Below are 57,671 nucleotides of genomic sequence, written 5' to 3' on the forward strand. Positions count from 1 at the left end.
ACTCCGTTTTACCAGAGCATTTCTCCTCATCTACCACCGAACAACATTTAAAGAACTTGCTAATTTTGAATGGGTTGCAAAGGTAAGAGAAGGAATCATTCACACCAAATTTCTTTTCACTTTTTCTTCCTCTTTTTTCAAAAACCCTTTTCGTTTTCTAACAACCTAACCGGTTGTTTTCTAACGGGTTGCAAAGGTAGGAGAGTTAATCATTCACACCAAATCTTTCTTCATTTTTTCTCTCTCTTTTTTACTTCGCTTACTCACCGTATTCATTAAGAACTATACTAACTTTCCGACCTCTTTTCTTACTCTTCGTTTCTTCATTTTTAATCGGGGTGCGAAGGTAGCAGTCTCTGATATTCAAACCAAAATTTCTTTTGATTTTTGACTACTTTTTTTTCGCTGTACTGACTAGTAATGGGGAAAGAACTGTATCACTTTTTGAAGCGGGGTGCGAAGGTAGAGTGTTTCATTTTTACCACCAAATCTTTCTTCAACTTTTCACTCTTTTCTTTTCTACTTCCTTTATCAACCTTTACAAAGAACCTGTGCTTTTAAACGAATCTTCTGTTCTTCTTTTCTTTACTCTCTATCCGTTTTTCTCAAGCGGGGTGCAAAGATAAGGGTGTTCAACTTCCTGCCAAATATATTTTGAAACTATTTTCAAAGTGATTGTTAAAATGCAGTACCAGCAAGGGTTTCAGCGCGAATATTTTTTTGAAGATGTACGCAGTTGTTATTCATTCACGCTTATATACTATCATTATACACTACTATCGTATCGCTTTCTCAAAGTATCCGGCAGGGTATTCTACCTTTACTAACAGTAATCCATGACCGGGAACTGAAAAATCTGCTCCTGTACAATCCTTCGCTTCTATTACACTACGCAAATCATCCAGACTCATCTTCCCCCGTGCAACCTTCAACATCGTACCCGTTAATCCTCTCACCATCCCCCGCAGAAAACGGTTTGCCTTCACTCTGTATACCAGTGTATCTTCTCTCCTCACCCACTCACTATATATAATATTACAATTGAAGGTTCTTACCTGTGTATTCCGTTTGGAGAAACTGGTGAAATCGGTATACTCTTTTATGATGCCTGCCGCCTGCTTCAGCAACTCCTCCTCTACCGTATAAGGAAAGTAATATCCCCTGTCGGCGATAAACGGATTCTTCTCTTTATATACTGTATACTCATACTCCCGCGCGATGGCATCGAAACGCGCATGCGCCTCATCCGGCATCTGCCTGATACTGCGAATAGCTATATCCCCCGGAAGTATTGAATTGAGATTATAGATTGCCCTGTCGGGAACTGCAAAATCTGCATCGAAATGGAAATAGTTCTGCCAGGCATGCACGCCGGAATCCGTTCTGCTCGATCCCGTAAGATTCACCTGCCTCCTGAAATACACCTGCAACGCCTTTTCCACCTCACTCTGTATTGTCAATACATTGTCCTGCACCTGAAAACCTGCATAGCGGGTGCCTTTATAACTCACTTCAATAAAGTATCGGGCCATTATTACTCGGAGATTATGTCTGGTAGTCTGCTGAACTGCAATACAGATCAGTCTTTCATCCTGACGAGGGTTTTAAAACGGGCAATGTACGCATCTTCACTCAATAAGTTCCGCAACTGACGGAACTCGCTGGTATCGGCCGTAAGCGGATAACAGGTCTCGAAGAATTTATATCTGCCTTCATCATTGGTAAACAACTCACTCAATGCCCTGATCTGACGGGTATAGATGCATTTCGATTTAAGCAGCTTGCGGGTTGCAGCCAGCTTCGCATCCGTATCTGACATATCCATCAGTTTCACACGGAGCTTATCGATATCATTGTCTGTAGCGAAGTTCGCACAGTCGGAATTGATCAGTACCAGCTTTTTCTTTTCTGTTTCTGCGGGCTCTGTTGCCGGAGCAGTTGCCGGATTGTCTTTTGGAACTGTAGCCGTTACCGGAGTCGCAACTGTATTGACCGCTTCTTTATTATTGGTCTGTTCGGTTTTATTCTTAGCAGTTGCACCCGTAGCAGTTTCATTACCGGTTGTTGAAGTACCTGAAACCGGCTGTGATGCCGGTGTTGTGGCAACTGCGGCCGGTACCTGAGCTGCCCTGGTTACCGTTTCCTGTTTTTGGGAGGATGTATCAACCGACACTACCTTCTCAGGCGCTGCGGAAGGCTTTATCTCATCCGCCTCGAAGTCGATGATCACAGAAATGGTATCCCTGACTCCGCCGGTACTGTCTACATACCTCATATTGCGGGACTTTGCATAATCGAAATCCTGTATCTTATATATGGATGGCTTCGGAGCAGTATATACTAATATAGGTGTACCGGAAGATTCTGTTGAAGTGGTGCCGACTGCTTTGGGTGACACAGCTTCAACCTGACTGGCCGCAACCGATGCTGCTGAATCAACCACCTTCGATGCAACGGATGATGTATCTGCTTTTACCGGTTCTGCGATGATTGTATTCTTCACTACAGCTGTCGTATCCGGAGAAACCGGTTGTGCAACCTGCACAACTGTTGCTGTATCCTTGTTCTGAATGCTGGCGCTCACAGTAGAATCAATTGCTTTGTCGGCAACATTTATAGTGGTTGCAGCCCCGGAAACGGCCAGCACACTGTCTTTTGTCGCAGCTGCAGTCCCGGTTTGCACAGCCTCAGCAGCAATTGGTGTATTCGCCTGTGCAAATACTTCCTGCTGTGCAGGAATATTCTTCACCGACGCCACATACAGCACGGCGGAATCATTCACCACGGCTGCCATCAGATTGGTAAATGCACTTTCCTTCTTCTTTTCGCCATACCAGATGGCATTGCCACCGGAAGACGGAACCTGTTTGGCCGTAAGACTGGCGCCCGATTCCCAGTTGATCAGCTTCCAGTCCTGACCATCTGTATTTTTTAATGTATACCCAAGATCTTTCCGGTTGAAGGAAATCAGGTACTGCTGTTCGGGATATTTATTCAGTGGAAAACCAAGGGATACCTGATAGGTGCTGTCGCCCAGCGAAGGCACCACCACATGACCAATGGACGATGAACTGTAGGTTGTGTTCGCTATCCTCACATAAAACGGCTGCTGATCTGCACTCTGGATGCTCAGAAAATACCTGTCCTGTGCATATAAACCCGTTGTAGCCAACAGGCAGACTATTATAGCTATTACGTTTCGCATCATCTGCAGAAGGGATTGCTGTTCGGCAAATCTACTCATTTGCAATAATCGAGCCGCCACTTGTACATATTTTTGGAATGTTTAATAAGGCAGACGTATATCTTTACGCCATAATAAATTTTCATCATGAAGAAATTCCTCGTTGGAGCATTAGCACTGGCTACCGTACAGAACCTGGTAGCGCAGGACCATCAGGCAGAAGCACAGGACACTTCCTGGAAGAAGGAGTACCGTGGAAGCTACTCAATAGTTAATGATCTGGTTCATACCAAAGTAGACGTAAACTTCGACTACGACAAATCGTACATGAACGGTAAGGTATGGATCACCCTCAAACCCCATTTCTACCCCACCGACTCCCTGGAGCTCGACGCAAAAGGAATGGACATCCGCAATGTGGCCCTCGTTAAAGGAACCGCCACCAGCCCGCTCAAGTATGATTATGATGGCCAGAACATCCGCATCCAACTGGATAAAACTTACAAAAACGGCGAGAACTACACCATCTTCATCGATTATACTGCCAAGCCCAACGAAGTAAAAGTGAAAGGCTCAGCCGCTATCACCGATGCAAAAGGTCTCTACTTCATCAATCCCAAAGGCGAAGAAAAAGACAAACCCACTCAGATCTGGACGCAAGGCGAAACCGAAGCCACTTCAGTATGGGTGCCTACCATCGACAAACCAAACATGAAGACCACTCAGGAAACCATCATGACGGTTCCTGCCAAATACGTTTCCCTCTCCAACGGTACCCTGGTATCTTCCAAAAAGAATGCGAACGGAACACGTACCGACCATTGGAAAATGGATCTCCCGCACGCTCCTTACCTTTTCTTCATGGGCGTGGGTGATTACGCAGTGATCAAAGACACCTGGAAAGGAAAAGAAGTAAGCTACTACGTAGAACACGAGTACGCTTCAGTTGCCAGAAAGATCTTCGGCAACACTCCCGAAATGATGACCTTCTTCTCAAAACTCACCGGCATCGACTACCCATGGGCTAAATATGCTCAGATGACTGCCCGCGACTATGTGAGCGGTGCTATGGAAAACACCACTGCTACCCTCCATCAGGAAAGCGCGCAACAGGATGCACGCGAACTGATCGACGGCAACGCATGGGAAAGCACCATCGCTCACGAACTGTTCCACCACTGGTTCGGCGACTACGTTACTGCCGAAAGCTGGAGTAACCTCACCGTTAACGAATCTTTCGCCAACTACAGCGAAACACTGTGGGACGAATACAAATACGGAAAAGACGCCGGCGACGCTCAGAACTTCAGCGACATGATGGGATACCTCAACAGCGGCAGCGAGAAAAAAGACCTCGTTCGCTTCCATTATCCCGATAAAGAAGCCATGTTCGATGCCGTTAGCTACAATAAAGGTGGCCGCATTCTGCACATGCTCCGCAACTATGTTGGAGATGATGCATTCAGCAAAGCCCTCAACATCTACCTCACCGAAAACAGATTCCAGGCAGCTGAGGCGCATAACCTCCGCCTTGCTTTCGAAAAAGTTACCGGTCAGGATCTCAACTGGTTCTTCAACCAGTGGTATTTCGGAGACGGACATCCTCTCCTCGATATCGATTACGTGTACAACGACAACGCCAAAACCGTTTCTGTGATCATCAAACAAACACAGAAAACAGGCAAGGTATTCACACTGCCTATCGCAATCGATGTATACAATGGCGCTAAAAAAGAACGTTACAAAGTTTGGGTGAAGAACGCAATCGACACCTTCACTTTCAAATACAACAACAGACCAGAACTGGTGAATGTAGACGGAGACAAGATCCTCCTCACTGTGAAGAAAGACAACAAAACGCTCGACAACTACATCCATCAGTACAAAAATGCCGGACTGTTCCTCGACCGTCGTGAAGCAATCGACTTCGCACTGAAGAATCAGGACAATTCAAAAGCACTCGATCTGCTGAAGCAGGCGCTGAAAGATAAATACTTCGGCCTCCGCATGATGACCGTAAGCAGACTCGATCTGAAGAATGCTACCGTAAAATCAGCAGTAGAACCAATTCTCGCCGACATCGCGAAGAATGATGTTAAATCTGTAGTTCGTGCAGCTGCTATCGAAGCGCTGGAGAACTACGATAATGTTGCTTACAATGCCATCTACAACAAAGGCATCAACGATTCTTCTTACAGCGTTGCAGGTGCATCACTCGAAGCGCTGCTGAAAAAGGACAATGCAGCCGCTCTCGCAGCAGCTAAGAAAATTGCAGCAGGTGGCAAACTGAAAGGCGCCATGACTGGTTCAATCACTAAAGTACTGGCTCAGTCCGGCGACGAGAGTGCATTCAATCTGGTAGCAACTACTTTCGACAATATGCCGCTTTCAGAAGCTAAGTTCAATCTGCTCCCTACTTTCTGCGAATACCTCGGAAAGATCAACAACACTGCCGACTTCAAACGCGGAGTGGATGCAGTGATCAGCTTCAGAGAAGTGCTGAAACCTTACGGATACGATCAGGTGGTGAACAACTTCCTGTCCAATGCAACCATCAAAGCAAAAGAAGCTAAGATGGCAACTGCAGCAGATAAATCTGCTTACAAAGAGCAGATCGAATATGTGAAGTCTAAACTCGGTGGTCAGAAAGGATTCTAATCACTCAGGCATATCTTACAAAAGAGAGGCGACCCCACGAAGGTCGCCTCTCTTTATTTTGAAGGGAACACAGCAGTGCCGCCCTGTGATTTCGGTAACTGCTGGATGCGATCTATCACAGCTTCCACTTCAGTTGCTCCGTACTTTACTGGCTGCTTCTTTCTTCGGAGGAAAAGTTTTGATGGCCAGCTTCATCAACGACGTTGTGGCTTTGTTCAGTCCTGTGAAGTACTTCTTTTCTTTGAAGTAAGGAACGATATCTTTTTTGATGATATCAGCTGCTTTAATATTGGGGATGGCTTCAACGAGACCATCACCTATCTCGATCCTGATCTTTCGGTCTTTGATGGCGGCGAATATGAGTATGCCATTGTTCTTTCCTTTCTGTCCGATACCCCAGGTGTTGAGAATGGCATTGGCGGTTTCGTCGAGGTTTCTGCCTTCGAGTGAATCTACCAGCAATATGGCAATCTGTGTAGTGGTTTTGTTATCGAAGGCAACGAGTTTGGCTTCGAGTTTGGCAGCGGCATCTTTGCTGAGCACTTTTGCATAATCGTTCACCCTTTTATCGGGCATCGTGGAAATGATCACATCGAGATCCTGCGCGCGTGTGCAGATGGCGCCCATCAGCAAAACGAATAAGGCAAGAATTGATTTCATCTGAAAAGGTTAAGATGATTTTGATGCAGCCCAATTGCAGATCCAGGCTGTTGCTCACATAAATATGGGCAAAAAAAAGCGGGATCTTTCAATCCCGCTTTGAATATTTTTTACCAGCTGCCGCTTGCGCCGCCACCGCCGCTGCTTCCTCCGCCGAAGCCTCCGAAGCCGCCTCCTCCACCACCGGACCAGCCGCCGCCACCGCCGCCGCCAGACCATCCACCTCCGCCACTGGGCCAGAAGATTGTGGGGCCTACACCGCGGTAACCTCTCCGGCTCATGAATCCGCCACCACCGCTGCCGCCACCAAATCCTCCAATGAGAATTACGATAACAACAAAGATGATAATAGCTGCCGTTCCGATGCCGCCGCTGCGCTCTTTGCGTTTGTTATAATCTTTGGGCGCTTTGTATTCGCCTGCGGCTGCTTTGATCAACGATGCAGCTGCGGCAGAAAGCCCCTGAGCATAATTTCCGTCCCTGAAGTTGGGGCCAATATCCGATCTGATGATCTGGTTGGCTGTGATATCTGGTATCGCACCTTCGAGACCGTAGCCTACTTCGATGCGGATCTGACGGTCATCAATAGCTGCCAGAATCAGAACACCGTTATTGGTTTTCTTGTTACCGATCCCCCAGCTGCGGTAGAGCTGCAATGCAGTTTCCTCAATGGGTCGGTCGGAAAGTGTTTTTACCAGTACTACGGCAATCTGGTTGGAAGTTGAATCGTCATAGGCTACCAGCAGTTTCTCAAGATCCTGTTTATCGCCTGCACTCAGCACACCTGCATAATCATTTACGAGGGTGGTGGGTTTGCTCTTGATGATGGAGCCGATATCCTGTGCAAAGCCGGTGAAGAACACCAGCGATAAGGAAAGTATGAAAACAAGTCTCTTCATCAGATTGATTTCTGGTTTACCTGCCAAAGACGATCTCATCCGGCAATTCATTTTTATCGTTATCCCTGTCGTACGGGAAGTGCGTGTGCAGTGCTTCGCCGATATCGGTGATCACTTCAACGATGGCATCTGTTACATGATCCTGCAAAAAGTGTTTGCGCATGGCAGCCACTTCTGCATTCCAGAAAACATCGCCAACTTTTTTGTGAATGCCGCCATCGGCCAGTACAGCAAACTGATGATCTTTCACGGCAACATATACCAGTACGGCATTGTGCTCGTCGGTCTGATCCATTTTCAGACCAAGGAAGATCTCAGCAGCCCTGTCGAGCGGATCTACAAACCGGCAGCGGCTCTCGATGAATACACGCACTTCTCCACTGGTTCTTCTTTCGGCTTCTCTGATTGCATCAGTAATTCGCTGTTGCTCTTCCTGTGAGAAGAACACAGTTTTACGGAGGAAAGAAAATAATGCCATGAGGTAATTACTGTATTGATTAGAATTTTACATCTGGCGCTTTCTCTGAACCGGGATCAGCTTTGAATGGCTCTTTGGAGCTGAATCCGAACATGCCTGCGAAGATATTGTTCGGGAATCTGCGTACAGTTGTATTGTAGCCCTGAACTGCAGTGTTGAAATCGTTACGGGAAACCTTGATGCGGTTTTCTGTTCCTTCCAATTGCTTCTGCAGATCCAGGAAGTTCTGATTTGCTTTGAGGTCAGGATATTTTTCTACTGTTACCAGCAGACGGCTGAGTGCACCACTCACTTCGCCCTGTGCCTGTTGGAATTTGGCCAGGTTCTCCGGTGTGAGGTTATCTGCATTGATGTTTACTGATGTAGCTTTTGCTCTTGCCTCGATCACTTTGGTGAGGGTTTCCTGCTCAAAGTTTGCATACCCTTTTACAGTATTCACCAGGTTGGGAATCAGGTCTGCACGACGTTGGTAGTCACTCTGAACATTCGCCCATTTTGCCTTTACTTCTTCATCCAGCTTTACCATACCATTATAACCGTTGCATGCGCAACCGCCGAGAACAAGTATAATGCCTACAATAATGATAAGAACAAGATTACGCGATTTCATTTTGTATAATATTTGATTACGTATTAAAATTAAGGCTTTTGTTAAACAGGACAAGTAAATTTTGCCTTCCTGTACAACGCCTTACCGCAGTTGAATGTCAAACCAAACGGCTGCGGCACAGTTTTCGTATTCATTAGTGTACCAATAATCAGGAATATTACATGAAACCAATCCTTTATTTACTGCTGCTTGCTGCTGTCGCCTGCAAACGCAGCAGCGAAAAACCACCGGTTACCCCGGCCGATCTTACAGACAAAGTATTGACCAGCAATCTTTCTTTCCCATGGGAAATAGTCTGGGGGCCAGACGATCATATCTGGGTAACCGAAAGAGGCGGCAAGATCAGCCGCATCAATCCCACTAACGGAAATGTGATTCCGCTCCTTACCATCAATGATGTTGCAGCACAGGGCGAAGGCGGATTGCTGGGCATGGCCCTGCATCCGGATTTCAGCTCTACGCCGCAGGTATTTGTTGCTTACAATTACAATAATGCAGGCCTCTACAGAGAGAAGATCGTTCGGTACAGCTACAGCAACGGCAATCTTTCCAACGCCACCATTCTGCTCGACAATCTGCTTGCAGCGGCTAACCATAATGGTTGCAGGCTGGCTTTTGGTCCGGATAAAAAACTGTACATCACCACCGGCGATGCGCAACAGGGAGCCAACTCACAGAACATGGGTGTACTCAATGGAAAAGTGCTGCGCATCAATACCGACGGAAGCATTCCTGCAGACAATCCTTTTCCCGGCAGCGCCATCTGGAGCATCGGGCACCGCAATGCACAGGGATTGGTTTTCGGAAACAACCTGCTCTACAGCTCCGAGCATGGTCCCAATAATGATGATGAAGTGAACATCATTCAAAAAGGCAGAAACTACGGATGGCCCACCGTGCAGGGGTTCTGCAATACCAGCAGCGAGCAAAGCTTCTGCAATGCCAATCAGGTGGCAGAGCCCATCAAAGCATGGACACCAACCATCGCTGTTTCCGGAATGGATCTCTACAACCACGATCTCATACCGCAATGGAAAAATTCACTGCTTCTTTGCACACTCAAAGGAAGCACACTGTTTCAGCTGCAACTCGGCAGCAACAATATTTCTATCGATGCCACCAATGAATTCTATGCCAATAAATACGGAAGGCTGCGCGATGTATGCATTTCGCCTGCAGGCAAAGTGTATCTCTGCACCAGCAACGGGAGTAATGATAAGATAATTGAAATCAGTAAGGCCGCTGGAAAATAGAAACCACGTTACTGAACAGATGTTTTTAGAGCACTGGTTAGATAACAGATCACATGAGAAGAGTACCCAAACAAAAAGAGCAGGCCCAAAGGTCTGCTCTTTCAATATGGTAGTAATTCAGTTGTTATGCGTTCACAGCTGCAATACCAGGCAATTGTTTGCCTTCGAAGTATTCCAGCATTGCGCCACCACCTGTTGATACGTAGCTCACTTTTTCTGAAAACCCGAACTGGTTCACAGCTGCTACAGAGTCGCCACCACCCACGAGGGAGAAAGCGCCCTGCTGTGTTGCTTCAGCAACTGCAGTAGCGATTGTTTTGGTTCCGTGCTGGAATTTTTCCATTTCGAATACGCCCATTGGTCCATTCCAGAGAATGGTTTTAGAGCGTTTGATCACATTGGTGAACTGCTCGCAGGCATTGGGGCCGATATCGAGTCCCATCCAGCCATCAGGAATATTATTGCTTGGTGCGCCTGATGTTTGTGCATTGGCATCGAACTTATCTGCGATGGTGGAATCTGAAGGAAGATGGATGCAAACACCTTTGGCTTCTGCTTTTTTCAGCAGCTCCACAGCGGTTTGCAGGCGATCGTCTTCACAGAGTGAGTTGCCGATCTTTCCGCCCTGCGCTTTCTCGAAAGTATAAGCCATGCCACCTCCGATGATGATATCGGTTGCAACATCCAGCAGGTTTTCGATGATGAGGATCTTGTCTGAAACCTTTGCTCCGCCAATGATAGCGGTGAATGGCTTCTGAGCCTGATGCAATACTTTTTCTGCGCTGGCCACTTCGCCTTCCATCAGCAGACCAAACATTCTTTTGTCTTTAGGGAAGAACTGAGCAATAACAGCCGTAGAAGCGTGTGCACGGTGAGCGGTGCCGAAGGCATCGTTCACATACACATCACCGAGGGTAGACAGTTTCTTTGCAAATGCTTCATCACCCTTTTCTTCTTCTTTGTAGAAACGGAGATTTTCGAGCAGCAGCACTTCGCCCGGCTTCAGCATATTGGCTGTGAGGAAAGCCTGTTCGCCAACGCAGTCGTTTGCGAAGAGAACGGTAGTTCCGCCAAGCAGATCAGACAGGTGCTTTACCAGGTGTTTCAGAGAATATTTTTCTGAAGGACCATCTTTCGGTCTGCCGAGATGGCTCATGAGGATCACGCTGCCACCGTCTTTCAGAATTTTCTGAATGGTGGGAACGGCAGCTTTCATGCGGGTATCGTCGGTGATCTGAAATTCAGCATTGAGGGGAACGTTGAAATCTACGCGTACCAATGCTTTGAGTCCTTGAAAGTTGAATTGGCTGAATGTTGACATATTTTCTTTTTAAGAAGAAAAAAAGCGCCACAACAACAGGGCTGGTTATTACCTGCATAGCTGATGTGGCGCCTGAGATATGTTTAGAACGAAGTTATTTGCTGATCAGACCAGCAAAATAATGCACAGTACGAACGAGCTGGCTAACATAGCTCATTTCGTTATCGTACCAGCTCACTACGCGAACCAGTTGAGTGTCGCCTACTGTCTGAACGCGTGTTTGAGTAGCGTCGAACAGAGATCCGTAGTGGATACCGATGATATCGCTGCTCACGATTTCGTCTTCGGTATAACCGAAGCTTTCGTTGGCGGCAGATTTCATTGCAGCATTTACTTCTTCAACAGTTGTTTTCTTTCCGAGTACTGCAGTTACTTCTGTGAGTGAACCGGTGAGTACAGGAACGCGTTGAGCGGAACCGTCGAGTTTGCCTTTCAGGTTTGGAAGAACCAGACCGATTGCTTTTGCAGCACCGGTGCTGTTTGGAACGATGTTCTGAGCAGCAGCGCGTGCGCGGCGGAGATCACCTTTGGGGTGAGGAGCATCCTGGGTGTTCTGATCGTTCGTGTAGGCATGGATGGTAGTCATCAGGCCATTCACGATTCCGAACTGTTTGTCGAGCACATCAGCAACAGGCGCGAGACAGTTGGTAGTGCAGCTTGCGCAGCTGATGATGGTTTCAGAACCATCCAGAATATTGTGGTTAACGTTGAATACGATTGTCTTCAGGTCGCCTGTAGCTGGTGCGGAGATCACCACTTTCCTGGCTCCTGCAGTGATGTGAGCGGCAGCTTTGTCTTTGTCTGTGAAGAAGCCAGTGCACTCGAGAACTACGTCTACACCATGTTGACCCCATGGAATATCAGCAGGATTTTTCTGAGCATAGATCTTCACTTCGTCACCATTCACGATAATAGAGCTATCAGTAGACTTCACGTCAGCATCGAAGCGGCCTTGTGCGCTGTCGTACTTCAGAAGGTGAGCCAATACTTTCGGACTGGTAAGGTCATTGATCGCTACAACGTCAATACCTTCCATTTTGTAGATTTGGCGATAAACCAAACGGCCGATACGGCCAAAACCATTGATCGCCACTTTAACTGTACTCATTGTGAGGTGAAATTTAATTGGTGAAAAAATGCGGAGCGAAGTTAACGGTTTGCTGTTAATTGGAATACAGTAATTTGATGAAGTTCAGCAGGAATAAGCGTTCGGAAGAAACTGAAACCAACTGAAAGAAAAATGGCGGAGATTTTTGCCCATTTTTGATATTTTTTTTGGCGGGAAATACGTGTGCCCCTATCTTTGCACTCCCTTACAACGCCGCGTTCGTCTAAGGGTTAGGACACCACCCTTTCACGGTGGTGATACGGGTTCGAATCCCGTACGCGGTACAAAAGTCTGAAAGTCGCTCTGGTAGCGACTTTTGTCGTTTTTAGACTCTTCCGGAACCAGTTTAAAACCTGATCATAATCTACAAAATCACTGCCCCGGAAGAACTATTGTGCAACTTTTTCACAGCAAACTTCAGCTCCTTCTTTCCTGTTTTAGCATCACTTTTATTCTATTCTGAAATTTCTTCTCATTGTTTTCTATAAGCTGAACTCCCCTGAAATAAACTATTATTGAAGAAGAATCATTACCAAACCTGAATACAGAACTATGGGCTGGACCATCATTATGGAAGATGAAAAAGGGAATCCCATCAGAACAATGCCTGAGGAACTTAACCTTACCGGAGAAAGGATTCCCCGCAACGAAAAATTCCTGTTACTGAAAAAGGTAGTCCCTTTTGGAGATGCTACTTTCAACGCTTCTATGATGGATGAGCTGATTACAGAGCTGAAAGAACTGGCCAGCATGCTTCCCGGAGACAAACAACAGATCGATGAAGTGATCAGCTATGCACTGGAATGCAAAGCCTCCAAACTTACGCGCCTTACTTTTTATGGAGATTAGAGCAATTCGGGCCCGAATTGCTTACGCGACACGGAAAAACTCAACCCCCAATCATGAAACCCGCATTAAAAATGTGCAGAATTGCTCAATTCAGGGTGTTAAATCGGTAATAACACCCTCCGCCTTGTTCCATATGTAAACCGAAGAAACTATATTCGTTCCCACATGCAAGGCCTGATTTATTACATTTCGCTACCGTTCATCTATTTGTTGTCCCTACTTCCGTTTCCAATCTTATACATAGTTTGTGATGGGTTTTACTTTGTGCTCTACTATATTGTCGGCTATCGCAAAAAAGTAGTGATGCAAAACCTGCGCAATTCTTTCCCCGATAAATCGGAAGCAGAATTAAAAAGGCTGTGCAAGGATTTTTACCATTATCTCTGCGATCTCTTTCCTGAAACCTTCAAAACACTTACCATCAGCAAATCTTCCATGCTGAAGCATTGCACATTAAGTGCGGAGGCAAAAGAAATTTTCGACAGATACCACCAGGAAGGGAAAAGCATCATCATAGTAATGGGACATTATGGTAATTGGGAATGGGCCGGCAATACATTCAGCCTTACCTGCAAACAAAAACTGTTTGTAGTGTACCATCCGCTTTCCAACAAATACCTCAACGGATTGATGTATCATATGCGTACGCGTTTCGGCACCGGACTGATTGCCATGCGCGATACATTCAAAGACATGGTGCGGAATAAAACAATGATCAGCGCCACAGCATTCATCGCAGACCAAACCCCACAACCAGACAACGCCTTGTGGACAACCTTTCTCAACCAGGACACGCCCGTTTTCCAGGGAACAGAAAAGATTGCCAAAAAAATGGATTATCCCATAGTATACATAACAATAAAGCGCCTGAAAAGAGGTTATTATACTATACTGGCCGAAGTATTGTCGGAAGACTCTAAAAATACTACTGACGGAAAGATCACAGAATTACACACCAGCAGATTAGAAAAAGATATTAAGGAACAGCCCGAATTATGGCTCTGGACACATAAACGATGGAAGCATAAACGCCCGGCAGTTAAAAGTTAAATGTTAAAAATCCCCTTACTCTCAAGTTATGCAAATCAAAACGGGCAGGCAATTGATCCTTGCTACAAAACCCTTTGCTAAAGAAATCGTCTGGAAAAGCTGGTTATTCAGCATTTCTACCTTAGCAATTCTGACAGCCTTCTTTGCAGGCATTTATTTTCTGGAAAACAGTTTATTACGGATTGCCTGCAGTCTCGCCGCAGGACTTACCATGGTTCGTATGTTTGTGATCTATCACGATCACCAGCATCACACCATACTGAACCGGTCAATGCCTGCAAAGGTGCTTTTCACTTTGTATGGTATTTTCATTCTCGCTCCCACCAGCATCTGGAAGCGCTCACATGATTATCATCACAACCACAATTGCAAATTATTCAGCGCCAGTATCGGATCGTATCCTATCATGACCAAGCAACGGTTTCTGCAATCATCCAAAGCAGAACAGAGAAGCTACCTGGCCATCCGACATCCGCTGACTATTTTTTTCGGCTATATCACCATGTTCATTTTCGGCATGTGTGTACGTTCTTTTATGAGTGCGCCTAAGCGTCACTGGGATTCAATGATCGCATTGATTGTTCATTTCACTGCCAGCGTATTGATCTTTGTTTACCTGGGTTGGTTTACCTGGCTACTCGCTGCTGTAGTGCCTTTTATGCTGGCCTTTATGATCGGAGCTTACCTGTTTTATGCACAGCATAATTTTCCGGGAGCCACTTTCCGTGAAAAAGACGACTGGTGTTACGAAGAAGCAGCGATCTCCTCTTCGAGCTATATGGTGATGAATCCATTCTGGAAATGGGTAACCGCCAATATCGGCTACCATCATATCCACCATATGAATTCGAAGATTCCGTTTTATCGCCTTCCTGAGACCATGGCCAGTCTTCCGGAATTGCAGAAAGCAAAAACAACTTCATTGAATCCATGGGATATCGTAGCATGTTTCAGATTGAAAGTCTGGGACCCGAATGCAAATGCTTTGGTAGGATTGAAATAGATTTTTCATTGACAATATTCCAAAAGCCGCTCCGGGAGCGGCTTTTGATGTTTTAAAGAAGTGATGAATGTGATAAGATCTCAGTTGCAGAGCATGATCAGAAAAAAATTTTATGGAGTAATTGAAGTTTCCCTATATTTGCACCCCCTTACAACGCCGCGTTCGTCTAAGGGTTAGGACACCACCCTTTCACGGTGGTGATACGGGTTCGAATCCCGTACGCGGTACAAGCCTCTAAATTGAGGAGAACTTCATCGGGCTGGTCAACTTTGATCAGCCCTTTTTCTTTTATTTTAAGGTAGTTAGAAATGAAGGCGGGATTGATCATTGGTGTTCGAAGGCACTTTCCGTCGTATATGATCCCAACTTCGAACACCTTATTTAATAGCATCTGCTTCCCCTCCAAAGACAGTTCAGTATATAGTTTGCTTAGATTACACATTGCGGGAATCACTTCTTCCAACCGATCAAAAGTATTCTGCTTATTCTTTTTCAGCTCTGTTATCTCACGTTCCAAACTTCCCTTTTCACCGCTCAATTTTGCAAACCACTTCTTATATGTGGCATGTTCAATCTGATCGCTTATTAACTTTTCTTCCAAGCTTTCTATCTTTTTAGTCACCTCGGCAAGCGCTTGCTCCTTCATCTTAATTACACTTAACCGATAGGCAAGAACTTTGGTTAACTCTTCTTTACTATAGTTCCTGATCCTCTGGACCTGGTCGGAGGTGAAGCTGAGATCTACAAGCATAGACTCTACAAGGTCATGCAGAACTTCACCCCGATAGTTACGCCCACGTTCCTTTACGCACTGGTAATACATATAGTATTTCTTTTTTCCCTTGCTGTATGCAGCCGTCATATGACTACCGCAATTGCATTTCAGCACGCCCCGCAAAGGAAATTCATCCTTTGGCCGCGACCTGCGTCCTTTGCTTCCTTTCAATATATCCTGAGCCACCCAGTACACCGACTCCGGAATAATTGCTTCATGTAAGGCCTTTATGATCCGCTCCGGCTTTTCTCGATTAGCAGGTATTTTTATTAATCCGGCATATACACAATTACTGACCACCCGAACCAATGCACTATGCCCGCTTCGCTTAAACCCTTTGCTGGAAGCATTTTTCAGGATCAACTTATGAGATACACCAGCAATAAATTCATCGAAAATCCCCCTGACGATTTCGGCTTTGTCGGGATCAATTTTTAGAATAGGCCTATCTGCTTCATCACGCGCATTGACATAACCGAATGGCGCATTATTGACAACACGGCCCGCCTCCATCGCACTGCGCAAGCCTTTGGCGGTTCGCTTCCGGATTTTCAATAGCTCATGATTTGCCAGCATATACTTTAATGCACGACCTAAGAAAACCTCCGGATCATTAGTATCTAATGTAATTGGCTCGTCAACCGCCAAGACCTTAACTCCGAATTTCTTTTCAAGCTCTGTAATTTTAGCAAGCGCTTCACTCAGGTTACGACTAAACCGGTCGTGGTCCAGAATCAATAAATACCTTACTGCCCCTTTATGAGTTTTGATAAAGTTTTCCAGCGCCAAGTAATCAGGCCGGTCGAATGATTCGCTACACTCGCCATCGTCCCGGTAAACCGCCTGCAATTGCAGTTCATTTCTTACGCAGTATTCTTTGATGGAGGCTTCCTGAGCATCCAACGAATAAACAGACTGATCTTTGGCGCTAATCCGCACATATCCGATTGCTTTCATGATTCCTCATTTAATAGAAGTTGAACAATTAATGAAGCCACTAACCGCAACAACTCATCTTCCTTCTCTCCCATCGCCCATTTTATTAGGTTTCAATAAAAAGAACTATCCCTATCTTACATATTCGTAATGTAAGATAAGTTTGGAGAGAATAACAGAGTTATCCAAACATTTTACATAACTTTAAATTGCCTATGGCAAAGGAATTTTATAACGTCACGTATAAGACCTACCTGAATGATCGGGTAAAAGCAGTCCCATTCAGGGACTCTGAAACTTTCCCGTTATACATTCAGATCACTTACGACCGGAGAACAACTGCCATAAAGAGCTATTATTTCGAGATATTCCAGCAGGTCAAATACGACTACACAAACACTTCCCTCCGGGACATTGAACAACTGGAAAACAACGCCATTAACTACGTCATAAATTGGTATTCTGAAAAGTTCGATTTAAACCTGTTTCCTGCGTGGTATCGCATGTTCAGCAAAGACATTTTGGAGAGCTTGGATATACCTTTTAAAAACTGGCTTGCAGCATTCCTGCAGAAACAAAAGATTAGTGGTTTTGGCGCATTGATTGAAGCAGGCATTCACCAAGTTTCTGCACTGCAAATACTGGAAGAAATACACACAATTTTCCCTTCAGATTTGTACACAAAGATGTTGGCAGAAGCGGCGAAGGAAGCCCCGCCTTTTATTCCTTTATCTGCCTACGTCCGCACACGCAAGAACACCCCATTTTGCCTGCCCCTGCACGAATGGTTAACGCTTCAGAACTCCCAAGAGATAGACGACTTCATGAATGAAAGCCCGGAATGTTGGGGCTATGATATTCTAAAAATCATCCGCTACATCAAGCAATTATTGTATCCGAAAGGCTTTGAACAGTAACGAGCAATTTTCGGCAATTGCACCATTTCTGAACAACGAGGCGACGGCTGTGCCTCGCCCTGCCAGATGTACCGTTGTCGGACAACGGACACTGTCACGCCCTCCGAAGTCGGGCGTGAAACCCAGAATACCACCCATGCACACAGCATGATCAACAGTGCAACAATTAAACGAAACGGCAATGGGCAAGCGGTGTTATTGTAATGCAATAACCGCTTGCCTGCTGCTCCCGTTGGTCGCATCAGGGAAAACAAAATCATAAAATATGGATGAAAACAACATCATAAAAAGTGATGCTGACCAAAGAAAAAAAGACAGTATTTTTTCCACGGAATAGGGAAAAGGGGTTGCAAAGGCCCGCTAAAGCCAGAGTGCGTTTCCGGTGGTTTTGGAGCCGTCCTAGAAAGGCGTTTTCCGGTTGAGCTTCGGCAGCTTCTTGGGGTAGGTTGGGATTGGCTTTGGCGGCACAAAAACTATAGCAAAAAACGTTGCCAACGCGTATGGATCGTCTATTATCTTCCTCAGCATTTTTACCTGTTCTTCGTGTGAATATTCAGGTTTCAATCGGTTGTCAATTTCCAGTCTGTTAATTAATGCAGATAAGGATATATGCTCCAAATAAAAACGGATAATTTGTTCCGGTGTTCTATTCCAAAAACAGCAAAGAACTGCGAAGTCTTCAGTTATGTTTATTTTCTGTTCCCGGTACATGCAAGTTGTTTTTCATATTGTTTGTACCACTCGCTGATTATCCTTTTTCTTTCCACAGCTAATTCAATGGGGTTATGAATTTGTTCCTGCACCTTGGTCAATGCCAGCAGAAATGGTAAAGCAATTTTTCTTTTCAATTCAGAAGGTTCATCAGGCAGCCCATCCCGCGCATCGGTCATTGCATTGAAAAGCAAAGCAGCCGCAGCCTGCGCATTGGTTCTTCCTTGAAACTGCACTCCGCATAAGGATAGCTCAGCAATAAAACCTTCAATGGCAGATGCAGGCGCTATGCCAAGACATCTGCACAACTCCCTGAAGCCCGGAGGGTATACTGCAGATACCACAAACGGGCCAGCCTTGATGAATCCTTGTTTCTGTTTCATAGGGTAGCTTTTGGATAGGTCAACCTTCCGCCGCTGACCAGATCCTATTTATGCGCAAGTGGTATACATTGTATGAGCCGTTTCTATCAGGTTGCCGATCCTTCTGACAAAATCCATTAGCAACCATTTTTCCCCGCGCTCCAGGTCTCCATAACTTTCTGTAACCAGAGTATTTCGTAAATGGTCGAGTTCTTCTCTGGTATGATCAATTGTATCACCATTAAAGAACTGCTGAAGGTTAGTCCGGAAATCACCGGATAACTTGAACTCAGGCAAGGCTGAGGAAGTGTTAGCAGGTGTCATAGGAATTATATTGAAGTGAGAAGAAGGGTAAATAAAAAAAGACGTGGGTTAGTCCCTACGTCTCCAAGGGCTACGACACCCCGACAACGAATAAGGACGCCCACGCCGTAACGTGAGCGATTTACCTTATTTCTCGTTGTCAAACAAAAGGTCGTAGAATTTGGAGACCGAGAATAAAGCAAACACGCTTAAATATCTTATGTGTTCGCAAATCTATATTAAGAATCAGGAACTATCGTACAAAATCATTTTAAAGGAAATTAATCTCCTAATAAAGTTAATAAATGATATTTAAAATACCAAATACATACATTAAATATCTCACATTTCCTCAAATGTTCAGTTGTTCCTTTTTTTCTGTTAGTTGCCTTTGAATCATCATAAAAAGGCAAAAATGCCAGTAAGAAGAAAGCGATATAACAGAATAAAACTTGTTCTCTATGAGAATGAGAAAAGTAATGGGTGGCTTGCAGAAAAGGTAGGTGTGAAAACGGTTACCGTTTCCAAATGGTGCTCGAATGTGAATCAACCGTCAATTGCCACTTTGTATGTAATTGCGGACGCTCTGGAGGTGAGTGTATTTGACCTCTTAGTCCCCAATGGTCATGCAAAGAAAAACTAGGGCCAGAAAACTCCGCTAACATTGAGATTCCTCCTCTATCAAACAAGCGGTATACTATTTTAATTTCCTAAGATAACCACCTACTCTACCTCCTTTATTAAGAGCTATATCTATTAAAATTCGTATAATTGTTATCCACCGTTCCATTATTCAGATCATAGTTGCTACCCTTTATTAGCTCATTAGGATGCCATGCGGATGGCTTACATCCGTAAAGCGCCTTTTAGTTTATATTTTATTAAACATGACCTCATCTATGGAATACGAATTGCCGTATGATGCCTTCTTAAGGACCCTTAAACAGAATACCGATACAAGCCATGTTGTTCTTTTGGGAGCAGGAGCTTCCATTAGTTCAGGAATACAGTCAGCAGCAGACTGCATTTGGGAGTGGAAAAGGGATATATTCCTGACCCACAACACGCATCTTCCCAGTGAATACAAGGAGTATAAAAGTGATACGGTCCAGCGCAGTATTCAAAACTGGTTGGACAACCAAGGTGGCTACCCCATAGAAGGAGCAATTAACGAATATTCCTTTTACGCAGAGAAGGCCTACCCGATCGACGACATCCGCCGAAAATACTTCGAGAACATTTGCCGAAATAAGATTCCGAACACCGGTTACATGATTCTCAGCCTACTGGCGAAGGTCGGTATGGTTAGAACTGTGTTTACCACTAACTTCGACGACCTTGTAGAAAAGGCAGCCTACCTTTCAAACATTACTCCTTTTGCTGTTTCTCTGTCTAATCCCCAGGAGATACACCGGCCAGAAAGCAATGATCATGTGCTAACTGTTGCCCTCCATGGTGATTTTAAATACGGCCCTCTAAAAAACACGGCGCAAGAGCTAGATGCCCAGCATGAGGTCTTTACTCAGGCCTTGACTGACCATCTGAAAAACAAACATTTAATTATATGCGGATACAGCGGACGCGATAAAGCACTGATGACCGCATTAAAGACCGCTTATGAGGCTCCGGGATCTGGCATGGTGTTCTGGTGCGGATATGGTAGTTACATGAATAATGATGTAAAAGAATTTCTTGACCATGCCAGAACTCACGGTCGTAGTGCCTTCTATGTTGCTACAGAAGGATTTGATATAACTATGTACCAAGCAGCAATGACATGCTTTAAAGGTAATGCCCCTTATGAGGTGGAACTGGAAAAAATAATAAGGGACAGGCCTGATGAAACTAGAATAAATACTCCCTTTTCTATTACATCGGGACATTACCATAATTTATTGAAAAGTAACTTGTTTCCTATCATTTTTCCCACAGAAGTTTTCCAATTCAAAACAACCCATACAAATGAGACTGACCTATGGCAGTTTATCAAAGCCAATGCGCTCAATAGTAACATTGTAGCAGTCCCTCTAAAAGGAGTTGTTTATTGTTTTAGTACACAAACTACCATAAGGCAGATTTTTGGCTCAGTTATACTGGGCAATATTCAAAGAACACCCGTGACTTATAAGGAGGTAAAGAACGGAACTCAGTTTCGTAAGTTATTCTTATCGGCCATAATTCAATCAATTTGCAGCAAATACTCACTTCAGACTGATGGTTGGTCAAACATTTATCTGCCGCAAACAAAGAACCAAAAGATTCTTAACGGTGTAACATATGATGTTTACGATGCCTTTGAGTTATCCCTTTTTTTTGATGTTAATGCATTTGGAGCTAAGCCATATGCCTACATAAGTGTGAAACCTTCTTTTTATCTTCCAACAGATGTGAAAGTAAGTAAGGAGGTCAGGCTAGCGCTCGGCAAAGAACACCATCAAAAGATTATGGGAACAAGGCCAAATGTTGGTTACAGCAACCAAATTGAAGTTTTCCGCAATGCCATTTTCCCTAACGACAAATCAATTTCGTTGGAGTTTCCCAATGAACAGGCCTCTGATTTTAAATTTCAATTAGGAGCTAACCCAATGCTTGTGGCCATCACTAGCCAACAGGGAGGATATGTGATCAATTTCCCACAGGACTTTAATAGTAAGGCTATTGTACATCATGGCGTCCAATATAGAGAGCCGCTAATGCAGTTTTTTGACAGAACAACTGCTCGGATGGAACCTGATTTTCACCCAATGAGGGGCTTAATCAAACATGGCCCCTACGATTTCCCCCTTAATGGTAACCTTTACGACGCAGAAGTAAACCTAGGTATTATTTGTCCCTTAGGCTTTGAAACCCAACTATTCAATTTCTTAAACCGCCTTAACCGCCCACAGCCATCAGGCACTTATAACCCAGACTACCTGATTGACTACCCTGGCTTTAATGCTGCATATGCTGTGCCGCTCAACATTGCCGACCCTAAAAGTGATTTGTGGCAAACAATAGTAGATCCTTCTGGAAATGATCATTTGACAACCGCCAGAGATTTAGCAGAGAAAATAAAAAAAAGCCTTAATCAGTTTGATGGAATCAGCAAGCGCCACGTGGTAGTAATATTTATCCCAGAAAAATATGAGCCGTATACCCGTGTAGAAACCGACACAGAAGTGTTTAATCTGCACGACTACATTAAGGCTTATGCGGCTCAAAAAAATTTGGCGACACAGTTTCTAAGGGAAGACACCTTCATAGACAATTTATTTTGTCAGGTTAATTGGTGGCTATCTCTGTCTTTCTATGTTAAGAGTCAGCGAACTCCATGGGTACTGCAAGGACTTGACCAGCATACCGCTTTTGTTGGTATAGGGTACAGTGTAAAACGAAAAGAAAAGAATAGTCACGTTGCTCTGGGTTGTAGCCACATCTATAACGCTTATGGACAGGGGCTAAAGTATCGACTGACGAAAGTGGAGGATTGTGAATTTGATAGAAAAAACAACCCTTATTTATCGTATTCCGAAGCCTACAAATTCGGCAACATGATCAGGGATCTTTTTCTCACAAGTTCAGGGCAAATACCCAAAAGGGTAGTTGTACACAAAAGAACACATTTTAAGGAGGCCGAAATTAAGGGGATAACCGATAGCTTGAGAAAATCGGGTATTACTCTAATAGATCTTGTTGAAGTCAATTTTGAAGGCGATGCCAGATTTATACTTCAAAATATCTATCAGCAGAGCATTACCCCGAATTTCTTCCCATTACATCGAGGTTCTTGCTTTGTCCTCGACCGCACTTCAGCATTACTCTGGACGCATGGAGTAGCCCCATCTGTGAAAGATGAAGTCAAAAGAAGTTATTTTCTCGGCGGGAAAAGTATTCCAGTACCGCTTAAGGTCATCAAACATTACGGTTCCAGCAACATTGACACCATAGCAACTGAAATTCTTGGACTAACCAAAGTAAATTGGAATAGCTTCGATATGTACGCAAAACTTCCAGCCACACTGCAATCGTCGAACGAAATCGCGAGGATTGCTTGGTTGCTTAATAGGTTTGAAGGGAAGAATTATGATTACCGACATTTTATGTAACCCCTATATTTCATTGATATCCAAGCACTAATCACGCTAAACCATCCTCTATTCTGATTATAATCAATTAGTGGTTCACCCAAAAGTATTTTGTGAAAGAGTGTAATATTTAGGTACATTTAACTACTTACAATAAGATCCTCCGTTGTTTAGGCTAATAAACATAGTGTGATAGATTTCTATCTATATGAAAGTCGCCTCATTCAACGCCGTCCCTTTAGAATACGACCTATTATATCATTCCAATCTAGGGTTACAGGCGTAGCCTTAAATTCCCATATTTGTTAATAACAACACCGAAATGACACAGAAATCATTTAATAGTATTTTAGTGCTATTATCTTTAGGCATTATTTTATGTTTAAGTTTTGTAGCATTTACTGAATTAACTTCAAAAGAAACTACGTTACTTGGTATTGTTCTAACAGTGCTTTCATTTATCGCATCATGGTTAGTGTCAAAATATTTCGCAGATAAATCACATAAGCATGCGATCGAAGAAGTAAAAGAACAACATTTGTCTAACCTAAGAACGTATGCTTTGAATGCAGCAGAAAAAGTCAATAACTTATCTAATGAGTTAGCGCGACTATCTGTTTATCTTCAGCAAGAACTCGAGGAGGATGATGATGAGCTGAGCACAGAAGAATTGTATTTATCAAGTTACGAAAGACTTGAAAGTGCTGTTCACATAATCAATACTTTAAAATCCGTGAATGACACTTATTTAAGTGACTGGAAAGGCGTTATTGGAGAAGAATTAGACGAAAAACTTGAGGAACAGCAGGAAAGAGAAAACGAACTAAAAGAGTTGGTGGAAAAAGTCGAACAAATCATCAAAAACAAGCCACAAGAAAGCCAACTTAATCAGCTTGAAGTGCAAAACATCAGTAAACAAATTAATGACTTAAGAAAAGAGCTTAATTTAACATTAAATAGTGTTAGCGGAACATTTGTAAGACCCCTTAGAAACATCCCAAAAACGACAAAAGAAAATGTTCAAAATCATTGCCCTCAATGCAATACAAGCATTTCATATAAACAAAGACCCAAAGCATCAAGTATCAAGTTCTTAAACTGCACCCACTGTTCAATAAAACTATCCTCAACTTGGTCTAAAGACTTAGGTTTTGTTTTGGCAGGAGAGACATTCATTGAAGAAACAGTAAAGTGTGCAACCTGCCATGCCAATATTAGTACCCTTCTAAGCAACTTCCCAACTTCCAAATCTGTGACAGAATGTGCAGCCTGTGGAGAAGCAAATCAAATTGTTAGAACAGCAAAGAGTATAACAATAAGCAAAGTTAATAAACCCAAAAACCAACCGATAGTAGTCAATGCCAGCCAGATTGATAATTCAAACTTTGAGATTATCATTGATGAAAATATTCTACTACAAATACAAAATCTGCTTCCCGCTCAACCTTGGCCGAAAGGAACTCACAAGGAAATAAGCCAGAAACTGAATCTAAACCCCAAAGTCACTAGCAAACACATTCAGGAACTAATACGTCGAGGAATTTTTAAACCACAAATTGATGGTGTTCTTTATGAAGCCATTAGAAATGATTCTGCACCTACTCCCTCGTCAAATTAAGCAGCCTCACCAATTCAAATCGCGCAGCCCTAATTGTTCATTTTAGGGTAACCCTAAATCACATATTTCTTTTTTAATATATAAAATACTGTTCATAAACTTCACTAGGTGTTCGTACCAGCTCCCGTACGCGGTACAAAAATCTGAAAGTCGCTGTAGTAGCGACTTTCGTCGTTTTAGAGCATTTCTGTTTCTTACCTGAGCCAACTCCGTCTTCCCCACGCAACCAGTACAGCCAACAATCCAAAGAAAACATTTACACCAATCGAAGCAACTTCCCCGCGTGCCACAAGAAATACACTGACTGCCACCATCAGTACAATTATCCCCCAGGCTGCATAAACAGTAATTCTTCTCCATTTCTGCAATAAGGCCGGCAACACTAATCCAACACCAGCAAGTAAATCTATCACCCCTGTGAAGAGTCTAAGCGATTCACACAAATATCGAAAGAAGTAGGTGGTGTCACAGACAAAGTACTGTCCAAAGAATTGAAGAACCTGGAAGCGAACCGCCTGATCAAAAGGACTGTTTACGACACTTTTCCTCTTACTGTGGAATATTCAATAACAGCCCATGGCCTTTCTCTTGAGAATGTATTGGATGAACTTCATTTCTGGGGATTAGCTCACCGCAAGAAGATTTTGGGCAAGTAGTTCAATGGCCTATTTTTCAGTCAAACTGGCTCTATAAGCTATTGGAGTTAACCTGCCAATTCTTCTGAGTTGCTCAATTGGGTCACATTGTATCTTATGAACGTGGCCTTCCTTTTTTGCTAAGTCTGTGATTTGAACAAAATACAGAAATGCTTCCCTACCAAGCTCTTCCAACGTAATTACTTCATTCTCCGTAATGAAAAAGTCAACACTGGCAATTAACGACGACTTTACCTCAATGTATCTTGTTTCAATTTTTGTTGAACTGTAAATATCATAACCAGCCGCAGTATTCTTCACTGAAACCTGATCAACATATGCTTCCGGCTTTTTTATTCCGAGTTCTTTCAAACGTTGTATTTCAAATTTCATAGCAATTGCTTCCCCAACCTGCCCAATCTCTGTTTGAAGTTTTAAGCTATTCAACAAGTCTTGAGGAGTAATCAGATTTCTCTTTCTGCCTCTTGCCTTTCCAGTTACTTTCAACGAAATAAAAGAGGCATTATCAGTATTATAGTTGGGAAAGAATGGCGAAATCCAATTTTCAAAAGATTTCCTAACATCTTTCTTAATCACTTCGATTGGCGACCATTCAACTCCAGTAAGCCAGGCAATATGTTTCTGTGTTGTTCCTCCATCCGTTTTGTAACGAAACGATCGCAAATAATCTTCAACTATAATATTTTTGAAAGCACAGAATTTGGATAGGCCAAATACATCTATTCCATTGACCTTAACATGAACAAAATACCTGGGGCCATTACCGATTGCAGCCTTCCAAAATTCCGGCTTACCATAGAACTCTAAGGTTGAGCTTATGAGCTCATCGATATTATCAACAAATTCGTAGTTTGTAGTCATTGGAAAAACTCATGATTTTCTAAATATACATAACTCCTTAGCTTCCCGGAATATTAAGTAAAGAAGAGAATCAGGAAAGTTGAAATTTGGGAAAACCGTTTTTATATTACCCTCTTCATCTCAAACTGATTAATAAAATTCACCAGTCCCTGCTTCTTCAAAAACCATGACAGCTCTTCCCCCACCTCATCAACATTATTCATTTGTGCTTTCGCCTGCGGCATTTGTTGCCGCATCTCTGCAAAAAGCTGCGTTGCAATTCCTTTTCTCCGATGATCTTTCGATACCGCCAACTGATAAACCCGATTGTTACCCGGATTGAAAATCACATACCCCACCAGCACATCATCTATATACGCTCCCAATGCTTTAGGCTGTATGATCTCTATGCTTTGATGGGCATTCTGCCAGCTTGGTTCAATATCCCAAAACGATTGAAGCAGAGTCCACGAATAATCCTTCAATGGTCTGATGTCTGCAACTTTTGAATGATCATCAGTTTTGATCTCTCCGGCAAAACACAAAAACTTCCGACAAATCATGAATTCATTCTTCTCATATGCACGAATGGCAGATTGATTGCGCTCAATCACTTCGAGTTTCATCTCATCTACCTGCTGCTGTTTCATTAACGGCAGTAAATATTCATACATCTTCCCAACCAATCCTTGTCCACGAAACTCAGGCAGTACGCCCGTTCCAGCATTATAGACTATTTTGCTTCCATTTATTGCCCGCAATCCATGCATCATGGTCGCAACCATTCTATTCTGCTCAAAAACTCCGGCAGACAATTCCAACTGAATATGCTCCGAAGCCATTTTCAGCTGCAATTGATCCGTATTTAGTTGATATGGCACCACATAATCCGCAAACGCACCATTGATGGCAAGTAACAGATTGCCCGTATCCTGAACTGTAAGATTTCGTATTAGCATAATCAATTCTTGTAACGATGAACACTGTTACGATAATGCTGTAATGTACCTAATTGTTTGCTTGATGAATGTGTTTGTACATGAGCGGGGAATTCAGAAGATGGAGAGACTCGCCTTATTTTTGATGCATAACCAGCACAATAAATTGAATACGGGAGAATATCCATCGGTTTGTACCTTCAGGCATCATTGCATCACAATCCAATAATGCACGCCACATGCACAAACGATCATTTCTTTTATCCGGCATCCTTGCAACCCTGTCCCTGACTGGCTTAGCGCAGCAATCACCTGTATTGTTCCCCGACAAATCAACTGTCTGCTTTGTAGGAAACAGCATCACTCAGAACGGAGAATACATCCACTATATCCGAAGCTACTACGCAACAAGATTTCCTGCGAGACAAGTAAAGATGTTCAACTGCGGCATCTCCGGCGATGTTACCGGAGGCATTCTCGCACGCATGCAGCCAGACATCATGTCGCGCAAACCAGACTATGCCGTAATCATGATCGGCATGAACGACGTTAACCGCCCGCTCTACGACGCCAAATTCAATGGCAACGATAGTGCACAAAAAAAGAAAGCCGAAGCGCTCGCAACTTACAAAGCCAATCTCACCAAAATAGTCTCTTACCTCGTAGAGCATAAGGTAAAAGTGATTCTGCAAAAACCTTCCATCTACGATCAAACCGGCAAACTCGGCACCAACAATCTGTTCGGTGTGAACGATGCACTTAAAACCTGCGCTGGCTACATGCAGGAGCTCGCCACCAAATACAAATTGCCTGTTGTCGACTACTGGACCATCATGACCAACGTAAACAAGGCCATGCAAGCCAAAGACAGCACAGCCACCATCGTAGGAAAGGATCGCGTACACCCAGCATCACCCGGACATTTCACCATGGGTTATCAGTTCCTGCATACCACATTGGGTAAAGTTCCCGCTGTGAGCATCAAACTGGCTCCGGGCGTTAAGAAGCCTGAAGTAACAGGTGCAACTTTTACAGAGTTCAGCTATGGCAGCAATCATATCGGATTTACGTATAAGCCTGCTTTCCTTCCCTACTTTGTGAACCCTGCAGCAGCGTCTGCGTTGGAGTATATTCCTTTTACCAAAGAACTCAATACAGAATTGCTGCAGATCACTCATATGCCCGCAGGAAATTATGCGTTGATGATGAACAATGTAATGGCAGGAGAATTCACTGCGGAGGATTTCAAAAAAGGTATCGATCTCGCATCACTCAATACTCCTGAAACAGAGCAGGCAAAAAAAGTAGTGGAATATTGCGAAGCCATCCGCAAGCATGAATCAGACATGCGCCAGGTACGACATATGGAATACAGAGTGCTATCGAAACTGCCTAACGGAAACATCCCCGACAGCGGCATTGCCATTCTTAAGAGAAAACTTGCAGACACAGCAGTGAAAGGAAACGACCGCATAAACTACGAGCGTTACCTTAAAAACAAAGCTCACGAAACCGGGCTGTACAAAGAGTTTGACGCCATGTATAAAAAACTGTACAGCATCAACAAACCTGAAGCTATCAGGGTAAGAATTCAAAAAATGTAGTGTTGAAAAGATATTGTTATTACTAAGAACACAAATCGGCTGACTTATAAAGAGTCAGCCGATTTGCGTTTAATCCAGTATCAATTATGCGCGGAGAGGCGCTACCAGATACGTGATCTTCGAATGCAGTTCTCCTGGCCTGAAAGGTTTATGAATGAAATCAGTAAATCCTTTCTGCAAAAGATCGGACTGCATATTATCGTACACGGCTGCTGTAAATGCCAGCACCGGAATGGTTTCGTTCATTTTCCGGATCTCTTTGAGGGCTGTTGCTCCATCCATTTCGGGCATCTCCAGATCGATGAGCAACAGATCGTATGATTCGCGCTTGAATTGCTCCACCGCTTCTTTTCCGTTGGTGGCTTCGCTTACATCGATGCCCCATTTGGTGAGAAATCGTTTGGCAATGGAAAGGTTCACCGGATTATCTTCAGCAATCAGCACACGCACTCCCTGCAATGGCTCCAGCTGTCCTGCATTTTCTTCGTGGATATAACGGGGCTTGTTCTCATTCACTTTCAGCTCTACGGTGAAGTGGAAGGCGCTGCCTTTCCCTTCTTCGCTTTCAAGCAGCAGATCACTGTTGAAACGGTTGAGAATTTTTTTGGTGATGGCGAGACCGAGGCCTGTGCCTCCGTATTTGCGGGTGGTGTTTACATCCGCCTGCGTAAAGCTTTCGAAGATCTCTCGGTGTTTGTTTCTCGGAATGCCGATACCGGTATCCATCACAATAAACTGAATGGTTACCTGCGAACTGGTGGAGAACAGCTGCCTTACTGCCAGCGTGATCTTTCCGCTATGCGTAAACTTGATGGCATTGGAAAGCAGGTTGCTCAATACCTGATTAAGACGGGTTTCGTCGGTGATCAGTTCGGTATCGAGTCTTTCGTCTATATCACATTTGAAATCAAGATCACGTGCAATGGCCTGACTGCTGAACTGGGTGCTAAGCTTCTCTATGAATTCTTTCATGTTCACGGGAACGCTTGCCAGCTCCAGCTTTCCTGCTTCCAGCTTGTGATAATCGAGAATATCATTCACCAGCTGCATCATATGCCGCGAGGAGAATTTCAGAATATCGAGATGCGGCTTCTGTGCCGGCAGGTATTCTTCCTGCAGCAGCAGATTGGATGCACCGATGATGCCGTTCAGCGGCGTCCGCAACTCATGACTCATATTGGAGAGGAAACGCGATTTTGTTTTTGCAGCCACTTCCGCAGTCTCCTTGGCTTTCATCAGTTCAAACTCCGTCATCTTCACCTGCGAAACATCGAGGATACTGATCTTGGTATATCGGGTATCCTTGTAAGAGAAAGGCACCACACTCACGTATCCGTGGAATGTACGGCCGGTTTTGCTGGAGAAAGCCAGTTCGCCCTGCCAGTTTTTTGCACCCGATGCCACGGCTTCTTCGATGGATACGAACTGCCTGATATGATCTTCTTCAAACCATTTCTCGATAGTGGTTCCTTCGATCTCTCTTTTTTCGTCCACCTCGAACATTTCAAGCGCCCGCTGATTGCAGCTTGCGATGATATTGGTTTGTGCATAGATGATGAAAACCCCGTCGAGCGAAGTATTGAAGATGGTATCACCGAATTTCTTTTCTTCCATGATAGCACCTTCATTGTCGCGGTTCACACGGAGGATGGCATAAGAAAATACGATGGTAGCACATAAGCTCATCAGCAGATTGCTGCTGTACAGCCGCGAGTATAAAGCTTCGTTGATGTTCTGAATATTGTTCATGTAGGGCGCCACTTTTAGGCAGACCAACGAACTGAGAATGGTAATTGCATATACCAGCAACAATTCCCGCGCATGCCTTCGCATGTTCACCACAAATGTGAGGGCAAGAAAATAAGGGAAATACAACAGGTATTCGCCCGCGCGCAATCCTTCGAGGTAACTGATGAGGATCAGGTACAGATTCACATTCACAATGGCGATGATGCGGCCGGTTTCGATTTTTCTTTTAGATCCGAAATAAAAGGCCAGCAAAAAGAAATAGGCGGATGTGATATTAACGAGCGCGCTGATATATAGCTTATGGTAGAAGTAGGAGATTACGGAGTAAGAGTTCACCATCAGTGCAAGCATGATGAACTGATTGAAGCGGATGGTTTTCTTTCGCTGGTCTTTCGACACCCCATCCTGCACTCCCGAATAGACAATATCACGGTAAATTGACCATCCGAGATATAATAATTTCTGCTTCATACAGTTATTTAAATAGGCTATCGGATTACTTTTACTGCGAATCCTGAGTATAACGCAAAAATTTACAAACTATTTTCTTATGATTCAGCCGGGCCCAGGCAAAAATTTTGAATTCAGTGAAAAAATCGATGCCGATTATCTCTTCAGTTTATATGCAGATGATTATCCATACATAGAAGAGGTGTTTTCCATCACCTTAACTCATTTCGATGCCGATCTGGATACCCTTCGTTATGCATGGGCCTCCGGCAATATATCTGAATTAAAAAAAGCAGCCCATAAAATGAAGCCTGCCATGGGTTTTGCAGGGCTCACCCATTCCCAGCAACGCTGCCAGGATTTTGAAGAAGCCTGCCATCGCACCACTTCAGTTGCAGCACTTGAGGAGAATTATCAGCAACTTATTACTACTTTAGCCGAAAGCAAATTACTCATCGCCGCTGAGTATGAACGATTGAAAGCCCATAACAAACTCCCTTTATGCCCTTAACCTGTGTTATTGTCGAAGATCTCCAGGTAGCCGCTGATTATCTCACCAGATGTTGCGAAAAAAGCGGACTGGTAACCGTGCAGGCACATTATACCAACGTGGCCGAAGCGCTCGAATACCTGAATAAACAGGCCATCGACCTATTGTTTCTCGACGTTGAAATGCCCGGCGCTACCGGGTTTGAGCTGCTCGACCAGCTGGCCTATCATCCCAAAGTGATTCTCACCACTTCCAAATCGGAATATGCCTATAATGCTTTCGAGTACAATGTAACTGACTTTCTCAAAAAGCCATTCACTTACCAGCGCTTTCTCGATGCAGTGCATAAACTTAACACTGCCACGGAAACCATTGCCACTCCCAATCACAACGATCATATCTTCATCAAGAGCGATGGCAAACTGGTGAGACTGAAAAACGATGATATTCTGTTCATGGAAAGCATGGGCGATTATGTGAAGTTTGTTACCAACGACAAGAAATACGTGACCCACAATACCATCAAACACCTCGAAGAGAAGATCAACAAACAGTATTTCATTAAAGTACATCGCTCGTATATCATTAATATCACCAAAATCGATGATATCCGCGAGAACGATCTTTTCATCAAAGGATTTGAGATTCCTATCAGCAAAGCCCATCGTGCGGAGGTGATCAAACGGCTCAACATTATCTGATGATGATAGTTTTTGGGCAGTTCATCGGTTAAATAAGTCGTTTAGACGAAGAAAAGCGCTCAAACAACTAATATATTTTCTGTTTGAACACCCTTTTTTAATCTTTGTAATGTCAAGAACGAATAACAAGCTAACTAATTCATTATAAAGATATTATTTGTGACGGTTATCTCTAATACACCCTCCCGGACAGAGGACAAATGAAATCCGTACAGTATGAAAACTCATGAGTAACAGATCGATTACCCTACTCATAAAAGCTTAGGATTTCATTCAAGGGGGCTGACCAATGGTCTGCCCCTTTTTCATTTGTAATTATTTGTTTCTTTTTATATAAGAAAGATTCTGCATCTTTGAATGATCAGACCCAATTTGTACTTACCGGTTTCACGGAGCCACTCTACAATCATTTTCTCCGAAATCCAATTCACTGAAGAACTTTCGATAGCACATCTCCTCGGAGAAAAACCAACGCAATATCCATCGAAGAATCTACGGTATATCCCGTATCTGAAAGGCCCGTTATATCCACATCCCTATTGATTTTCTCTGTTATTCGTTTGATTACCCATGGTAAAGAATTAAAAAGCTGCCCCGTGAGGCAGCTTTTTTATGAAGTTTCATCGATGTTGAAGGAATGATGATCGGTTATCCAAGTCCGATTTCAAAATGCCGTTCAGGGATTTCGATATCGAGGAATCCTTTTTTCAGCAATCGCTGACGGAACTGCACCTGCACATCGTACTCCCCATGCACAAGGAATAATTTCTGCACTTTGCGGGGGTCCTGACCGGCCAGGAACTGGCTCAGATCTTCATAATCCCCGTGTGCACTCATGCTTCGGATAGCTCCGATCTCTGCATGCACTTCGTGCTCTACTCCGTAGATGCGCACTTCTTTCACACCTGCCATCAGTCTGCCTCCGAGTGAATGCGGCTCGCAATAACCCGTCATCAGAATGGTATTGCGGCTGTTCTCGATATTGTTGCTGATATGGTGCTTCACTCTTCCTGCATCGGCCATTCCGCTGGCGGAGATGATTACGCAGGGTTCGTTGCGGTAGTTGAGCAGCTTCGATTCGTCCACCGTTTTGATATACTTGAGCCCTTTGAATGAAAAAGGATCATTGTCTGTCTGCAACAGTTTCTGAATGGATTTATTGAAGTACTGCGGATACTTTTTCAGCAGCTCCGTTGCTTCGATGCTCAATGGACTGTCTACAAAATAATCCAGCGGCGGAAGCCTGCCTTCCAGTTCGAGCTGATTCAATGCAAACAGCAGCTCCTGCGTGCGGCCCACACTGAATGCAGGCATAATGAGCTTGCCTTTCTTTTGAAGACAGGTGCGCTCTATCCATTGCAGCAGCATATCAGGAGTGGTTACATGCATATCGTGCAGGCTGTTGCCGTAGGTAGATTCCAGCAGAATAAAGTCTGCCTGATCGAATGGCGCGGGCGACCGGAGTATTACATCGCGGTACCGGCCCACGTCTCCGCTGAAAGTGAGGCGGGTGGTTTTTCCGTCTTCGGTAATACGGAGATGAACGGCTGCCGATCCGATGATATGCCCGGCATCGGTATAGAGCAGTTCAACATTATCGTCTATGCGAAACCAGTTATCGTATTCAACGGATTTGAAATTGGTCAACGCAGCCAGTGCATCTTCTTTGGTGTACAATGGCTTTAGGTAGGGCAATCCTTCCGCAGCGCGACGTTTGTTGAGGAACTTGGTTTCATCTTCCTGAATCTCGCCGGAGTCTTCGAGCAGAATAGCTGTGAGCTCTTTAGTGGCGGGAGTGCAGTAGATCTTTCCTTCAAACCCGTCTTTCACCAGTTTGGGTATTAATCCGCTGTGATCGATATGGGCGTGGGAGAGTATGAGTACATCCACTTCGCGGGGCTCAAATCCCCATTCTCTGTTCATCGAATCCGTATCGCGGCCCATTCCCTGGAACATGCCGCAATCGAGTAAATACTTCCTTCCGTTTTTTAGTGTAAGCAGGTGTTTGGAACCTGTTACTGTTCTTGCCGCTCCGTGAAATGCGATCTTCATTGAGTTCCGGTTTAATGTACAGTTACCATTTTTTGTATTGCTCTGCTTCCAGCGCTTTGGGACTCCAGTTTTCAAAGAATGTCATTACACTCTTTTTGCTGTAGCCTTTCCCTTGTTCGAGCAGTCCTGAATCCTGTGTATGCAGGCGGTTGCCATTGGCATCCAAAACGAGGAATACAGGGAAGCCGAAACGTTGAGGGAATCCGTATTGAGCGAGGATCTTTTCGTTCTTGTTCTCTTTGCTGTAATTGAGGTGATACACCACATAATTGGCTTTCACCAGTGAATCGATCTGATGATCCTGTGTAGAGAATTCATTGAAACGGGCACACCAGATGCACCAGTTTCCGCCGATCTGAACAAATACATGCTTGCCTGCAGCCTTTGCATCTTTGATGGCTTTGGCCAGGCCTGCTTCAGCATTCTCGGTAGGGTTGTACAATTTGAAATTCGCCATATCCTGTGCACTGGCAGCGAAAGCCAGGCAGGAAATAAACAGGGTTAACAAAATGCTCTTCTTCATAATGATGCGCGTATTTAGTTCTTTAAAGGTAAGTAATTGAGATTATCTCTTGGTAATCTCAACAATCGCAGCCACCACCTGGTTCTGTGACGGAGCCGTTGTGAACTGCATTGTGCCTTTTCCGGTGCTTTGGAAACGCACATTGCTTACCTGTTTGCCGGCGAATGCAGCATTTACACGGCTGGCATAATCCGATGCAGGGTTGCTGCTGATCTTGCGATTGGTTTCGTACCAGTCGATCGGTTCGCGGCTAACTACTACGGCCATTACATCGCGTGTGCCGATGCTGTCGGGCGTCATGCTTTTATCGTGCGGGAATACGCGTGTTCCGGTGATTCCGCAGAAAGGAGAATATTTTGTTTTGGTAGCGTCGTTTGCATTCGGATAGGGGAAGAGCGTGTAACTGGTACCGTCGGTTTCTTTTCCGAAAACGTAGATGTAACATTCTGTGGAATTCTTCACTTCCATTTTGAAACGGCTGCCGATTGCAAGTGGACTAACGGTTTCAAACACGTTATTTGATATGCTTCGGAGCGGTGCATAACTTCCTGCCACCATCTTATTTCCCTGCTGGGTAACCTGCACCAGTCCTACTTCGCAGGTAAATGCGGCAGTGGCAGCAGCGCCGGTCTTAGGCATGGGTTCGAGGCCATATGCTTCGCGAACGAAATATTTGAAATGATTGTAGCGAACCCATCCGAAACCATTGCGGCCCCATTCGGGTCCCCAGCTGTTCATGATGAGGAAAGCTCCACCGAATTTGCTGTCGTCGTAACCAACTACGCACATGGCGTGGCCGCCGAATCCGCTCATCTGATCGTCACCGGCCTGGGGTTGCCATACTTCCTGTCCCATCATGCCCTGCATAAAGCTTGGGCCTACCATCATCCCGATCACTACCGGTGCGCCCTGCGCGAGATTCTCTTTGATGGCACGCAGATCGATGGCATCGTTACGGTCGCCAAGCGAGAGGCGGTTGAATCCGCGCATTTTGAATGCACCTGCATCACGGATCAGGCTTTGGTCTGGCTGACGCGAGCAATCGCGATCGGTGTAAGGAAATTTATCGTAAGGCACGGAGCCCTGTTTGGTCATGTATTCCATGGCGCGAAGGATGTAAGAGCCCTGGCATCCGTCGAGGCCGATCTGATTGTAGAGGAAAGCCGGACTGAATTTGGTGGCTTCACCCTGTTGCCCGCTGCGCGACGCTTCGAGAATGGTCCGTGCCGCATAAGCGCTGCTCCATGCAACACAGCTTCCCTGTTCGCCCTGATTGCCCACCGCAGGTGCGTAGGCCATGAGATTAGCTTTTTCGGGAATCGGGTTTTTAGTGTTGTCGTCTGCCAGCGGCTCGTAGATATTGGCCCGCTCAAATTGTTTGGGATCGAGGAAACCGCCACGGGCGAGACCTCCGAGATCGGATAGGTTGCCCATATTGCAACCGCCCCCACCCCTGCCGAACAGGAAGTAAGCGCCTGCGCCGATAATCAGCAGAAAAATGATCCCCTTGCCCCGGAATAATCCCAATAATAAAGGAAGGAGGTTAAAGAGACCACCGCCTCCACCACCACCGGGGAAATTACTATTGCCTCCGCCCCCACCACCGTCATTATTGCTTTCCTGAGGGTCCTGCGGGTCGTCAACCATGCGAATAGGCATAACAAATGTTTTGGTTATGAATTAAAAGTAACAAGAATTCGAGTATTTGAAAATGAAAAAATAGGGAGGATGGATGCCTGAACGGGAAGGAGAGCTAATGCTGAACATTTTGCAACAGGCACAAAAAAAGAGCTGCACCAAACCCAAGTGCAGCTCCAGTTGAAAACCCAGCAGTAAAGATCGTTGTAAAACCTATAGCAATCGGATATACGGTAATTGTAAACGCCCGGATTTAAAAAAAGCAATCTGTAAAAAGAAAAGATTTTGGTCGGAAGGAAGTAAGTTTTTTCCCTGAAAAAATGCACGTGAATTTACTGCCCGAATCCGCTCAGAATCAGCGGCGACAACAGCAATGGCACAACTGAAGCACATTCATTAATTGTACTTCGATACGTTATTCAAGGAATTCACCTATGCATTTCCGGGAGAAAATGTATGCTTACGGAATAGTGTAGGCGCTTTGAAGATTTGGGGGATGATGTATCACCTCATTCAGCTTCTGATCAGATATGCTATGCGCTTAATGTTTACAGCACTTCGATCTGATTGCGCAGCAGGTCCTCGAACTGATCGCGTTTTCTGATCAGGTGTGCCTTTCCATCGAGTACCAGCACTTCAGCAGGCTTGTATCTTGAGTTGAAATTGGAAGACATTTCGAAGCCATATGCACCGGCATTGTAGAATGCGAGGAAATCCCCTTCGCGCACTTCATTCAGTGGCCGGTCCCAGGCGAATGTATCCGTTTCGCAGATATTGCCGACAACTGCATACTTCTTTTCAGCACCTTCCGGGTTACTGATATTCACTATATGATGGTAGGAATCGTAGAACATCGGGCGGATGAGGTGATTGAATCCGCTGTTCACACTTACGAAAGTAGTGCTGGCAGTTTCTTTCATCACATTCACCTGCGTTATGAGATATCCGCATTCGCTTACGAGGAACTTGCCAGGCTCGAACCATACCTGAAGCGGCTTTCCGCCCGGAATGGCGTGCTCAGCAAACGACTCGTTCACTTTTTCTGCCAGCAGATCGATATCGGTGGAAACATCCCCGTCTTTATACGGCACTTTGAATCCGCCGCCAAGATCGATGAATTCGAGATGTTTGAAATGAGGGATGAGTCCAAACAGCACTTCAATGCCTTTCACAAATACTTCCACATCTTTGATCTCACTGCCCGTATGGATATGCAGATCGCTGATACGGATATTGTATTTGCTTACTAATTCGAGTATCCGGTCGATCTGATCAACGGGAATACCGAACTTGCTTTTATCGTGACCTGTTGAGATCTTGAGATTACCTCCTGCCATGATATTCGGGCGGAGACGAAGCCCTACCGGATAGCTATGGCCATACTTTACTCCGAATTTTTCGAGATTGCTGAGACTGTCTACATTGATGATCACCCCCAGTTCAACCGCTTCTTCGATCTCCGAAAATGCAATGCCATTGGAGGTATACAAAATTCTGGACGATGGGAAACCTGCATGCAATGCCAGTTTCACTTCGTTGATGGAACTACAGTCTACATTCGCTCCTATGGAACATATATACTTCAGGATATTGATATTGGTGAGCGCCTTGCAGGCATAGAAAAAAACCGTGTTGCTGTTGCGGAAAGCTGTGGTCAGTTTCGCGTATTGCTCTTTGATCTTCTCTGCATGGTAAACGTAGAGAGGAGTGCCAAATTCAGTAGCCAGTTGAGCCAGGTAACCATTGGATAGATGCTGTGACATAGTCTGCGAATATACGAAAGATGCGATTTAACAACTGTTAGCAAAGGGACAGGATCGGATATTTCATTTACGGGTCGGTTTGGGTATCCGCCAATGTCAGCAACATTTCAATAACCGACCAAAATTGCACACCTATCTTCAGATATTACACAGTTACCACTTTTGTAAAAGCATTAACGATGAACTTATCGGAATGCCGTGCCTGATATTATATTTTTGAGCCGGGTCAAATGAAATCCCTTGACCGTTACCTTGTATGAAAAATTTTTACTTCCCGATGCTGACGGCTGCCATGATACTCGTACTGGGCAGTTGTTCCAAAAAAGACAAGACAGAACCACCTCCTACACATACTAAACTGGCTGTTCGGATCTCGCATGATGTGAATCAGGAAAACACTCCTGCCATACAAATGAAAATTGATGTGAGTTACCTGGAAAATGGCACCAGTAAAGTAGAAACTGCTTATACCAATCTGCAGGGATTTGCCTACCTAAATCTGCCTGTGAAGACAATTGCGGATATTAAGGTATCCACCCCTCTTGGGTTACTGATCTATGATTGGAAAATCGGTCCTTTTGAAGTAAAGGATACAACAAAAAATCTCCTTTTACCTGTAAATCAATTTTCGATAGAAGAGCGAAAGCCTGATCAATTCCTGTCTCTAAGGATAGGTGGTGTAAATTACATCATTACGGATATAACGGATGAAATGGGCTCGGGTGCCAGTTCTCCGGCTCCTAATAAATATTACTATGCTTCCAGAATGGGAGAATATTTCAAATTTCAAATGTGGGGGCCAAAAGAAGGCCGCTGGCAAACAGAATTATATGCTACCCGTTTTAACTGGTTTAAAGCATCGCTGCCGGCACAGGATATTGTGGATGATGGTCAATATTTAACAGGAAACTTTACAATGGCTATGGACCATTTCGAGTGGCCATGGAATGATAAACTGCCAGATAACAAAATACAGGTCAAATTCAGATTCAAAAAATAAGACCTTTTCCAAAAGGCCACAGATCAGTGTTTCTGTTTATCTGTTTAATTGGATCAACATATTCAGATATATAAAAAGAACAGGGTATCGCCGGAAGGTGATACCCTGTTCTTTTTATGTAAAGCGCAATGGCGCTTTGTTCTTTTAGCCTGGAAGAAGTAGCAATTTATTTGGGCCTGCTGTTTTCGTCTTCTTCTTCATTGTCGTCGTTCTGGTCGTTGTCGTTGCTGTCGTCCCAGTCTTCGTCTTCTTTCTCTTCGCCGTCTTCGCTATCATCTACTTCGCCTTCCTCAGCATCTTCGTCGTCTCCGTCTTCATCTTCTTCTTCACCGTCTTCATCAGCGCTATCACCATCATCTTCTTCATCATCTCCATCCTCTTCTTCTTCCTCAGTTTCTTCGTCCTCTTCTCCGTCTTCGTCTACTTCTTCTTCTCCCTCTTCTTCATCATTTCCTTCTTCTTCACCATCCTCAGAGTCTTCTGCTTCTTCAGATTCAGTATCGTTGCTTTCGATCTCTTCGTGTATGGCTCCTTCTTCAGTTGCTTCTTCTTCACCTGCCTGCTCTATCAGCACGCCATCTTCATCAACAATCAGGTTCTTGTCTTCTTCCACTGCATCTACATCTGTTCCCAGTGCAGGCAGCACTTCTCCATTGGCTATTCCTTCGGCAGCGCTTTGTTCCAGTGCGCTTACTACAGAGGCGTCTACCATGGCTTCGTCGAACACTTCTTTGAGCTTCGGCAGATCTTCCGGAGAATTGATTCCGAAATAATCCATGAAGTTCTTGGAAGTCGCATATACGAGCGGGTGACCGGGCAATTGTTCGTTGCGGCCGGTGATCACTACCAGTTCTTTTTCGAGGAGTTTCTGAATGGCATAGTCGCTGCTCACCCCGCGAATGGCTTCGATCTCGGCCTTGGTAACGGGTTGTTTGTAGGCAACGATGGCCAGGGTTTCCAGTGCGGCTGAGCTCAGACGCTTCAGGAATTTATCGCCATTGAGCTGGGCAACGGTTTTGTGATAATCTCTTTTGGTGAGAAACTGCCAACCACCTCCGCTCTCGCGCACTTCAAAAGGATAGAACTCCGATCTGTATTTTTCAATAATGCCTTCCAGCGCAGATTCTACCTGGTCAAGCACGATCTTATCTTCCATAAAACCGAACGCATTGTTGATCAGTTCGGTGATCTCCAATGCGGTCAAAGGCTTTTCACTGGCAAAGATCAGTGACTCAATATGTGGTATGAGGTTTCCGATTTCCATGCAATAGTTTGGCAGATTTAATTAGGTGAAGCCCAACTACTATCCCTGCAGGGCTGCTGCACCACTCACGATCTCTGTAAGCTCGGTAGTGATAGCTGCCTGACGTGCACGGTTGTAGCTGATCTTGAGGCTGCGCAACATCTCGTTGGCATTCTCGGTAGCTTTATCCATCGCAGTCATACGGGCTCCATGCTCTGAAGCATTTGCATCCAGTACGGCTTTGAACAGTTGTGTGTTCAGGATCTTCGGCATCAGTTCAGCAATCAGCTGTTCTTTTGCTGGTTCGAAGATGAAGTCGCTCTTTTTAGCGCCTTCCTTATTTTCCACTTTAGGAATAGGGAGAAAACGTTCTGTAGAGAAACGCTGTGTAGCAGCATTCTTGAATTCGCTGTAAACAATTTCAACCACATCGAATTCTTTTGCTTCGAAGGCTTTTACTGCAGCCTGTGCACACTGCTGTACACTTTCGAAATTGAGGTGGAGGAAAATATCTTTATAGGTATCGCTTGTATTGAATTTGTTCTTCGAAAAATGCTCATATCCTTTTTTACCGATGCTCCAGATCTGCACATTTCCTTTGGCATCCTGAGCAGCGTATTGTTCGCGGATAGTCTGCTTAGCTCTTTTAATTACGTTGGCATTGTACGCGCCACAGAGGCCACGGTCGCTGGTGATCACAATCAGCAACACTTTCTCAACAGGTCTTTCAACTGCCAGGCTTCCACCGAGATCGCCTTCAGAGCTGCTCACGATATTGCTCAGCACTTCCTGCAACTTGCGGCTGTAAGGGCGCATCTGAACAATCGCATCCTGTGCCTTTCTCAGTTTGGCCGCACTCACCATCTTCATTGCCTTGGTGATCTGCTGTGTGTTTTGAACCGATTTGATCCTGTTACGAACTTCTTTTAATTGACCTGCCATGTTTTGCGTTTAAATATCTAAGGCTCAGAGCGTAAGATAGTATCTTCATTTGACCGCACAAAGCCTGGGATGTGAAACCTTAAAAATCGGCTGCAAAGGTATGCGAAAGGCTTGAAAATTCCATCCGGCCAACGAAAAATCCGCCATTGTGGATAGTTTTCGGATACCGCTCAATTGCTTTATTTTTGTTGGGCATGAGTAAAAAAGCAGAACAGGATCAACCTGTGATCCTGATAACCAATGATGATGGCATTACAGCGCCCGGTATCCGCAACCTGGTGGAAGCGGTGAAAGATCTCGGAAAAATTGTGGTGGTGGCTCCGGACAAGCCGCAAAGCGGTATGGGTCATGCCATTACCATCGGCCATCCCCTGCGCCTCCAGCACATGAATATTTTCGAGGGAGTGGAAGCCTGGCAGTGCTCCGGCACTCCGGTGGACTGTGTGAAACTCGCTGTGGATAAGATTCTCCATCGAAAACCCGATCTCTGCCTCAGCGGCATCAACCACGGAGCCAATCACTCCATCAATGTGATCTATTCCGGAACCATGTCAGCCGCCGTGGAAGCCGCCATCGAAAGCATCCCCTCCGTGGGATTCTCCCTGCTCGATTACAGCATCGAGGCCGACTTCACCGCAGCCCGCCAGTACGTGCATACCATCGTTTCGAGCCTGCTGGAGAATACCCTCGACCGGCACATGATCCTCAACGTGAACATTCCGGCCCTCCCGCCCGAACTCATCAAAGGTTTGAAAGTCTGTCGCCAGGCCTATGCCAAATACGAAGAAGACTTCCTCGAAAGAAACGACCCGCACGGCAAAAAATACTACTGGCTCACCGGCCAGTTCCAGAACATGGACGAAGGAACGGATACCGACGTATGGGCACTTGAAAATAATTATGTAAGTGTAGTACCCGTACAATTTGACCTTACGAATTACGTTCTAAAGGACAAATTGGAAAAAATGTGGAAACAATCCTGATGTTTAAAAAAGACAATCTCCGACTCGGACTGGTACTCGGCCTCATTGCGCCCCTGCTCAGTCTTACTGTTTACTATTTCGTGAAATTTTCGGATTTCGGCATAGGTGAATTCTTCAGCTATATCGGCTACAATAAAATGCAGATCACTGCCATTGTAGTGCCCTGCCTTATTCTGAACATCGTTTTGTTTACGGTATACATCAATACGCATCGCGACAAAACCGCCAAGGGAATTTTCGCCATCACACTGGTATATGCCATCATTGCACTGCTGCTGAAGTTTTTGTTGTAAAGAATCCCGCATCTTTGCAACTTAAATTGTTTCCCGCATGCGATATTATTTCATTGCCGGAGAAGCCTCCGGCGACCTGCATGGCTCCAATCTCATCAAAGAACTTAAAAAGCTCGACCATTCAGCAACCATCCGTTGCTGGGGAGGCGATCTTATGCAGCAGGCCGGCGCAGAACTGGTGAAACACTATCGCGATCTCGCTTTCATGGGATTTATCGAAGTGGTGCGCAATCTCGGCACCATCATGGCCAACCTTAAATTCTGCAAAGAAGATATTCTGCAGTTCAGGCCAGATGCCATTGTGCTGATCGACTATCCCGGATTCAATCTCCGCATAGCCGAATGGGCCAAAAAACAAGGCATCAAAGTGATCTACTATATCTCTCCGCAGGTATGGGCATGGAAAGAAAACCGCGTGAAGAAGATGAAAGTGAATATCGACGAAATGCTGGTTATCCTTCCTTTCGAAAAAGATTACTACCACAATAAATGGAACTGGGATGTAGATTATGTAGGCCATCCGCTGGTTGAAGTAGTGGATAGCTACCAGCAGGGAAATACACCTCCGGCCATTGCTGATACCACCAAACCCATCATCGCCGTGCTGCCTGGCAGCAGAAAGCAGGAGATTCTGAAGAAGCTGCCCATCATGCTCGAAGTGGCCCGCGAATTCCCCGATCATCTTTTTGTAGTGGCCAAGGCGCCGGGGCAGGAAGATGCTTTCTATGAACCGCTCCTCGCGCCCTATCCCAATGTGAGTGCGGTACGCGGACAAACCTATGCCCTGCTGCTGCAATCCAGCGCAGCCATGGTTACCTCCGGAACTGCCACCCTCGAAACTGCTCTCTTCGGCGTACCCGAAGTGGTTTGCTATAAAGGGAACAGCATCTCTTATCAGATCGCGAAGCGATTGATAAAAGTGAAGTACATCTCTCTCGTAAACCTCATCATGGATAAACTGGTAGTGAAGGAACTGATTCAGCACGATCTCACTCCCGCCAATCTGGTGCAGGAACTCAAACAATTATTGTACGACGATACCCGCCGTCAGCAACTCAAAACAGATTACACTGCATTAAGGAACCTGCTGAGTAAGGGTGGCCATGCCTCTGCGCAGGCCGCGAAGAAAACATATGATTTTGTAAAAGGATCAGGGAAATAGCAGCAGCGTCTTACTTGCCGGCTTTTGAAATCAGCTTGATGATCATGATAATAATCGCAATTACAAACATGATCAAAGACAAGCGGTTGATGCCGTGCATCATTTTCAGAGAAAATGTTTTTGGAGCATTCGGATCACGCTTCTTAATGTAGAGGTACTCGGCAAATTGTTTCCAGATTCCCATGATATGGTGGTTTCGAGGCAAAGTTAACCCAATCACAGGATTCGGAAGAACAGAACTTGTGCAACTGATCGCAGGAGGGTTCATTTGCCGTAACCCGCGAGCTTCAGCTGCATCACAGTGGCAATCGATACCGCCCGTTGTTCGGCCAGTTCGGCTTTATCACCCTCGAACAACTCACGCACTGTTTCTACAAACAATGTCTTCCATCGCTCGAAATGTTCCGGCTTCAGCGGAATACGCTCATTCAGCTGGCGGTGCACAAACATGGGATTGCCTTCATAGGCCTGCGTGTTGAAAAGAATGTCTTCCCAGAATCGGTACATCGTAGGAAGATGCTGGTCCCATTGATCGCCGATCACTTCATTGAATATCGGCCCTATCAGTTCATCTTTTCTGGCTTTATCGTAAAAAGAATCTACCAGTAACACTACGGTATCGTGGCCGGAAATGGGTTGTTTTATCATATCACTATCGTTCAGGAGTATCCGAATTATTTGCTTGAATATTTTTTGCCGGAGGCAGTTCATGATCCAACTCATGAATGAACCTCACTTTGAGCCGGTCGTAAAAAGAACGTTTGTCTATCAGCAAAGATACCAGACTGGCCACCATGGCGGCGAGCATCAGATGGAAGATCACATTGTGGCGATCCGTCATCTCCAGCACCAGAATGGCCGATGTGAAGGGCGTTCGCGTTACACCTGTAAGAAAAGCCGTCATGCCTGCCAGTATCAGCAGATTGGCATTCGAAGGGGTGCAGTGCAGCCACCCGCTCACTACAGATCCGATGGTAGCGCCGGCACTCAGCGCGGGAGCGAAAACGCCTCCTGCTCCTCCGGTAGTGAAAGTGAGCACCGATCCCAGCATTCTCACAAGCGGCACATACCAGGCAACATGCTTTTCGTTGGTGAACAGCACTTCGGTCATCACTTCCTTTCCTGATCCGATCATTGGGCTGCCCCAGCAATATGCAATGGTTGCAATCAGCATCGCGCATGCAACTACATACAATATTCTTTTCCCATTGCTTTTCCAGCGGGAGCTGATGCCCATGATCATCAGTATCAGTCTGCACATGCCACTTCCTGCAAGGCCGGCGATCAATGCTGTGAGCAAAACTGCGGCAAAAATCCAACCCGACAAATGACTTACGTCAGGATATCCCAAATACAAATATGGTCCAAGAAATGCCTGAGCTGTAAGGCCCGCCAGAATTACCCCTGTGAACAGCGCTGTTCTGAAATAACTGATATGTGTGCGGGTAAGTTCTTCAACCGTGAAAACAAGTCCGCCGAGTGGCGTATTGAAAGCCGCTGCCAGCCCGGCTGCGGCGCCCGTCATGATCATATTTCTGCGCGAGATCTTCGGCCACCATGCAGGCAGCCACTGATTGATGGTGCGGAAGATCGATCCTGCGATCTGAATGGTTGGTCCTTCCCTGCCGATAACTCCTCCGCCCAATGCCATCACAAGACTCGAAGTAATCTTCACCCAGATCACTTTCAGATTAAGCAGTTTATTGATTTTGAACTCTTCTTTGGGAGTAGCCAGTTCGATGGATGCGATCACCTGTGGAATACCGCTTCCACGCGCGAAAGGCGCAAATCTTTTTACAAGCCACCAACTGAGTAAAAAACATACCGGAGTACCAATGAACAGTGCCCATCGGGCATGATGTAGCATCAGCATAGCTCCTTTTTCAGCGAAAGAAAACAATGTGGCGTAGAGTACGGCAACCAGACCAGTAAGCAGACTGGCGATCCAGAAAGGAATTGCCTGAAGTATGTTCTGCTTCAGACGTTCGTTACTTATCCTGTCAAATTTCCGTTTCACCCGTATGCGCACTGTGCTCAGAAAATGCATCATCGTTCAGCTTTTTTGATCGGAGAAGAGTTGAAAGGTACTAATATCTTCATAATGGAATAAGGGGTAACTTTAAGGTATGCATACATCATCCGAAATAAAGGAGCTCGTTGGCACACAGGCCGCAGAGCTGGTGCAATCCGGAATGACCATCGGAATCGGTACCGGCAGTACGGTGGAATGGCTGATCAAAGCATTGGGGAAGAAAGTCAGCAGTGGGCTTGAAATCCGTGCTGTATCTACATCTCGGGCTACCAGCGCATTGGCAGCTGCGCACAATATTCCGCTGATCGATCTCAACGATGCAGCAAAGATCCAACTCACCATCGATGGTGCTGATGAGATAGATCCACAACTCAATCTCATCAAAGGCGGAGGCGGTGCACTGTTGCAGGAAAAGATCGTAGCCATTGCCGCAGATGAGCTGGTGATCATTGCCGACAACAGCAAACTGGTAAAACAACTCGGCGCTTTTCCATTGCCGGTAGAAGTGATGATCTACAACTGGAAACAGGTGGAGAAAATAATGATGCGTCATTTTGAAACGCCGGTAGAACTGAGGATGAAGAAGGATGGCACTCCTTTCATAACAGATCATGGCAATTACATCATCGATATACCTTTTCAGGAAATCATCAACCCGCAGCAGGTGCATCAGGAACTGAAAAATATCACGGGTGTGGCGGAAACCGGATTGTTCCTCGGAATGGCGCACCGTGCGCTGATCGGTTATCCGGACGGACAAACAGAATGGCTGCGCCGTGACTAAATTCCACCTCCGAATAGTTGCCATTTTTGTAAATTTGACTATATCAGATTTGCAATGAAACTGAAATTCCCCGGCGAAGACCACCTTTATCTGCAGGTTGCAGAAGGTGTAGAGAAAATGATTGGAGACGATATTCTCCGCATCGGCGACAAACTCCCATCGGTCCGCATGCTGAGCAAAGAGCATGGAATCAGCATGGGCACTGCGTTTCAGGCCTATTACCATCTCGAAGGAAAAGGATTGATAGAATCGCGACCTAAATCGGGTTACTATGTGCGCTTCAATCCGAGGCGTTTTGCCGATCTTCCCCAACAGATCGATCCGGGGCCAACTCCCATAGAAAAAGTTACCAATCAGGATATGGTGATGGAAATGATCTCCCGCATGACGTCGCACGAAATCATGAATTTTGCGCTCGCCTCTCCTTCCATTGAATTGCTTCCTGCCGCCAAGCTCAGCAAATCGGTGATGCATGCATTGCGTGCCGACCAGCATCACTGCCTTCAATACGAACATGCCCAAGGCAATCCCGAACTGCGCAAGCAGATTGCGAAACTCAGTTTCAACTGGGGAGGAAAAATAAAACCGGAGGATGTACTCATCACTTCCGGATGCATGGAAGCCGTGGTAATGGCGTTGCGCGCTGTAACCACAGCCGGCGATACCGTTGCAGTGGAATGTCCTTCTTACTTTGGCATCTATCAGGTGATCGAAAGCCTGGGATTGAAGCTCATCGAAATTCCAACAGATCCTGTAACGGGCATCGACCTCGACGGGCTGGAACAGGCCATCAGCAAGCATTCCGTAGCAGCCTGCCTGCTGGTACCGAACTTCAGCAATCCTTCGGGCAGTTGCATGCCGGACGATCGCAAAAGAAAACTGGTTCAGCTGCTCACACAAAAGAATGTGCCGCTGATAGAGGACGATATCTATGGCGAAATGTATTTCGGCAGGCAGCGTCCCCGCACCTGCAAATATTTCGATACCGAAGGCATAGTGATGTATTGCAGTTCGCTTTCCAAATCACTGGCTCCCGGATATCGCGTAGGATGGATCATTCCGGGCAAACACATGGCCAGGGTGAGTACCATAAAAATGATACACAGCATCAGTTGTGCAACTGTTACGCAACAGGCGCTGGCTCATTTTCTGAGTATCGGGCGATACGAATATCATCTGAAGAATCTCCGCAAGGCATTGCATACCCAGTGCCTGCGCTATACGCAGGCCATCATGCAGTATTTTCCGGAAGATACGCGCATCTCCAGGCCGCAGGGAGGATTTGTGCTTTGGATTGAACTGAATAAACATATCAATACCTATGAGCTTTGTGTAGAAGCCATGAAGCACCAGATATCCATCGCACCGGGAAGCATCTTCTCCAATAATGCCAACTATTCGCATTACATGCGGATCGGTTATGGCAAGCCATGGAGCGACAAGGTAGACAAGGGACTGAAAACCCTGGGCAACCTCGTAAAGAAGATGAGTTAAGCCGGCGGAAGCGGAACCAATAAATTATTACGGAAGGGGGGAAAGGGATTGAGTGCTACTCGAACTCGTACTTGAGCAGGTCTGCAGGATGGAGATTGAGGCCTTTGGCCAGTTCGTAGATCGTTGAGATCTGAACATTGAAACGGCCATGTTCCATCTTTGAAATATTACTGTCGTCCAGGTCACAGTTCTGCGCCACTTCGCGCAAACTAAGCCCCTTGTCGATCCGGATCTTCTGAAGATGTGCACCAAACTGCTGCTTCAGTTTAGTGTAATCTTTCTTGTTTTTGATTTTCTTTCTCATAGGCTTAATTGAACGGCTTTGATCGTTTAGCGAATTCAAGGTGAGTAAATTTTTAAAAAAATTTGCGGTAATATATAACCATGATGTGATTTTTTATTTATATATTTGTTCTGCATTCACGGTTCTACCCATCCCCGGAACCTTCTGGTATTCAGAACACATCCTCTTCCGAAATGTGTTTATGACTCAATTGCCGCTTCATGTATAGCGCATGTGGTCAACCGAAAAATTAACCTTAAAAAGTTCCCACAATGAGTCATGTTCATCGCTGGACGGGTTACCCGTTTCTGCCGGACCCTGCTTTGTTGCTGAAACGGCTCAGGGCGGGAGATCAATCAGTACTCGGTACACTTTTCTTCCACTTCTATCCTGCCCTCTGCTTTTTTGCAGAAAGGCTGATATCTGATGCCCCAATAGCTCAACAGATAGCGGAAGAAAGCCTCGGATCTCTCTGGCAGCATCGGCAAAGTTTCCATCAGCCACAGGAAATAAAACAATTCCTGTACATAAATACGTATCAGGCCTGCAATCAGTTTACCCGATCCGTGTCAAATACTGAAAAAACTATCACCGCCATCGCCTGCGCTGAACTTTTCATTTACCTGAGTGAAATAGCCGATGCATCTCAATGGTTACAACAACGATTGTTGCAGCTGCCGCCTGCTTAGGAAAGATACTATAACGGAAATCAATATACGCATTAAATATTAAACTAATTATATGCAGCCATCGCAGTACCCCGGAAAAAACGATCATAAAACCGACCCCTGGAAGGCGATTGCCGATTTCTGCCGGAGCTATCACCACCACGAAGTGCAAAGCATGCTCTGGGACTGGCTGGTTACAGCCGTATCCCGCACCAACAGTATTTACGACGATGGGAAAGAAAGAAGCAGTCTCTTTTTACTCTACGAAAATATTACGTTACTGGTAGCAGCCGCCTACACTTTTCATCAGCAACCCGGCGATGCTGCACCTAAAAAAAATAGCGGCAAAAATGCCAAACCAGGCGCTGAGAAGCCCTGATCCATACCGCTTTCATTAGGATAAGGTTTAATGTCAGTTAAGAAACTGATTAGTACGTTCCCTGCATTCTTGCAGGGAACTTTTTTTATGAATGTATGTTCATCCGCGCGGGAGCGCCGAAAGAACCTGTTGCCGATTTTGTACGCTTGCCACCAAACCGGTTCAGTCCATATGCAAATGTTACCATGTAATACCTACGCAAGATCTGCGAATAGGTATCCACGATACTCAGCTCAGTGATGCTTCTGTTTACATTGCTGTTCTTATTGAGAATATCCACTATCCCGAATCGCAGTTCGGCATTCTTCTTTTTGCCTATCGTCCACACCGCCGAAGCATCCCATAATGGAATCGCCTGATTGAACCCATCACTTCTTCCCGAATAAACCGAATAGTCGAAACTGCTTTCGATACGCAGGTCACTGATGATATTGTAACTCACATCGGTACTGTAATTCTGATTGAAGTAGCGGTTATTGGTCTGCGCCTGCAGGTTCAGACTAGCATCGTTGTACGTGAATGCTCCTGTTACGCCCACACTGAACTTCTCCACCCAGTAATTGAGCGTAACGCCCTGCATTATGCTTTTGGTAGTGTTGAAATTCTTCTGACTATTGTACAAACTCACATCTCTGTTATAATTCAGTTGTGTGTTGGTCTGCAGGTTCAGCGGGCTTGGTTTGCCGGATGTTGTGCGTTTCAGCGGCATCGCCAGATTACCCGAAAGGGCTATATTGAAAGAACCATTCAGGTTTTCTGGGCGCGTCAGCTGCTTGCCACCGTCGAGCAAAATGATATTGCTCACGATCTTATTACTGGTAAATCCTCCGCTCAGATCTGCACTGTAATAGAGAAAATTATCAGGATTGGTTTTGTTGTAGCTGATGCTCATCATATGCATGAACTCCTGTTTCAGATTGGGATTACCCTCGCGCATGAACAGCGGGTTCGATACATCCCGCACATCCTGCAACTCCAGTATCTGAGGCGATCTGGTATTGCCATTGTATCCGATACGCATATTGGATGTTCTGGTGAACCGGTAATTGAAACTGGCATTCGGCGCGAGGTTCACAAACTTCTGCACCATGGTGGTATCTTTTCCCTTCAGCGCGCGGAAACTCATATTCTTCAAAGTGGAGAACTGTGCCATACCTCCGATCTGAACATCTCCTTTCTTCAACTGATAACGAAGGTTACCACCGAATCGATTATGCTGGTTCTTGTTCTCGAAGTAGTTGGTCTGCGCTTTATCGACGCTGTCGTATTTGCCTGATATAGCGCTGTATGCCATCACATCCACATCATTGGTATTGCGATCGTTCATCCAGGAGTAATTCAATTCCAGCAACATATTCTCCATCAGTGGTTCTGTGTAAGAAACGCCGATAGTATTGTTGAAGCCTTTCGACACACTGGTGTTTTTCTGACGCTGATTGGTGAGCGTAGTATCACCATCTTTGCTGAAAAAATAATAGGGCGATTCTGTGCTGCCGCTGCCATCTGAATTATTGATGGAACTATTCCAGTTTACGCTCAGGGTTCTTCCTTTTTTATGGAACTGCCGGCGGATCGCCAGGTTGCTGTTGAGATTCAGTCCCTGCTGATCGTTGCTGCGCTGACTGTTCCTCGAAATGGAAGCCCACTCCTTTCCATCCATGCGCGTACGTGTGAAAGAGCTGTCTGTGCCCGAACTGCTTCCATCACTGAAACTCACCATTGGCGTGAACTGTATGCTTGTAAGGCTATCGATCTTGTAATCGAACCGCATATTGAAATTGTGATTGGCATTTCTGTTATTCGACACAGACGATGCATTCTCAAACGTGGTAGAATCTTTTGCGAAAAAGCTCTGGCGATAACTGCCGGTGCGCGTTACTGATTTTGAACTGTTCACATTGTAGCTGGCATTGAAGCTGAGCTTCTTTCCCCAATCGTTGGAGAAGTTGATGCCACCGCCCCAGGTGTCTGTATTGCCCACTCCACCACCACCGCGGCCACCGCCGCCGCCCATTCCCATGCCGCTCATTACCATTCCTCTCGTTTTGCTGCCTCCGCCGCCCATTCCTCCTCCAAAGCCCGAACGGTTGGTATTGCTGATATTGCCGACTACCGAAATACGTTGTGCATCGTTGAAACTATTCACAAAAAGAGTTCCTTCATAGAGATCGTTGTTGCCAAAGCCGGCCGACGCACGGCCGAATACTCCTTTACGTCTGTCTTTTTTCAATTTGATATTGATGGTTTTCTTGCGGCTGCCATCATCTATCTTATTGAATTTTGCCTGATCGCTCATATCCTCATAAAGCTGCACACTTTCCACCATATCGGCAGTGAGATTGCGGGTGGCCATCTTAGGATCATTGCCGAAGAATTCTTTTCCGTCTACATATATTTTGGGTACATCCTTTCCCTGCGATTTGATATTGCCATCACGATCCACTTCCAGTCCCGGTATGCGTTTCAGCAGATCTTCCACTGTTGCATTCACCTTTGTTTTGAAGGCCCCGGCCCTGAACTCCGTGGTATCTCCTTTTACAGTGATCGGCGGCACACGCACCACTACGCTGGCCAGCATGGCCGTATCGTTTTCCATGAAAATATCACCGAGATCAACCACAGGTTTTTCTGCTGCAATGGTGAGCTCACGATAAATTTCTTTGTATCCGGTAAAACTGAGAGAGAGCAGATAACCGCCTGCTGCCACATTCTTCACTTCGAAGGCGCCGTTCTTATCGGAGACCGTGAAGCCGATTACTGAAGAATCTTTGTTGTTAAGCAGCGTGGCTGTTGCGAGGGGAAGCACCAGTTTGTTTTGTTTGTCGAGCACTTTTCCTTTCACAGTTCCCACAGGCTTCTGTGCGTAAAGGGTGGCTCCAACTAAACAGGAGATCAAAAACAGTAAGGTACGATACATGCAGCTATACTTTGGTTGGTCAGCCACGAATATCAGTTTTTGAATTCAGCTATCCACAACATCATCAGCCGTTTGTCAAGAATTTAGAAATCTATAACAATTGATATCTGTCGGTTTTGCTGAATAAAATGCTGGTTGCGCTGAATAGTTTTTATGCAAAATGCCCGTTTCGGATTACGAAACGGGCATTAGTTTATCCTAAAATGAATTTATCGCAATACTTGCGTATGTGTGGCTCCGTTAGCTTTTGGCCGGAGGCGGTTTTACTGCCTGCCTTGCCAGGAGCACCCAATGATGTCGTTGTTTTTGCCAAACAGTCATGATCGACAATGCTACAGTTCCGGGTTTGCCATTGTCGTTGGTTGTGGCATTGAGTTTATGACGAACGATGGCTGTTTCCCCCGATACCGAAATGGTCTGATCTGTTAACTCGATGGTCACAAAGTCGGATTTGCCGCTGGTTAGCGCGGAAATGAACGTTTTCTTGTCTTCCACATTTCCTCCGGAATGGCCATAACTGAGTTGTTCTGCCGTAATGGATTCGAGCGTTTTCTGATCGGCATCGATCATTGCTTTCCGCAATGTTTCTACTGCAGTGGCTACTGCTTTTTCGTCTTTGGATTGAGCCATGATTGCATTCACAAAGATGGTGACAATGAATAAAAGGATAATCGATTTCCTGTACATGATAGTAAGATGCTGGTGAACAATTATCCTAAAATACATCATTGTCTGTAGCCAAGCAACCTTAGCGCATTCATCACTACCAGTAAAGTGCTGCCTTCGTGAACGGCAACTGCCGGACCAATATTGGCAATTCCGGTGATGGCCAGCGGCACCAGCACAGCCACCATTCCCAGACTGAACCAGAGGTTCTGCCGGATGATCCTTTTCGACGCGCGGCTCAGCCCGATTGCAAAAGGAAGGTTCGCCAGATTATCGGCCATCAGCGCAATATCGGCCGCTTCGAGCGCAACATCACTTCCTGCCGCTCCCATCGCAATGCCTACAGTGCTGCGCGCCATCGCAGGCGCGTCATTCACGCCATCGCCTACCATGGCCAGTTTGTTTTCTTCTTTGCGGATCTGTTCTATCGCTGCTACTTTCTCTTCGGGAAGCAGATCGCCCATCGCTGTATCGATGCCCACTTTTGCAGCTACAGCATTTGCCACACGCTGGTTATCGCCAGTAAGCATCACCATTTTGCGTATGCCTGTTTCTCTGAGTTGTTTTATCACTTCGATGGCTTCTTCGCGCGGAACATCCATCACACCAAGAATACCTGCAAACTGATCGCCTTTACGTACGATCATGGTGGTATTGCCTGCTTCCTGCAACGCTACTACCTGCTGCTGAATATTTTCCGGTAAGGATGAATTGATGCTTCTGAACAGCTCATCGTTGCCGATCAGGATCTGCTCTCCCTGCCAGCTTGCTTCGATGCCTTTTCCGGCAACGGCTTTGAGTCCGGATGCTTCGGGCACATCGATGTTTCCCAGTTTCTCCAGTCCTCCGTTTACGATGGCGGATGCAATGGGGTGATCGCTCAATCGCTCTACCGCCACTGTCATTTGCAGCAATTCTTTTTCATCGGTTCCGTTGAGTGCCACAACAGCATTGAGTTTCGGCCTGCCTTCTGTAAGCGTTCCGGTTTTATCGAATGCGAGGGCAGTGAGCATTCCGAGCTCTTCGAGTGGGCGACCACCTTTTACCAGCACGCCTTGCCTTGCTGCACGGGCTACGCCACTCAGCACTGCACTGGGCGTGGAGATGGCCAGCGCACAGGGGCTCGCCGCCACCAGCACCGACATTGCACGATAGAAACTCTGGCTGAATGTTTCATCGATCACCAGAAAAGCAAACATCAGCGCCACTACCAGTATCAGCACGGCGGGCACATAATATCTTTCTATTTTTTTAGTGAATTGTTGTGTGGGCGATTGCTGTTGCTCCGCTTCGCGCACCATCTGCATCACGCGCGCGAGTGTGGAATCTTTGGCTTCTTTGGTTACGCGGATCTCCAGAGATCCTGTTCCGTTGATGGTGCCGGCAAAAACTTTGTATTGTGCATCGATCTTTTTCTCGTCTGTTACTTTCATTTCAACCGGCAGTGGAGATTTATCAACAGGGATGCTTTCTCCGGTGATCGGTGCCTGATTCACAGCGCTTGTTCCCGACATCACCAATCCGTCTGCGGGTATTTTGCTGTTCGGGCGAATGATCACAATATCACCTGCCCTTAACGACGCAACAGGAACTTCTTTCACCACTCCGTCTTTGCGGATGGTGGCAGTAGTGGGTGCAAGCCCTGCAAGTGCTTCGATGGATTTACGGGCTTTGTCCATACTCAGTGCTTCGAGCGCATGGCCCAGGCTGAAGAGGAAAAGCAGCAATGCGCCTTCCGGCCACTTGCCCAGTGAAGCCGCTCCCACAGCGGCTACCAGCATCAGAAAGTCTACTTCGAATTGTCCTTTTCTAATGCTTCCGATGGCTTCCATCAATGTGTAATATCCGCCGAAGAAATAAGTGCCGATGAAACAGGCAGTGGGCAACCATGCTGGCCCTGCTCCGGATTTTTCGAGCAGGTAGCCGATGCCTAAGAGTGCACCGGCAGTGAGGGAGAAGATGAGATCGCTTCGCTTGCCGAAGATGCCTCCGTGTTCGTGACCGCCATCACCCTGCGAATGTCCATGTCCGCCGGTTTTGGCTGAATCGTTGCTTACATCATGGCCTCCATGATCGTGGCTGGTTTTACCCGAATGATCATGTGCGTTTCCTTTTGAGTGATCATGACCGCTATGGTCATGATCACTGTGAGAAGTATTATTCGATTGATCGTTACCGTTATCTCCTGCATTGGATGTCTTTGCAGGCTGACTGCCCAATTGTTTATTTTGTTCACTCATGGGAATTGTTTTTAGGTACGTTAATGATCGTGGCCTTCTTCCCCGCTGTTCTTCCATTTGCTCAGCAGGTCATAAGCTCCCTTGAACACTATCGGCGTAGCCTTCACATCGAAACCCTGTGGCAATTGAATAGCCACATATCCAAGTTCGGAAACGCCTGTTTGTACTTCTACGGCTTTGTAGTGGAGATGGGGTGCGCCGGCTTCTTTTTTGGGATCATCATGCCCGGCCTCTTCTTCTTTGATAAAGATATAGTTCTTTCCTTCATAGTTCACCACTGCTGTTTCAGGAACAGAAGGCAGTTGCTCATTTTTAGTTTCTACGAAAGCTGTGAGGTACATGCCGGGCAGCAACTCACGGTCTTCTTTATCGAGATGGCAATGAATGCGAACGGTACGGTCTGCACTGATCTCGCGTCCGATGAGATATACAGTTGCCATTCGTTCTTTCAGTTCGTTGGCGAGTATGAAACGCACTTTCTGCCCGATTTTCAGCTTGGGTACATCCTTCTCAAAAACGGTGAGCTCCGCATGCAGGTGCTCGGTATCCACTATCTCGAACATCACGTCTGTAGGATTTACGTATTTGCCGAGGTTTACGTTTACTTCGGTTACATATCCCGAAATGGGAGCATGGATATTGATGGTAGGCTGGATCTCTCCTTTCGACAATCTGCTCATATCTATTTTGGCCAGTTGCAGTTTGGCTTTCAGTCCGGCCAGCTTCGCCTGCATGGAACGATAATTCGCTTTCGCCTGTTCGAATGTTTTTTTTGCGTTGATGTTTTCTTTCAGCAACTCCTCCTGTCTTTCGAATTCGGCTTTGAGGAAATCGAGCTGACTGGCGCTTTCGAGATAGTCCTGTTGCAATTGAAGATATGCAGGGTCTTCGAGTGTGGCAATCAGTTCTCCCTTCCTCACATATTTTCCCTGCAGCATTTCTGAAGAGCGGAGAAAACCACCCATGGGTGCGCTAACGCTGAGCATCTGTTGCGGCGGCACATCGAGTGTACCATTTACTTTGATGGTTCCGCTGAGTGTGCGCACGCTCACGTTCCCGGTTTCAACGCCGATGCTCCGCGCCTGATCGGGCGTGAGTTCTACTTCTCCTTTTCCTTCTTCGTGATGGCCTTCCTGCCCTGCTTCTTTGGCTCCTGCCTCTTTTTCTACAGCCTTGCTGTTGCTGTCGCCACAGGCTTCCATAGAGAAGAGCGCTGCTGCAAATGCACCTGCTTTGAATAGATTGATGATATTATTATTGATGGTCATTACTCAGATTATTTAGTGGGTTGGAAGTATTCGAGGGTTACAACAGAAAGATTCATATCACGGATAGCCTGCAGATAATTCATTCTGATCTCACTGCCGGTCTGCAAGGCCTGCAGGTATTCGACATAGCTGATCTCCCCGGCCTGAAAAGCACGCTGTGCCTGCTTCAGCATCAGTTCAACATTTGGCAGAGCGCTGCTCTCGTAGTATAACAGGTTCTTCTTTTCTTTTTCGTACTGCTGCACCGCTTCGCGATACTGACCATTGAGATTGTTGCGGGCCAGTTCGAGATTGCTCTCTGCTATCTGCTGATCTACTTTCGCTGCCTTGATTCTGCTGGAGAATGGTTTGTTGAAAAGCGGAAATGCTACCGAAGCTGTTACTCCCTGAAAGCGTTTATTGCGATCATAGAATTTTTCTCCGTCGCCCACATTCTGAAATCCGTAGATCGATTGATTGAAATATCCGATGGAAAAATCAGGACCCGCCTTTGCTTTCTCCACCCGAACCAGTTGCTCATTTACTTTGATCTCCTGCTGAAGAAAAGCAGTGAGCGGATGATCGGCCGGCAACGATGCCGCAGGTGCTGCAACTCCATCGATTTTCTGAATGCCTTCGGCTGCAACTGTTACTGCTTCCGATGTATTGAGCAGTCTTTGCAGGTTGGTCTGTGCAATCTGAATATCTGCTTCATTGCGCTGTATCTGGTTGCTGTTTTCGTTCAGGCGTGTCTGCGCGGTGGATTGCTCCAGCATGCGCGTTTCGCCGGTTTTGTACCGCAGCTCCGCTGCTTTGAGGAAATTGCGGAACAGTGTATCCTGACGTTGCAGCAGGTACTTCACCGATTGCAGCCAGGCGAGCTGATACCAGGCAGCTTTCACCTGCATCACCAGTTCCTGTTTGGTTACTGCGAGATTGAGTTCGCTGCTTTTGATCTTTGCATCGGCCAGCTGTTTTTGTTTGCTGTAGAGACCGGGATTGGGAATCTCCTGCGTCAACGAAAAATGATTGTCCCATTTCACGGTGTTGGCTTGCCCGTATTGCCCGCTGATATTGGTTTTTCCGAGTTCGGTGGATGTGCCGCGAAGCACACGTTCCCGCTCTATCATCAGTTTGGAAGACTGCATCCCGGGATGCTGCTTCACAGCCAT

The 57,671-nt window shown here is 45.6% G+C and carries 48 protein-coding genes and 2 tRNA genes (1 of these 50 running past the window's edge); 23 read left to right on the forward strand and 27 right to left on the reverse strand.

From position 1 onward, the window contains the following. Positions 1 to 776 precede the first annotated feature (776 nt). Both truA and HHL16_RS24240 read right to left on the reverse strand, forming a co-directional pair. Positions 777 to 1,532 carry a tRNA pseudouridine(38-40) synthase TruA gene (gene truA / locus HHL16_RS24235; protein ID WP_169427994.1) on the reverse strand — a complete coding sequence of 252 codons (756 nt, stop codon included), beginning with the start codon at positions 1,530 to 1,532 and terminating at the stop codon, positions 777 to 779. 47 nt (positions 1,533 to 1,579) lie between these two features. Beyond that, positions 1,580 to 3,208, reverse strand: a complete 1,629-nt coding sequence (locus tag HHL16_RS24240) for a hypothetical protein (RefSeq protein WP_169427996.1) — start codon at positions 3,206 to 3,208, stop codon at positions 1,580 to 1,582. A gap of 123 nt (positions 3,209 to 3,331) precedes the next feature. On the opposite strand from HHL16_RS24240, the gene HHL16_RS24245 reads away from it, so the two are divergent. Further along, positions 3,332 to 5,842 carry a M1 family metallopeptidase gene (locus HHL16_RS24245; RefSeq protein WP_169427998.1) on the forward strand — a complete coding sequence of 837 codons (2,511 nt, stop codon included), beginning with the start codon at positions 3,332 to 3,334 and terminating at the stop codon, positions 5,840 to 5,842. Between the two features lie 129 nt (positions 5,843 to 5,971). Here HHL16_RS24245 and HHL16_RS24250 read toward each other — a convergent pair whose 3' ends face one another. From HHL16_RS24250 to HHL16_RS24265, 4 genes are all read right to left on the reverse strand, one after another. Next, positions 5,972 to 6,502 (reverse strand): TPM domain-containing protein, encoded by a 531-nt coding sequence (locus HHL16_RS24250; RefSeq protein WP_169428000.1) that lies wholly within the window; start codon positions 6,500 to 6,502, stop codon positions 5,972 to 5,974. A gap of 110 nt (positions 6,503 to 6,612) precedes the next feature. Next, positions 6,613 to 7,440, reverse strand: coding sequence for a TPM domain-containing protein (locus tag HHL16_RS25255; RefSeq protein ID WP_277349417.1), 828 nt, complete (start codon positions 7,438 to 7,440; stop codon positions 6,613 to 6,615). Continuing rightward, positions 7,418 to 7,879 (reverse strand): TPM domain-containing protein, encoded by a 462-nt coding sequence (locus tag HHL16_RS24260; protein WP_169428003.1) that lies wholly within the window; start codon positions 7,877 to 7,879, stop codon positions 7,418 to 7,420. Before HHL16_RS24260 ends, HHL16_RS25255 begins: the two co-directional genes overlap by 23 nt. A 19-nt stretch (positions 7,880 to 7,898) precedes the next feature. Further along, positions 7,899 to 8,489, reverse strand: coding sequence for a LemA family protein (locus tag HHL16_RS24265; RefSeq protein WP_169428005.1), 591 nt, complete (start codon positions 8,487 to 8,489; stop codon positions 7,899 to 7,901). 161 nt (positions 8,490 to 8,650) lie between these two features. On the opposite strand from HHL16_RS24265, the gene HHL16_RS24270 reads away from it, so the two are divergent. Continuing rightward, positions 8,651 to 9,742, forward strand: a complete 1,092-nt coding sequence (locus HHL16_RS24270; RefSeq protein WP_169428007.1) for a PQQ-dependent sugar dehydrogenase — start codon at positions 8,651 to 8,653, stop codon at positions 9,740 to 9,742. A gap of 124 nt (positions 9,743 to 9,866) precedes the next feature. Here the strand turns inward: HHL16_RS24270 and HHL16_RS24275 are convergent, their stop codons facing one another. Beyond that, entirely contained in the window at positions 9,867 to 11,063 is a 1,197-nt protein-coding gene (locus HHL16_RS24275; RefSeq protein WP_169428009.1) for a phosphoglycerate kinase, read from the reverse strand. 94 nt (positions 11,064 to 11,157) lie between these two features. Then, a complete protein-coding gene (gap, locus tag HHL16_RS24280; RefSeq protein WP_169428011.1) occupies positions 11,158 to 12,171 on the reverse strand; it encodes a type I glyceraldehyde-3-phosphate dehydrogenase in 1,014 nt (337 codons plus the stop codon). 212 nt (positions 12,172 to 12,383) lie between these two features. Between gap and HHL16_RS24285 the strand changes: the two genes are divergently transcribed. The 6 genes from HHL16_RS24285 (at position 12,384) to HHL16_RS24315 (ending at position 17,701) form a co-directional block, all read left to right on the forward strand. Beyond that, positions 12,384 to 12,455, forward strand: a tRNA-Glu gene (locus tag HHL16_RS24285). 268 nt (positions 12,456 to 12,723) lie between these two features. Further along, positions 12,724 to 13,020, forward strand: coding sequence for a hypothetical protein (locus tag HHL16_RS24290; protein ID WP_169428013.1), 297 nt, complete (start codon positions 12,724 to 12,726; stop codon positions 13,018 to 13,020). Between the two features lie 165 nt (positions 13,021 to 13,185). Next, positions 13,186 to 14,070, forward strand: coding sequence for a lysophospholipid acyltransferase family protein (locus tag HHL16_RS24295; RefSeq protein WP_169428015.1), 885 nt, complete (start codon positions 13,186 to 13,188; stop codon positions 14,068 to 14,070). Between the two features lie 28 nt (positions 14,071 to 14,098). Continuing rightward, entirely contained in the window at positions 14,099 to 15,073 is a 975-nt protein-coding gene (locus HHL16_RS24300) for a fatty acid desaturase (protein WP_169428017.1), read from the forward strand. A 155-nt stretch (positions 15,074 to 15,228) separates the two neighbouring features. Continuing rightward, positions 15,229 to 15,300: transfer RNA gene (locus tag HHL16_RS24305), tRNA-Glu, on the forward strand. A 1,699-nt stretch (positions 15,301 to 16,999) separates the two neighbouring features. Further along, the gene (locus tag HHL16_RS24315; protein ID WP_169428019.1) at positions 17,000 to 17,701 is read left to right on the forward strand and encodes a hypothetical protein; all 702 of its coding nucleotides are present in this window, start codon (positions 17,000 to 17,002) and stop codon (positions 17,699 to 17,701) included. A 689-nt stretch (positions 17,702 to 18,390) separates the two neighbouring features. On the opposite strand, the gene HHL16_RS24320 is transcribed toward HHL16_RS24315, so the two are convergent. Then, positions 18,391 to 18,795 (reverse strand): hypothetical protein, encoded by a 405-nt coding sequence (locus tag HHL16_RS24320; RefSeq protein WP_169428020.1) that lies wholly within the window; start codon positions 18,793 to 18,795, stop codon positions 18,391 to 18,393. A gap of 697 nt (positions 18,796 to 19,492) precedes the next feature. Here HHL16_RS24320 and HHL16_RS24325 point away from each other — a divergent pair. The 4 genes from HHL16_RS24325 to HHL16_RS24345 all read left to right on the forward strand — a co-directional run bounded on the left by HHL16_RS24325 (position 19,493) and on the right by HHL16_RS24345 (position 25,418). Then, positions 19,493 to 19,720, forward strand: a complete 228-nt coding sequence (locus tag HHL16_RS24325) for a helix-turn-helix transcriptional regulator (RefSeq protein WP_169428022.1) — start codon at positions 19,493 to 19,495, stop codon at positions 19,718 to 19,720. A gap of 256 nt (positions 19,721 to 19,976) precedes the next feature. Beyond that, positions 19,977 to 23,165, forward strand: coding sequence for an SIR2 family protein (locus HHL16_RS24330; protein ID WP_169428024.1), 3,189 nt, complete (start codon positions 19,977 to 19,979; stop codon positions 23,163 to 23,165). A gap of 301 nt (positions 23,166 to 23,466) precedes the next feature. Further along, positions 23,467 to 24,762, forward strand: a complete 1,296-nt coding sequence (locus HHL16_RS24335; RefSeq protein ID WP_169428026.1) for a hypothetical protein — start codon at positions 23,467 to 23,469, stop codon at positions 24,760 to 24,762. A gap of 404 nt (positions 24,763 to 25,166) precedes the next feature. Continuing rightward, on the forward strand, positions 25,167 to 25,418 hold the full coding sequence (locus tag HHL16_RS24345; protein WP_169428169.1) for a helix-turn-helix domain-containing protein: 252 nt from the start codon (positions 25,167 to 25,169) through the stop codon (positions 25,416 to 25,418). 9 nt (positions 25,419 to 25,427) lie between these two features. Here the strand turns inward: HHL16_RS24345 and HHL16_RS24350 are convergent, their stop codons facing one another. Together HHL16_RS24350 and HHL16_RS24355 are read right to left on the reverse strand one after the other, a co-directional pair. Continuing rightward, positions 25,428 to 26,279, reverse strand: coding sequence for a DUF3883 domain-containing protein (locus HHL16_RS24350; RefSeq protein WP_169428029.1), 852 nt, complete (start codon positions 26,277 to 26,279; stop codon positions 25,428 to 25,430). A 101-nt stretch (positions 26,280 to 26,380) separates the two neighbouring features. After that, a complete protein-coding gene (locus HHL16_RS24355) occupies positions 26,381 to 27,217 on the reverse strand; it encodes a GNAT family N-acetyltransferase (protein WP_240966328.1) in 837 nt (278 codons plus the stop codon). Between the two features lie 218 nt (positions 27,218 to 27,435). Between HHL16_RS24355 and HHL16_RS24360 the strand changes: the two genes are divergently transcribed. Next, complete coding sequence (locus HHL16_RS24360) at positions 27,436 to 28,800, forward strand: SGNH/GDSL hydrolase family protein (RefSeq protein WP_169428033.1); 1,365 nt, start codon at positions 27,436 to 27,438, stop codon at positions 28,798 to 28,800. An 84-nt stretch (positions 28,801 to 28,884) separates the two neighbouring features. Here the strand turns inward: HHL16_RS24360 and HHL16_RS24365 are convergent, their stop codons facing one another. Next, complete coding sequence (locus HHL16_RS24365; protein WP_169428035.1) at positions 28,885 to 31,020, reverse strand: PAS domain-containing hybrid sensor histidine kinase/response regulator; 2,136 nt, start codon at positions 31,018 to 31,020, stop codon at positions 28,885 to 28,887. A 79-nt stretch (positions 31,021 to 31,099) separates the two neighbouring features. On the opposite strand from HHL16_RS24365, the gene HHL16_RS24370 reads away from it, so the two are divergent. Together HHL16_RS24370 and HHL16_RS24375 are read left to right on the forward strand one after the other, a co-directional pair. Next, positions 31,100 to 31,510 carry an Hpt domain-containing protein gene (locus tag HHL16_RS24370; protein ID WP_169428037.1) on the forward strand — a complete coding sequence of 137 codons (411 nt, stop codon included), beginning with the start codon at positions 31,100 to 31,102 and terminating at the stop codon, positions 31,508 to 31,510. Next, entirely contained in the window at positions 31,501 to 32,190 is a 690-nt protein-coding gene (locus HHL16_RS24375) for a LytTR family DNA-binding domain-containing protein (protein ID WP_169428039.1), read from the forward strand. Before HHL16_RS24370 ends, HHL16_RS24375 begins: the two co-directional genes overlap by 10 nt. A gap of 648 nt (positions 32,191 to 32,838) precedes the next feature. Here the strand turns inward: HHL16_RS24375 and HHL16_RS24380 are convergent. The 4 genes from HHL16_RS24380 to lysA all read right to left on the reverse strand — a co-directional run bounded on the left by HHL16_RS24380 (position 32,839) and on the right by lysA (position 38,166). Next, positions 32,839 to 34,242: an MBL fold metallo-hydrolase gene (locus tag HHL16_RS24380; RefSeq protein WP_169428041.1), complete on the reverse strand. Its 1,404-nt coding sequence runs from the start codon at positions 34,240 to 34,242 to the stop codon at positions 32,839 to 32,841. A 22-nt stretch (positions 34,243 to 34,264) separates the two neighbouring features. Beyond that, positions 34,265 to 34,765 carry a thioredoxin family protein gene (locus tag HHL16_RS24385; protein ID WP_169428042.1) on the reverse strand — a complete coding sequence of 167 codons (501 nt, stop codon included), beginning with the start codon at positions 34,763 to 34,765 and terminating at the stop codon, positions 34,265 to 34,267. A 42-nt stretch (positions 34,766 to 34,807) separates the two neighbouring features. Beyond that, on the reverse strand, positions 34,808 to 36,424 hold the full coding sequence (locus tag HHL16_RS24390; protein ID WP_169428044.1) for a C1 family peptidase: 1,617 nt from the start codon (positions 36,422 to 36,424) through the stop codon (positions 34,808 to 34,810). 527 nt (positions 36,425 to 36,951) lie between these two features. Further along, positions 36,952 to 38,166, reverse strand: coding sequence for a diaminopimelate decarboxylase (gene lysA, locus HHL16_RS24395; protein ID WP_169428046.1), 1,215 nt, complete (start codon positions 38,164 to 38,166; stop codon positions 36,952 to 36,954). A gap of 256 nt (positions 38,167 to 38,422) precedes the next feature. Here lysA and HHL16_RS24400 point away from each other — a divergent pair, with 256 nt between their 5' ends. Next, the gene (locus HHL16_RS24400) at positions 38,423 to 39,166 is read left to right on the forward strand and encodes a hypothetical protein (RefSeq protein ID WP_169428047.1); all 744 of its coding nucleotides are present in this window, start codon (positions 38,423 to 38,425) and stop codon (positions 39,164 to 39,166) included. Between the two features lie 166 nt (positions 39,167 to 39,332). Here the strand turns inward: HHL16_RS24400 and scpB are convergent, their stop codons facing one another. Continuing rightward, positions 39,333 to 40,430, reverse strand: coding sequence for an SMC-Scp complex subunit ScpB (gene scpB / locus HHL16_RS24405; protein ID WP_169428048.1), 1,098 nt, complete (start codon positions 40,428 to 40,430; stop codon positions 39,333 to 39,335). A gap of 39 nt (positions 40,431 to 40,469) precedes the next feature. Further along, complete coding sequence (gene atpG / locus HHL16_RS24410; protein WP_169428049.1) at positions 40,470 to 41,351, reverse strand: ATP synthase F1 subunit gamma; 882 nt, start codon at positions 41,349 to 41,351, stop codon at positions 40,470 to 40,472. Between the two features lie 194 nt (positions 41,352 to 41,545). On the opposite strand from atpG, the gene surE reads away from it, so the two are divergent. The 3 genes from surE to lpxB are packed head-to-tail and all read left to right on the forward strand — an operon-like array spanning position 41,546 to position 43,789. Beyond that, positions 41,546 to 42,334 carry a 5'/3'-nucleotidase SurE gene (gene surE / locus HHL16_RS24415; RefSeq protein WP_169428050.1) on the forward strand — a complete coding sequence of 263 codons (789 nt, stop codon included), beginning with the start codon at positions 41,546 to 41,548 and terminating at the stop codon, positions 42,332 to 42,334. Further along, a complete protein-coding gene (locus tag HHL16_RS24420) occupies positions 42,319 to 42,627 on the forward strand; it encodes a hypothetical protein (RefSeq protein ID WP_169428051.1) in 309 nt (102 codons plus the stop codon). The genes surE and HHL16_RS24420 overlap by 16 nt, the downstream gene beginning before the upstream one ends. Before the next feature lie 37 nt (positions 42,628 to 42,664). Further along, a complete protein-coding gene (lpxB, locus tag HHL16_RS24425) occupies positions 42,665 to 43,789 on the forward strand; it encodes a lipid-A-disaccharide synthase (RefSeq protein ID WP_169428052.1) in 1,125 nt (374 codons plus the stop codon). 10 nt (positions 43,790 to 43,799) lie between these two features. Here lpxB and HHL16_RS24430 read toward each other — a convergent pair whose 3' ends face one another. From HHL16_RS24430 to HHL16_RS24440, 3 genes are all read right to left on the reverse strand, one after another. Further along, on the reverse strand, positions 43,800 to 43,973 hold the full coding sequence (locus HHL16_RS24430) for a DUF6728 family protein (RefSeq protein ID WP_169428054.1): 174 nt from the start codon (positions 43,971 to 43,973) through the stop codon (positions 43,800 to 43,802). A gap of 80 nt (positions 43,974 to 44,053) precedes the next feature. Then, positions 44,054 to 44,437 carry a group III truncated hemoglobin gene (locus tag HHL16_RS24435; RefSeq protein ID WP_169428056.1) on the reverse strand — a complete coding sequence of 128 codons (384 nt, stop codon included), beginning with the start codon at positions 44,435 to 44,437 and terminating at the stop codon, positions 44,054 to 44,056. A 4-nt stretch (positions 44,438 to 44,441) separates the two neighbouring features. Beyond that, on the reverse strand, positions 44,442 to 45,839 hold the full coding sequence (locus tag HHL16_RS24440) for a chloride channel protein (protein ID WP_169428057.1): 1,398 nt from the start codon (positions 45,837 to 45,839) through the stop codon (positions 44,442 to 44,444). 76 nt (positions 45,840 to 45,915) lie between these two features. On the opposite strand from HHL16_RS24440, the gene rpiA reads away from it, so the two are divergent. Next, on the forward strand, positions 45,916 to 46,605 hold the full coding sequence (gene rpiA / locus HHL16_RS24445) for a ribose-5-phosphate isomerase RpiA (protein ID WP_169428059.1): 690 nt from the start codon (positions 45,916 to 45,918) through the stop codon (positions 46,603 to 46,605). 54 nt (positions 46,606 to 46,659) lie between these two features. Continuing rightward, entirely contained in the window at positions 46,660 to 48,099 is a 1,440-nt protein-coding gene (locus tag HHL16_RS24450; RefSeq protein ID WP_169428061.1) for a PLP-dependent aminotransferase family protein, read from the forward strand. A gap of 55 nt (positions 48,100 to 48,154) precedes the next feature. Here the strand turns inward: HHL16_RS24450 and HHL16_RS24455 are convergent, their stop codons facing one another. Then, positions 48,155 to 48,403, reverse strand: coding sequence for a helix-turn-helix transcriptional regulator (locus tag HHL16_RS24455; protein ID WP_169428063.1), 249 nt, complete (start codon positions 48,401 to 48,403; stop codon positions 48,155 to 48,157). 251 nt (positions 48,404 to 48,654) lie between these two features. On the opposite strand from HHL16_RS24455, the gene HHL16_RS24460 reads away from it, so the two are divergent. Both HHL16_RS24460 and HHL16_RS24465 read left to right on the forward strand, forming a co-directional pair. Beyond that, positions 48,655 to 49,071, forward strand: a complete 417-nt coding sequence (locus tag HHL16_RS24460) for a hypothetical protein (RefSeq protein WP_169428064.1) — start codon at positions 48,655 to 48,657, stop codon at positions 49,069 to 49,071. A gap of 52 nt (positions 49,072 to 49,123) precedes the next feature. Continuing rightward, the gene (locus tag HHL16_RS24465) at positions 49,124 to 49,429 is read left to right on the forward strand and encodes a hypothetical protein (protein WP_169428066.1); all 306 of its coding nucleotides are present in this window, start codon (positions 49,124 to 49,126) and stop codon (positions 49,427 to 49,429) included. Between the two features lie 85 nt (positions 49,430 to 49,514). Here the strand turns inward: HHL16_RS24465 and HHL16_RS24470 are convergent, their stop codons facing one another. The 5 genes from HHL16_RS24470 to HHL16_RS24490 all read right to left on the reverse strand — a co-directional run. Next, complete coding sequence (locus HHL16_RS24470; protein ID WP_169428068.1) at positions 49,515 to 52,346, reverse strand: outer membrane beta-barrel protein; 2,832 nt, start codon at positions 52,344 to 52,346, stop codon at positions 49,515 to 49,517. Positions 52,347 to 52,586: 240 nt separating this feature from the next. Next, complete coding sequence (locus HHL16_RS24475; protein ID WP_169428070.1) at positions 52,587 to 53,033, reverse strand: nuclear transport factor 2 family protein; 447 nt, start codon at positions 53,031 to 53,033, stop codon at positions 52,587 to 52,589. Positions 53,034 to 53,071: 38 nt separating this feature from the next. Continuing rightward, the gene (locus HHL16_RS24480) at positions 53,072 to 55,252 is read right to left on the reverse strand and encodes a heavy metal translocating P-type ATPase (RefSeq protein WP_206022578.1); all 2,181 of its coding nucleotides are present in this window, start codon (positions 55,250 to 55,252) and stop codon (positions 53,072 to 53,074) included. A gap of 20 nt (positions 55,253 to 55,272) precedes the next feature. Further along, complete coding sequence (locus HHL16_RS24485) at positions 55,273 to 56,520, reverse strand: efflux RND transporter periplasmic adaptor subunit (protein ID WP_206022579.1); 1,248 nt, start codon at positions 56,518 to 56,520, stop codon at positions 55,273 to 55,275. An 8-nt stretch (positions 56,521 to 56,528) separates the two neighbouring features. Further along, a protein-coding gene (locus HHL16_RS24490) for a CusA/CzcA family heavy metal efflux RND transporter (protein WP_169428074.1) crosses the window boundary here: on the reverse strand, positions 56,529 to 57,671 show its final stretch. 3,222 nt of this gene lie beyond the right edge of the window; only the last 1,143 of its 4,365 coding nucleotides appear in the window; the start codon falls outside the window, past its right edge — the gene reads right to left on this strand; its stop codon occupies positions 56,529 to 56,531.

Source organism: Pseudoflavitalea sp. G-6-1-2, assembly GCF_012927185.1.
Lineage (GTDB): Bacteria > Bacteroidota > Bacteroidia > Chitinophagales > Chitinophagaceae > Pseudobacter.

Coding starts and splice junctions, on each gene's coding strand:
- truA (WP_169427994.1), bottom strand. CDS start 1,532: ATGGCCCGATACTTTATTGAAGTGAGTTATAAAGGCACCCGCTATGCA.
- HHL16_RS24240 (WP_169427996.1), bottom strand. CDS start 3,208: ATGATGCGAAACGTAATAGCTATAATAGTCTGCCTGTTGGCTACAACG.
- HHL16_RS24245 (WP_169427998.1), top strand. CDS start 3,332: ATGAAGAAATTCCTCGTTGGAGCATTAGCACTGGCTACCGTACAGAAC.
- HHL16_RS24250 (WP_169428000.1), bottom strand. CDS start 6,502: ATGAAATCAATTCTTGCCTTATTCGTTTTGCTGATGGGCGCCATCTGC.
- HHL16_RS25255 (WP_277349417.1), bottom strand. CDS start 7,440: ATGAGATCGTCTTTGGCAGGTAAACCAGAAATCAATCTGATGAAGAGA.
- HHL16_RS24260 (WP_169428003.1), bottom strand. CDS start 7,879: ATGGCATTATTTTCTTTCCTCCGTAAAACTGTGTTCTTCTCACAGGAA.
- HHL16_RS24265 (WP_169428005.1), bottom strand. CDS start 8,489: ATGAAATCGCGTAATCTTGTTCTTATCATTATTGTAGGCATTATACTT.
- HHL16_RS24270 (WP_169428007.1), top strand. CDS start 8,651: ATGAAACCAATCCTTTATTTACTGCTGCTTGCTGCTGTCGCCTGCAAA.
- HHL16_RS24275 (WP_169428009.1), bottom strand. CDS start 11,063: ATGTCAACATTCAGCCAATTCAACTTTCAAGGACTCAAAGCATTGGTA.
- gap (WP_169428011.1), bottom strand. CDS start 12,171: ATGAGTACAGTTAAAGTGGCGATCAATGGTTTTGGCCGTATCGGCCGT.
- HHL16_RS24290 (WP_169428013.1), top strand. CDS start 12,724: ATGGGCTGGACCATCATTATGGAAGATGAAAAAGGGAATCCCATCAGA.
- HHL16_RS24295 (WP_169428015.1), top strand. CDS start 13,186: ATGCAAGGCCTGATTTATTACATTTCGCTACCGTTCATCTATTTGTTG.
- HHL16_RS24300 (WP_169428017.1), top strand. CDS start 14,099: ATGCAAATCAAAACGGGCAGGCAATTGATCCTTGCTACAAAACCCTTT.
- HHL16_RS24315 (WP_169428019.1), top strand. CDS start 17,000: ATGGCAAAGGAATTTTATAACGTCACGTATAAGACCTACCTGAATGAT.
- HHL16_RS24320 (WP_169428020.1), bottom strand. CDS start 18,795: ATGAAACAGAAACAAGGATTCATCAAGGCTGGCCCGTTTGTGGTATCT.
- HHL16_RS24325 (WP_169428022.1), top strand. CDS start 19,493: ATGCCAGTAAGAAGAAAGCGATATAACAGAATAAAACTTGTTCTCTAT.
- HHL16_RS24330 (WP_169428024.1), top strand. CDS start 19,977: ATGGAATACGAATTGCCGTATGATGCCTTCTTAAGGACCCTTAAACAG.
- HHL16_RS24335 (WP_169428026.1), top strand. CDS start 23,467: ATGACACAGAAATCATTTAATAGTATTTTAGTGCTATTATCTTTAGGC.
- HHL16_RS24350 (WP_169428029.1), bottom strand. CDS start 26,279: ATGACTACAAACTACGAATTTGTTGATAATATCGATGAGCTCATAAGC.
- HHL16_RS24355 (WP_240966328.1), bottom strand. CDS start 27,217: ATGCTAATACGAAATCTTACAGTTCAGGATACGGGCAATCTGTTACTT.
- HHL16_RS24360 (WP_169428033.1), top strand. CDS start 27,436: ATGCACAAACGATCATTTCTTTTATCCGGCATCCTTGCAACCCTGTCC.
- HHL16_RS24365 (WP_169428035.1), bottom strand. CDS start 31,020: ATGAAGCAGAAATTATTATATCTCGGATGGTCAATTTACCGTGATATT.
- HHL16_RS24370 (WP_169428037.1), top strand. CDS start 31,100: ATGATTCAGCCGGGCCCAGGCAAAAATTTTGAATTCAGTGAAAAAATC.
- HHL16_RS24375 (WP_169428039.1), top strand. CDS start 31,501: ATGCCCTTAACCTGTGTTATTGTCGAAGATCTCCAGGTAGCCGCTGAT.
- HHL16_RS24380 (WP_169428041.1), bottom strand. CDS start 34,242: ATGAAGATCGCATTTCACGGAGCGGCAAGAACAGTAACAGGTTCCAAA.
- HHL16_RS24385 (WP_169428042.1), bottom strand. CDS start 34,765: ATGAAGAAGAGCATTTTGTTAACCCTGTTTATTTCCTGCCTGGCTTTC.
- HHL16_RS24390 (WP_169428044.1), bottom strand. CDS start 36,424: ATGCCTATTCGCATGGTTGACGACCCGCAGGACCCTCAGGAAAGCAAT.
- lysA (WP_169428046.1), bottom strand. CDS start 38,166: ATGTCACAGCATCTATCCAATGGTTACCTGGCTCAACTGGCTACTGAA.
- HHL16_RS24400 (WP_169428047.1), top strand. CDS start 38,423: ATGAAAAATTTTTACTTCCCGATGCTGACGGCTGCCATGATACTCGTA.
- scpB (WP_169428048.1), bottom strand. CDS start 40,430: ATGGAAATCGGAAACCTCATACCACATATTGAGTCACTGATCTTTGCC.
- atpG (WP_169428049.1), bottom strand. CDS start 41,351: ATGGCAGGTCAATTAAAAGAAGTTCGTAACAGGATCAAATCGGTTCAA.
- surE (WP_169428050.1), top strand. CDS start 41,546: ATGAGTAAAAAAGCAGAACAGGATCAACCTGTGATCCTGATAACCAAT.
- lpxB (WP_169428052.1), top strand. CDS start 42,665: ATGCGATATTATTTCATTGCCGGAGAAGCCTCCGGCGACCTGCATGGC.
- HHL16_RS24430 (WP_169428054.1), bottom strand. CDS start 43,973: ATGGGAATCTGGAAACAATTTGCCGAGTACCTCTACATTAAGAAGCGT.
- HHL16_RS24435 (WP_169428056.1), bottom strand. CDS start 44,437: ATGATAAAACAACCCATTTCCGGCCACGATACCGTAGTGTTACTGGTA.
- HHL16_RS24440 (WP_169428057.1), bottom strand. CDS start 45,839: ATGATGCATTTTCTGAGCACAGTGCGCATACGGGTGAAACGGAAATTT.
- rpiA (WP_169428059.1), top strand. CDS start 45,916: ATGCATACATCATCCGAAATAAAGGAGCTCGTTGGCACACAGGCCGCA.
- HHL16_RS24450 (WP_169428061.1), top strand. CDS start 46,660: ATGAAACTGAAATTCCCCGGCGAAGACCACCTTTATCTGCAGGTTGCA.
- HHL16_RS24455 (WP_169428063.1), bottom strand. CDS start 48,403: ATGAGAAAGAAAATCAAAAACAAGAAAGATTACACTAAACTGAAGCAG.
- HHL16_RS24460 (WP_169428064.1), top strand. CDS start 48,655: ATGAGTCATGTTCATCGCTGGACGGGTTACCCGTTTCTGCCGGACCCT.
- HHL16_RS24465 (WP_169428066.1), top strand. CDS start 49,124: ATGCAGCCATCGCAGTACCCCGGAAAAAACGATCATAAAACCGACCCC.
- HHL16_RS24470 (WP_169428068.1), bottom strand. CDS start 52,346: ATGTATCGTACCTTACTGTTTTTGATCTCCTGTTTAGTTGGAGCCACC.
- HHL16_RS24475 (WP_169428070.1), bottom strand. CDS start 53,033: ATGTACAGGAAATCGATTATCCTTTTATTCATTGTCACCATCTTTGTG.
- HHL16_RS24480 (WP_206022578.1), bottom strand. CDS start 55,252: ATGAGTGAACAAAATAAACAATTGGGCAGTCAGCCTGCAAAGACATCC.
- HHL16_RS24485 (WP_206022579.1), bottom strand. CDS start 56,520: ATGACCATCAATAATAATATCATCAATCTATTCAAAGCAGGTGCATTT.